Source organism: Waddlia chondrophila WSU 86-1044 (genome assembly GCF_000092785.1).
GTDB lineage: Bacteria > Chlamydiota > Chlamydiia > Chlamydiales > Waddliaceae > Waddlia > Waddlia chondrophila.
On sequence record NC_014225.1, the window covers coordinates 288,010 to 345,680 of the forward strand.

Here is a 57,671-nt window from a genome sequence, read left to right on the forward strand (position 1 = left end):
GTTCTGAAGTTGGCGAGTATTCCTGGGGAACAATGAAAGGCGGGCTGTTCACTGTTGCATTTTTGCAAAATCTTGAAAAAACTGCCGAAAGCGATAGTTATCCTGAATGGGAGCTTATTTTAGACAAAACGGCCCAGGCAATTTCAGATGTTCAGCATCCTCAGTGGGATTTGAATCTGCGGATAGGTTCTAAAGAAGATTCTTAAGTTTTTGCGCTCCATCCGCTATGCAAAGATTTTTGCCAGATCATTTTGGATGTATAGAGTAAAGACATGATCCATGTCACAGAGCTTTGAATGAGCGAATCGGGCCACATTTTACAGATTCCCATGCTGATGTAGCCTGCGGTAATCAATCCTAGATTCGCTTGTATGTATTGCTGTTTTTGTTTCAACCCTCTCTTCAGGCTTTGAAAAAGGGCGTTCAAATCGTTCTCGTCAAGCTTGTTCATTAAGTGGTCGGCTGTCTCACAGCCGTATTTGTTTGCAAGGTTTTTGCGCATGCTTTCCATCACGTAGTGATCCAGCTGCTTGAAGACATGGCGCGCCAAAAGTTTATTCGAGGATTCTTGAGCGAGGTCCTTTTCATGATAGAGTCTTTTTAAAAAATGGTGCATCACCTCCTGCTTTTCACTGACTTTTTTGATTCTGGCACAAAGGGAGCTGTTTTTTTTGTAGTCGTAAACCTCTGTTAGGATGCCGGTTCCAAGGGAAAAAAGGGAAAAGGGACGCATGGCTGCATACATTGCAAAGGCGATTTCAGGAAACGCGAACAAGGAAAAAATCGAGGCTGTCAATAAAGCTCCGGTGAGAAGGATGTTGAGCGATTTGACGGCCACTTTAGCAGCTGTGAAGATGATCCCTTCCCAATCCTTAGCTTTGAGATTATGATAGAGGTCGTCGCTGTTTTTGATCAGGTCGCGAATTTGAATGTTCATCCAAATCATTCCTGAAAAGCTTAAGGCGGTGTAGCAGCTGCGGTGGATAAGATGAGGAATTTCTTTGAAAATTTTTGAGGCTAGCAGAATGGTATTCAGAGTGAAAATGCCAAGGCTTGCGATCAGGTCTGAGTGGTGGCGATAAACTCTGACGCACCACTTCCGGTGTTTGCTTAAGAAAGAGCGGCTTTTAAAAATTGGATCGGATTGTACGCAGACAGGCGACGCAATGGCAGACATTTTCAGCTCTCCAAAAGATTTTTAGAGAGATTCTGACCGATTGAAAGAATTTAGTCAAAGTCTTGATTATTCATCCTAAAACCCCTGATTGCGTCCTACATCTACAGCGTTTATCCAGGGATTAGGACGCAATCAGGGGTAAAAGGGAGCAGGCACAACTTCCTGCTTCATCGATTCAAGTTTCATCTCGTTGTCAAAGAGCAAGGTTGAGCTGATGCCGCATGTGCCGACCGCTTTGATCTCTACAGGGTCGGACCTGTCTTGGAAAGTGATCGGATTATAGATTTTCAACTCAAATTTACCATCCGGTCTCACAGTAAATGTTTGAGTTCTCTCATACTTCATTGATGCGAACTTATCCTTATAGGCAGGGCTAAATTCACTGATTCTTAAATCTCCATGCCCGCTCCTATAAGGGTTGGCTACTTCAAGTATTGATCCATCCGGCGTGGATCCTCCGGGAATCGTCCAATCGCCAATCCTTGTGGGGATCTCTTGCATTCCCATCAGAGCTAAAAAATTTTTTACTTGGGCTTGGTGCTGTGGTTTGATGTTTTTTGCTTCCATAAGGGAAGAAAGTTGTTCAGCTAATTTAGACGCGCTTTCTAAACTGTCCACCGAGAAATTTGTTGTAATGATGTCTTTGTCCTCTCCAGAAATCTCGCGGTAAAAATGGTTGAGAATGCTGACCATTTGCGCTCCGGTTGCTTGATCTTTCCTTTCACTTAAGCTGGAGCGGTCGACAACCTTTGCCCCCTCTTTTCCACGTAGATTTATGCGGGGTGTGAATCGGAAGAGATCTTTACCACAATTTCCCGGAGTTTTTATTTTTCCTTTATTCACCCATTCGTCAATTTTTTTTGAAGCTTTTTGAATATCTTCTGTTTTGTTCATGGGTTTCAATACCAATTTTCCCAATTCAAAGGACAGTGCTTGACTTGCTTCTTTATATTGAGAAGTTGAGAGCTGGCCAAGTACTTTTGTGAATGCTTGAGCGACGGCGTCCTGTTTTTGAGCTGCTGAGGCATCAGAGGGGAGTCTAGAAAGAGCAAAGCTGCGTATCTCGTTAATGCTTCTTTGAATGCTTTCCGGATCTTGGCTTGTTTTCATCTGCTGTGTAATCTGATCGATTTTTCCCTGACTGCGGTGAGTGCGAAATTTTTGGATGAGTTTGTTAAAAAACTTTGCTGCGTAGTTACTGGTTTTATTCATTGAAGCTTTGGGTTTCGAAGGTATAGATGCAGTGTGATGTTTGGATTCAACGGGAGATGTTTGCGTCTCCACCCTTTCTTGAAATACCCTGCCGGTTTTTTTCACCTCCAATCGGAGCTGCCTTTTTCGATTTATTCGGATGTTGGATTTTTTGATCGTTAGATGAGTATCCTCCAATTAATCTTTGAACGAATCCTCTGATTGAACTCATCGCTTTCCCCTTTTCTACCGAACCGATTCTTGAAGTTGGTTCGGTATAAATCGTTTAAGACTCCTCCACTCCAAGAACTTTAGCTTTTTCCGAAGCCACACCGTTTAATTCTGAAAGATTGTTTAGATGCTCTTTGGCTTTTTCTCTGCTTACCAGATTCATGACTCCTACAAGCGGCTGCATCCTGTCTTCGAGGATGACTCGGTATCTTGCCATTAACGCGGGCATATTGGTGATCTTTGCAAGCAATTTCTCCTTGCCAGCTCTAAGCATCCACATTCTCTTAATATGGTCGGAAAACCCTCTGTCAATATCCTCTTTGCAGGCACTGGTTGTGATCACGTTCATCGACACTCCTTGTTCTTCAAGCGCAGCGAGTTCCTTGCTCATAAAATGGCGCTGTATTGCGGCATAGGCAAACTCTTTCGCAGCCGCTTTCGCGAACCACGCTTCTTTTCCTTTAAGAACTTCTCCTTCCGGAATGATTTCTTTAAGGAGTTTTCCAGCTTCTTTGGCAATCGCACTGAGTACTTCTTCCATTTCTTCTTTTTCGGCAGGATAATAGATTCCGTGTCCATGATGCTTGCTCTGCGTCCTCTTTTCCAAAGTAAAATGGGAGTCATCAGATAATTTTTCCTTTAATTCCTCAACAAAACCTTCCACATCTTCTTTCCCGAGGGGTTTTCCTTCGCTCTCGACTTTATCCCACATTTTGCTTCCGCCATGCCCGATCCCGTCTTTGAAATATCGACTATCCTTAGATAAAGTGAGCCCTCTAAACGACAGGGGAAATTCCTTGTTAAGCTGCATGATCGCTTTGCTTCTGCCTGCTTCTCCATTCGATGTATTGGTCATTTCCTGATAATTTGTGTAGATCCAGCAAGTCGGTCTCCCGCCGACTTTCAGTTGTGTCCCTCTATCTTTCCCTTCCTTAAGCTCAAAAACTCTTTGATTTTCAATTGCTTGCAAAGCAGCGCGAAATTCTGGGGAGACTTTGTCGCCTATTGTAGGGCTGGGAGTGCGGACATCCAGAGCTGTGGCTTTTTTTCCGTTGACGGTGAGTTCTTCTCGATAAAGGGCGCCAGCATTGTTTTCCAGGTCGCCGTGAGGATCATATTTTCCGAAGATGGAGCCGAACTTCTGGCTTGTAAAAGCGCCAAAAAACTGCTTAAAATGTTTTCTCACGTAAGCCAGGCAGCTATGGGAAGAAAACAACTTCCTTTTTTTGACAGCTTCGTTTCGAATATCGTGGACAGCATCCCCCATTCTTTGCCCTTCTCCGACAGAAAATCGGTCATTGCCCTTTTCATCTTTCACGATCTCTTCGGCAAGTTTTCCTTCTGAATAAACGCTTGCAAGATGCACTTCAGTGTACATCGCCAGATTGATTTCATGAAGGTAGTGGATTGCCGGGTTGTCTTCACACTCTTTTAATGCCTGATAAGCCGGGCATTCAAAAGCTTTGCGCAAAGTGAAAATAAGTTCTTTGTTAATTGACTTAAGCTCTTTTTCCGTAGGATTTTCCTTAGACAGCAATCGAGCGATTTTATCGGTGTGTTTTGCCAATTCCCGTGCATGCTTTTCCGGTTTCCCATTGGAAGGGGCGATTTCGGCAATCACTTCTTTTGCTATTTTTTTTGCGGCTTCTTCATCTAATCCGTTATCAGAAAGAAGTGTTGCAAGCTTTTTTGCACCTCCTTTAAAGCTGCTCTCGTTTTTTAAAGCCTCATTGATGTTTCCTATTACAGATTGATCTACATTCTCTCTCGCCATTTTTTGATGGATCATCCCTCTCAATATAGCCATGGATTTCAAATTTTTACTGGTAATTTCAACCTGATTGTTTAATGATTTTGTTCCAACCTTTTTACTTTTATCTTGCATCGCCTGAAATACCAGCTTTTTTTCCCGAATTTTTGCCTGATAGACCTCTTGTTTAAGAGGCTCGGGCTGAACATCAATTTGATCAAGGCTTCTTGTACTGGATGCTTCTGTGCTGAGTCTTTCGACAATATCCGAAGGAATTACGGACGAAACAGTCTTTGCCTCAGTGTTTTCTTCCGAAATAATTGGGAATTGGCTGCTATAATCAGAATTTTTTACTTCAGGGATGCCCATATCAATACCTTTAAGCATTACTGCAATATTATTATAGCATAATATTACTATTATTTGACAATTATTTTTTTTATTAATTTAAGCGTTAAATAGGGATTTCCGGTTTTGGAACGGTTTGTGTTGTCGTAAAGGAGAGGCTTTTGATACGATAAACCCTTCGATTTGAAGTTTTTTGAGGGTTTAACGCCAATGCTAGCGATTTTTAGAAAATATCAACGTTTTCTCTATCTTGTCATCACATGCGTGATTGTGATCTCCTTCTCTTTTTTTGGGACTTATAGCGGCTTGCAAAATGCACAGCCTGCCGATAAGACTGTCTTTCAAGCTGTGGATGGATCTGATGTGGCCCGCTCCGAACTGGAAGAGATGGCCGCTTTTATCGGCACTGATAACGAGGATAAGATGCTGCTCGGCGGTCGTTGGGGTCCTAATTTCCTTAATGACGGCGTTGTGAAAAAAGATTTCCTGGAAACGGGATTGGGCGCGCTTTTGGCTAAGCCGTTCATGAATGATCTGCGCAGTGAATTGCTGACACGCCAGCAGCGGGAAAGGCATTATCAATCTTATAAACATCCGCAAGCTCAGTTCATTAGTGCGGAAAATGCTTGGAATATTCTCGCGCCGGAGATGAATAAGCGGTTGGCAGATTTGCGAAAGGTGAAAGATCCCGCAACTGAAGAGGGATTTGATGCCCGTGTCAATCTGTTTCTGGCTGAAAGAAAATTCCCCCATCCCGCCCTGCGGATGGTGCTTGGCCATCAACAGAAGCAGTACAAGTGGGTAGCTCCCGATCCAAACCTGAACTATATCGATCTTGCTCTTTTTGGCTACCATACTGCAGATGATTGGTTCGGTTCCCGTTTTATCCGGTTGGTATCGGAATTTATCATCAACAGCGCGATCATTGCTCAGGAAAAGGGCTATACTGTCTCAAGAAAAGAGGCATTGGCAGATCTTTATCGCAATGCGGAGCTGAGCTTTCAGCAAAATGGTTCCAATCCAAATCTTGGAGTGGCTAACGCACATCAATATTTCCAAGAGCAGCTTCGGCGAATGGGGCTCGACGCGAATCGCGCAGCAGCGCTCTGGCAGAAAGTGATGCTATTCAGACGGCTGTTCCATGATCTTGGCAACAGCGTGTGGATTGATCCCTACACTTTGGCAAACTTTCAACATTTTGCCAAAGAGACAGTGGAGGGCTCCCTTTACCAACTGCCGGAGAATTTGCGCCTGACCGATTTTCGCGATTTGCAGCGCTTTGAAGTTTACCTGTCAGCAGTCGCAGATCGTCCAACATCGGGAATGGGAATGTTGGAGCTGCCAAAAACATGGAAGTCTGTCGATCAGATTGTTCAGGAAACACCTGAACTTGTTCAGCGCCGTTACGTCTTAGAGATTGCGCAGGTGGACAAGAAAAATTTGCAAGCGAAAGTGGGAGTCAAAGACACTTGGGACTGGCAGGTGCAAGATCATAGCTGGGAAAAGCTCAAGCAGAAATTTCCCGAGCTTGGCGTGAAGGCCGGCAGCAATGAGCAGGAAAGGTATGCGGCTTTAGAGAGTTTGGATCAGAAAACTCGCAGCAGAGTTGATGCTTATTCTCGAGAGCAGATTGTCGATGAACACTCTGAATGGCTTGACCAGGCGCTTGTGGAAGCTGAACCGGTGGAGACTGTTGTGGGCATTCGTAAAAAAGGAAATGTCGGCATCATTGCCGGACTCTTAAATCCTGAAGAACTGATCACTTTGCTTGATCAGTATCCCGAAAGCCGAAGCAAGTTGGAGAAATACTCTGCTGACGGACAGTCTTTTTATCGCATTGCAGTTAAAGAAAAAGCCTCTGGTTATGAAACCCTGACTTTTGAAGCGGCTAAAAATGACGGCACCCTTGATCGATTAGTTGATGCGCGCCTTAAAGCTGCTTATCCCCAGGTAAGGGAAGACGATCCAAAAGCGTTTAGTGAAAGGGATGGAAGCTGGAAGCCTTTTGAGCAAGTCAAGCAGAAAGTGGCTGAATACGAGTTTGCTAATATTCTGCAAGCGATTCGTGATGACTATACGGCCGCGCAGCCTCCCGAAGAAAAAGGGAATGTTGTCTTGAACGATTTCGCTGCAACAATTCGCCTTTACCCTTATGTACGTGGCTTGAGGGAGCAATTCAAAGCTGATCCTGAGTCGATTGAAGAACATGTGACAGCAAGAGGGCGGCAGGAAATTGCGAGTTCTGTCAAAGATCAATGGAAGCTGTTAAAAAGCTCCTATACAGGTGATCGCAGCACTCCGGACCTGCCAATGGATGAACAAGAGGTATTCAGCTTGGAAAAAGGGGAGTGGACGTCTGTTAAAAAACGTGGGAATGGCAATTTTTCTTTCTTCCAGTTGAAAGAGCATCAAAACGCGGCTGATGAGGCCGGGGTTGTGGAAAAAGTGATGCATGCGCAAAGAGATTTTTCTTTTGAAGCGCAAAGGGTTTATATGCAGAAGTTGATCGACCAATTCCGAGAGAAGAATGCCTTGACTTTACAATATTTGAACCCTGTCCAGGACTCAGAGGAGTAACTTTGTGCATGAACTTTCTCCGGTAACACCGATCAATTTTTTTCAGTTAAGCGCTGATCTGCTTTATTTAAGTGAAGAAAACGGACTCTATTCGCTTGATGGTAAAAATCGAAGAAGGTATTTGCTTCCGGATACTTCGGTGTTATGCGGAGAAGAAAATTTTGCTGAAGCGAGCATGGGATGGTGTGAAAAAGGATTGGCATTTTACTTTAAAGTGGACCATCCTTTTGAACGGAGTTATTACCCTGATGTGTATCGAGGGGATAGCGTCGAAGTGTTTATCGATACGCGCGATGTCAAAACATCCGGTTACAATACCCGTTTCTGCCATCATTTTTTCTTTCTGCCAGAACCTCTCGAAGGGATACAGGCAGGAGAGATGACCCATTTCCGCACAGAAGATCGGCATGAGCTTTGCGATGCAGAATTGCTGAAAGTGAAAGCAAAAAAGACAAGCAAGGGGTATGATCTGCAAGGCTGGATACCAAGCGGATGTCTTGTCGGCTATGATCCCGGGCAGTTTCAGAGAATCGGATTGACGTACCGTATCAATCGCAACGCGTTTGTTTCGCAACATTTTTCCGTCATTTCAGATGATTATCGATTAGAGGAGCAGCCATCGCTATGGAGTCAAATGAGGTTGGTCAGATGAAGACAGGATTGTATGATCGCCATGTCGCTTTGGGGGCGAAAATGGTCGAGTTTGCCGGCTGGGAGATGCCGGTGCAATATACAGGCGTGATTCATGAGCATAATGCTGTACGGGAAAAGGTAGGGATATTCGATGTCTCGCATATGGGAAGGGTTTTGATTAAAGGGCCTGGAGCTGAAAAACTCATGGATTATCTATCGACAAACCGAATTTTAGGAAAAAAAGAGTTTACGGCAACCTATACAGTTTGGTGCGATCGTTCGGGCGGTTGTATCGATGATTTGATCGTTTACAGAGAAGGGCCTGAAAGCTTTTTTATCGTTGTCAATGCAGGCAATCGGGAAAAAGACCTCAATCACTTAAAAGAAGTCGCAAAGGATTTTGATGCATCTATCGAGGAGAGGTATCAGGACGGCATTTTGGCTGTTCAAGGGCCGAATGCAAAGCCGCTGATGAGTCGGCTGTTTTCGGAGGCTGAAGGGCTTAAGCCGATGCATTTTGTTCTTATCGAAGATCAGGTTGTGCTTTCGGGAACCGGATATACCGGGTCTGGCGGCTACGAGCTATATGGTCCGATGGATGCGATCGCGCCCTTATGGGATAGGCTTCTGGAAGAAGGGCAAGCGTTTGGCATTCAACCGGTCGGATTGGGCGCTCGCGATACGCTTCGTTTAGAGATGGGATTTCCACTGTATGGCCATGAACTGAGCGCCGATATCGCTCCCAACGAGTCTGTCGCTTCTTGGGCGGTGAAATGGGATAAGGAAGATTTTTTAGGGCGCCAGGCGTTGGAAAGTCTCGAGGCAAGCGGCAGTAAAAGGACGCAAGCCGGCGTCATCCTAAAGGAAAAAGGGATCGCGCGTGAAGGATGCGGCGTGTTCAGGGGGGAGAAAAAAATAGGAACGGTAACCTCCGGAACAATGTCTCCGAGTTTAAAACAGGCGATCGCAATCATTTTGGTTGAAGGGAAAATTGTGTCTGGGGAAACTATTGACATTGAGATCAGGGGAAAGCGCGTAAAGGCTGAAATTGTCCCCTTACCATTTTGGAGGAAAGAGTTATGAAATATACCGAATCACATGAATGGATCGATTTGGAAGGCAGTATCGGAACAGTCGGCGTGACCGATTACGCGCAGAAAGAGCTGGGAGATATTGTTTATGTCGAGTTGCCGGAAGTGGGCAAAGAGGTCAATGCTGGAGATGAAATTGCCGTGCTGGAATCGACGAAGGCAGCAGCTGATATTTACGCTCCGGTTAGTGGAACGATTATCGAAGTTAACGAAGTGCTGAACGACCAGCCAGAGGAGATTAACATTTCTCCTATGGATGATGGATGGTTGTTTAAGATTGAGTTGAAGGACAAGGATGAGTTAGATCAGCTAATGAGCCAATCAGAGTATTTGGAGACTGTTCAGTAGCAATGGATTTTGTTTCCAATACAGATGAGCAGGCAAGGCATATGCTGCGCACGATCGGTGTTGAATCGATTGGATCATTGTTCAGCGCCATTCCCGAGGCAATTCAACTTAGGTCCCCGACGCGAGATGATGGACTTTCTGAATACGAAGGGATGCGCCATTTAGAATCTCTTGCCGCTAAAAACAAATTTCCTGAATATGACCACTATCTTGGAGCTGGAGCTTACGAACACCATACCCCTGCATATCTATCCGCGATTTGTCAAAAATCTGAATTTTTAACTGCCTATACCCCTTATCAACCTGAGGCGTCTCAAGGGATGTTGCAGACGATTTTCGAATTTCAATCTGCTGTCTGCGCATTGACTGGCCTCGATGCTGCCAATGCATCGGTCTATGATGGAGCGAGCGCTTGTGCCGAGGCTGTCTTGATGACGGCCCGCGCCCAAAAGAAGCGGAACAAAGTGCTGATAGCGGCGAGCTTGCATCCCCATTATCGCGCTGTTGTTGACCAGTATTTGGGCAGTCAGAATATCGACTTGGTTGAGATTCCCTTTCTTTCGGACGGTACGCTGGACAAAGAATTTTTATCGGGTGCGTTGGACGATCAAACGATCTCTGTTCTTTTGCAAACTCCCAATTTCTTCGGCGTCATTGACTCCTTGAAGGAAGTGTCCCGCATCATCAAAGAAAGCGGCGCTTTGATGATTCTTTGCGCTAATCCGCTTAGTTTTGGGCTCTACCAATCGGCGGATGAACTAGGCGCTGATATTGCAGTAGGGGATATGCAGCCATTTGGACTTCCTTTGCAATTCGGCGGACCTTATGTCGGCTACATGGCTTGCAAACAAAACCTTATCAGGCAAATGCCGGGACGTATTGTCGGTGAAACTGTCGATACGGAAGGGAGAAGGGGATTTGTCCTCACGCTCCAAGCACGGGAACAGCACATTCGAAGGGAGAAAGCAACATCGAATATCTGTTCGAATCAAGCTTTGGCAGCTTTAGCGACCTTGCTTGGCGTGTTATGGTATGGACGGCAAGGGGTTAAAGAATTAGCTTTGGCAAATTATCAGAGAAGCGCTTATTTAAAGGAAAAATTAACTGCATTACCGGGCATTTTTAGCTTTTCCAACGCTCCGCATTTGAATGAATTTGTGATCAAAATAGAGAAGCCTTTAGAAAAGTTGATGGAGCGGTGTTTGGAAGAAAGAATTGTTCCCGGCCTTGTTTTGGAGCGCTATTACCCTCAACTGAAAAATCATCTTCTTATTTGCGCAACGGAAATCAAAAGCAAAGCGCAGCTGGATCGTTTTATCGAGGTGGTCGCACGTGATTAAGACAATTTTTGAGAAATCGCAAAAAAATCAAAAAGCGTTCAGCCTTCCCAAATCAGAGGACGCTTTTGATGTTTACCAACCCCCTAAAGAGTATTTAAGGGGCGATCAGCTTTCTTTGCCTGAAGTTTCTGAGATCGACTTAACGCGTCATTATTCCGGTTTGGCGCACCGCAATATGGGGATTGATACCCATTTTTACCCTTTGGGCAGCTGTACGATGAAGCTAAATCCTCGTGTTAATGAATGGGCAGCAGCGTTGCCGGGGTTTACGCGCACGCATCCCCTGGCACCCGATTCCCTTGTTCAAGGCAATTTGCAGGTAATTGAAGAAACGTTATCCTTCCTTTCCGATTTGTGCGGCATGGAATGCGGTTCTCTCAATCCGAATGCAGGGGCGCAAGGAGAGTTTGTCGGTATTAGGATGATCGCTGCTTACCATCGGGAAAAGGGGCAAACGGATCGCTATGAGCTGTTGATTCCTGATAGCGCGCATGGAACCAACCCTGCAACGGCTGCGGCTGCTGGTTTCAAGATCGTTTCGATCCCTACTGATGAGAAAGGAGATATCGATCTTGAGAAGTTAAAAAGCGCCTGCTCCGAAAAAACAGCAGGGTTGATGCTGACAAATCCCAACACCTTGGGGCTCTTTAGTCCTGTGATTATGCAGATTGCTGAGATTGTGCACGCGGCAGGAGGACTTCTCTACTACGATGGGGCGAACCTTAATCCGATGATGGGAATTGTCCGCCCGGGGGATATGGGATTTGACGTGATGCATATTAATTTGCACAAGACGTTTTCCACTCCCCATGGCGGGGGCGGACCTGGATCGGGCCCTGTTTTGTGTAAAAAGCGGCTTGAACCCTATTTGCCGGTGCCTCGTGTAAAAAAAGAGGAGGAGCGGTATTGCGTTGAGTGGAGCAATGAAACATCGATTGGGAAAATCTCCTCTTTTTATGGAAATTTTGCCATTTATCTTCGCGCTTATCTTTACATAAAGCTTCATGGAGTTTATGGATTGCGCAAGATCGCAGAAATGGCAGTGCTTAATGCTAACTATCTCAAGGCAAAACTTGGAGATTTGTTCACAGTTCCTTATCCTCAGCCTTGCATGCATGAATTTGTGATTCAAGCAGACAATTATCTGGATAAAGGGGTCAGAGCGCTTGATATTGCTAAACGGCTGCTTGACTATGGATGCCACGCGCCCACGATCTATTTCCCTTTGATTGTGAAAGAGTGCATGCTCATTGAGCCAACCGAGTCGGAGTCGCTGGCTACTTTGGACCGTTTTGTTGAGATTTTAGAGAAAATCGTCGAAGAGATCCATTCCGATCCCGATCTGGTTAAAAATGCCCCTTATAGCCTCCCTTCGACGCGTTTAGATGAAGTGAAAGCTGCTAAAGAGCCGATTCTGAATGCGCTCTAGCAACAGGAGTTGCCTCTTGTTCGATCACTGCGGTTTTTGCCTCTCCATCAAATTCACTGCCTGTTGGGGCGGCAAGCTTAATTCCGGTAAATCCTGAAAAAGACATTGAAATCAAGCCTGTGGCAATGAATGTGATTCCCATTCCCTTAATGGCTGGCACAACGTTAGATACGGCGAGTTTTTCCCGAATGGCTGCGATTAGAGCGATTGCCAGCCACCAGCCTGCGCCTGCGCCGAAAACATAAACGAGGTTGGGAAAGAAAGGGTAGTCTCTAGTGACCGCAAACAGGCATGCTCCTAAAATTGCGCAGTTGACCGTAATCAAAGGCAAGTACACCCCTAATGTCATGTAGAGGGCCGGAGAGACTTTTTCGATCACAATTTCAATCACTTGCACAAATGCTGCAATGACGGAAATAAAGAGAAGGAATTCAAGAAAGTTTAAGTTGATCCCTGAGGCGTCTATTCCAAAAGCGCTGAGCCAGGATAAAGCGCCTGCTCCTGTGACAAAGCGGTGAACAAACCAATTGAGCACACCGGCGACTGTCAGAACGAAAACAACTGCGATTCCAAGCCCGTTGGCAGTCTTCATGCGCGAAGAGCAGGCCAAATAGGTACACATGCCCAAGAAGTTAGCGAAGATGAAATTTTCAATAAAGATTGACTGGATCAAAAGCCCCAAAAGGTTGATCGGTTCGTAATTTCCCATCCACATATGATTATTCCCTTACCTTTACGAGTGTTTTTCGCCGCTGGCTATGTTGTACAACCAAATGAATCCCCCTATAATAAAAAAAGCGGCCGGCGGGCTGACCATCAAAGAAAAATTCTCATAGCCGAAAGGCGCATCGGGTGTTGCGTACCAGCTTTGAGGAATGACTTGATAGCCGAGCAATTGGCCGAAACCGAAAACCTCCCGGATCACTCCAACGGCACAGATCACCAACATGTAGCCGGCGCCTGCACCAAGTCCATCCATAAACGCAGGAATCGGCTCGATATTTTTTGCCATGCTTTCCGCTCTTCCCATGACGATACAGTTCGTGATAATCAATCCCACAAAGACGCTCATCACTTTAGAGAGAGGAAACATATAAGCCTTCATAAACTGGTCGATGATAGTCACAAAAACGGAGATGATTGCCAACTGGGTGATCATCCGCACGCTGTCTGGTGTAACGTTTCGCAGAAGGGAAACAAAAAATGAAGAGCAGGCAGTGACTAAGCTGACTGACACTCCCATGGTGATCGCCACCGATAATCGATTCGTGATTCCCAGAGCAGAACAAATTCCCAGAATCGCTACGAGGATCTGGTTGCTGTGCCATAGCTGCTCTTTGAAATAGCTGACTGCTGTGGGTTTAGACATCTATTGCGTCTCCGTTTTATTGTGAATTTTAATGAAGAATGGCCTGTAAGCGGAGAGAACGTCGCGGTAGGCATCTGTCACGCCATTCCCGGTCAAAGTCGCTCCTGGCATGCCATCTACGGCAACGTTTTCTTTAGGAGATCCTGCAAGGACGGTTTTGACCTCTCCTTTGACAACTGTGATTCCAACGGGTGCGCTTTCCAGATTGATTTTCCCTTGGGAATCTGGCTGGAAAATTTTCTTACCGTAAAAATTCTTCTGCCACCCTTCTTCAGCGATGTTTGCTCCCAAGCCAGGTGTTTCTTTCTGCTCATACCAGGAAATGCCGATCACTGTGGCCCCATCTGTCTCGACTGCCAGGTATCCGTAGATCGCATCCCAGAGACCGAAGCCATTGACGGGGATGACATACCCGATCGGTGCGGCGTCCTCATTTTTTTCGTTAACAGGGTTGGGCAGTATTTTGTAGATCAATTTTTCAGGTTGCTTGTAGTATCCCGATTTTTTGTAGTCCTCCAGATACTTTTCCTGATCGACCCCTGCTTCTTTAAACGTTTCTATGTTTCCTTTGTTATCGACGAGGGCCGGAATGAACCGATGCTGGTACACATCTAGAATTTCCTGTCTTGTCGGATAGACTTTTTCTTCAGAAGCGGCCAGTTTGCCATTGCCCGCATATTTTGCAGGGACATACTCTCCCTTGTCATTTTTAATCTGAAAATAGCCTTCGTGCGTGAAAACTCTAGCGGCGATCATCATTTGCTGACTGCGGTCAAGTTCCTGAGCCGTTTCCTGCGGCACTTTTAAAGCGCTTGCCATGACTGCCAAGATGATGGCGCACACAAGACTGAGAATGACGACGAAACCGATGATCTGTAGATCAGATGGCCCGGATTTAGGCTGCGGCTGCTGTTCTGACACGGCGTACTCTCCTTTTTCTATAGTAAATGGCAGCGTAGTAATCGAAAAGGGGGGCAAACACGTTGCCCATCAAAATCGCCAGCATCACTCCTTCTGGGAAGGCGGGGTTGATGACCCGGATCATGACGGTCACCACTCCGCAAAACAGCCCATATATCCATTTAGCGGCGTGCATGTCCGGCGAAGAAACTGGATCTGTCGCCATGAAGACGGCGCCAAAGGCCAGTCCTCCTAAAATCAAGTGCTTGTAAGCCGGAAATCCAAATTGAGCAGGAGTCCAAGCTCCGAAGTCGGCGCCAAAGTAAGTGGAGGCAAGCTGAAAGGCGGAAGCGGTCAGAAATGCGCCGAGAAACATTCCGGCCATTGTCCTCCATGAGGCAATTCCGACCCAAATCAGGAATAACGCTCCAAGAAGGCAGCAAAGGACAGATGTCGAGCCCATACTTCCTAAACGGTCTCCAAAAAAAAGATTCCAGTCTCCATTGTGCCCAAACCCGTAATTCAAGCTCGCAAAGTGATAGGCGTCTTCGTAATAACCGGGGGAGAGCCCCAACCCTCCTTCGGCAAGGGGAGTGGTGACGAAATTTTGCATTTGCTCACCGGTTAATTCTCCTAGCGATGCTGTTTGATCTGCTGCGGAGGTCCATTTTGCAAATTGGGCTTTGATGGTTTCGAAAGTTCCGACCTGGTCGCCTAAGTTATTGGTGGCGATCGCATCGACGTGCACGCGCTTGATTTCGGGAGTGACGTTAAAGCGCGCCAGTTTTGTCGCCTGGGAATATCCGTCAAGCGGTCCGAGTCCGCTCTCTTGATTCATTTTCAAAAGACTTTCACGCACAGTGGCAGGGTTGTTGCCTACCCAGACATTCCCCGACATTTTTCCTGGATAGGAGAAGAATAGGAACGCCCGGCAGGCAAGGGCTGGATTGACGATGTTCATTCCGGAACCCCCGAAAACCTCTTTGGCGAAAACAACTCCGACCGCAACGCCGACAGCTACCATCCACCAGGGAATTGTCGGAGGGAGGATCAAGGCGTATAGGATTCCTGTAACTAGAAAACCTTCTGAAATTTCGTGTCCTCTGACAATCGCGAAAAGAGCTTCCACCATGCCCCCAACGGCATAGGAGATAAGGATCACCGGAAAAAGGATAGAGAAGCCTTTCGCGAGAATTTTCATCCACAAATTGTCTTTGCCGACAAAAGCAAAATAGTCGCTGAAAGAGGTTGTAGCTGCCAGGTAGTTGTCCATCAGCTTAAAATCTCCGCTGGAATAGACAATGGCCTGGAGACCCGTATTCCAAAATGCCCATAAGATGCAGGGGATCAGGGCGATGACAACCATAATCATCCAGCGTTTAATGTCGATGGCGTCTCGAATGTGAGGCCCTTCTTTGGTGTTGATCGGAGCTTCGTAAAAGAAGGTGTCTCCCGCTGTTATCAGAGGCCGTAAAAAATGCAAAGGCTTTCCCTTTTCAACGAAAGAAAGCTGATAATCCATAAATTTTCTAAGCATTGTTCCTAAGTCCAATCGTGCATTATCTTAAAACGCTAGGCTATCAAATGTGTAGGAAAACTCAAAGAAAAAAATTCAGTTCCAGGAATATTGAAAAGTAGAGGAAGTCTGTTCAATCTCTTGCCAGAATTGCTGTTTTTGAAGTAGTTTCGTATGTGATTGAAATGAAAAAAAGACTCTTATTAATCATCCCTCTTGTTCTTCTGGCTTTTGCCGGGATTTTTCGGCACGCGATTTTAGGGAATGTGCTTACCTATACAGCTAACCGGTATACACTTAACAAATTCGGTGTTCCTTTAGAGTTTGAAAAAATCTCTAAGAAAGGACGTTTGTGGGAGATCCGGTCGTTGGCGATCAAACGCAGCAATCTCTCCTTGACTGCTGATAAGCTGGAGGTTGCCTTCGAATGGCATCCTCTAGGCGGCTATTTTTTTGTCAAAATACTGGTGCGCGATTCCGAAATTGCCATTAATGAACAGGCGGCGGATTTTAGCTCCCTTCTTGCAGATCTTTTGCCAAACAGGCTGCCGATTTGGATGTTGAATGTGCAAACTGTCTGTGAGATTTCAAATGGCCGTGTTTCATGGATTGCAAAGGGAGGGGAGGCCGAGTCGGCGGTTTTTGAGCTGCAAGCTTCCAGCGGCGGGAGCCGGCAGGATCTTGAGCTTTCTGTCTGGTTGGATGAAGAAGTGCGTGGGAGGAATGCGTTTTGTCTCAGCCTTACCAAAGATGATTTTAAAGGTTTGTCTACCGGTTTGACATTTTACCAGGTGGAGTGTGGAAAGGTCGCTAGAGGATTCGAAGCTTTGGGGCGCCCTTTAAAAGGGTGGGAGATCCAAAGGGGAATGATCGACGGCAATGTGGAGTTGGCCTGGCCTTCCTCCCATGCACCATATGCCATTGGTAAAGCCAGCGTGACAGATTTGCGATTCGATCATCCGGAGTCAAAAACGACAGGAGAAGTGCGCGAAGCGGTGCTGGATTTGCACATGCGCCATATTAAGGGGGAGATGCCTTCGCTCGAAGGAAAGGTTGAGTTCACTGGCGGAACTTCGCTTGCTTTTCAGCGCAAAGGGGAGCCGTTTTGGAAAATCGACAACCTCTCGGGAGGTTTGTATTTTGAACCGGAGCGCGCTGTCATGATCAATATGGGAGGCAAGTGCTCTCATGAACTCTGCGATTTTTGTTTGTCGTTGGATGGAAAGGCTCAACTAGTGGATAAGCAGAAAGCCTCTTTAGATTTGGCTGTTCGGCTTTTTTCCGAAGGAGGGAAGGAGGCTGCTGTGAGATTCATTGCGGAGCAGCTGGGGCCGAAAGAACATCAGGCTGAGTTGTTTGTTGAAAATGTCGGTCCCGCCGAGTTTGCTTTCGTACAGGAGGCGCTGGCGCGCTACTCGGATGATTGGAACGGATTTCACATTCAAAAAGGCTTATTGGATGCGGAAGGGTTGGTCTCTATGGTAGGCTGGCAGCTGACGGATCTCGATATTCGGCAATTGAAAGTCGAGGGAATGGAAGTCGACGTTCCTTCGCTGGATCTGTCCGCCAACATAGAAAAGGTGACTGGCGGCCTTGCCATCCATCTATTGGAAGAAGAGCCTTTGAGGACGATCGATGCCGACTTTTTTATTGATGGCGGCTGCCTGGTTTCTCAAACGCTTTCGGGAAGTCTCTGCTGCCTCAATGATGTCAGGACTGAATTAAAGGTGCGCCAAGGTGTGATTCAGCAATCGGAAATGCGCGGCGAATTTGCCGGGCTTAAAGGGACTGTGGGCATTGACTGGACGGCAAAGGATAAGATTGTTCAAGCGTATTTTTCCGGGCCGTCTGAAAGGCTCGCTCCTTTTTTGCCCGCGCATTTTCGTTCGCCGTTTTTGCAGTCTTTTTCCTCGAACGATCTTGAAATCAAGGCAGGAGTCGTTCTTAAAAATGAAAAATTGGCTGTAAAGGGAGAGGCAAGGATGGCTGAGCAAACGGTTGCTTTCGGCTTCCATCTGGAAAAAAGCTCGGAAAAGTTGTGGAAGAGCTGGCCGGCCAATCATTTGGCAGCTTCCTATTGGGACAACGTAGGCGCGGAAGTGATGAAGACAGTCGTTCCGCCTATCGCATCCCCTGCCGTTCTTTTTGAAGCAAATTGGATCAGGGCAGAAACTGGGATTGCGGGCTTGGTCTTAAGGAACGGTTGGTTTAAAGCAAAGGAGGTCGACCTTGAACGCTTCGTTGCTCCATTTCTTTTTTCCAGCAGCCAGATGCAGTTGTCCGGAAGAGGAAGTTTTATTGGAGGATTCAATCAAAATGTGCTGACTGTGGAGTATGAAGCGCAAAATGTTGTGATGGGAAATCGCTTCATGGAGATAAACGCAGAGCATATCGATCGGGGCGTGCACTATTTTGACTTCAAAAAAGGCGTTCATTTCGGATCGATTCCGCTTAGCCAGGCGGTTTATACAGAAAAGAACACCGGCCTTGTTTTTACTCCTGTCGATATGCAAGTCGCAGTGGAAGGGGAGAAAATGCACTTGGCACAAATTGATGCCGAGTGTTGCGGAATGCGCATGGCAGGCGAGATTGATATTGATTTTGGCAAGCCTGATGACGGTGTGTTCGATTTAGAGATCAGAGTACGCAATGTCAAGGGGGGGCTGAAAAATGTTCAAGATCTTTTGGCGCGTTTTCATCCGGATCTTTGGCTGCTTCAGCTTCCTGTTGATGGCCAGTTCGAATTAAAGGATGAAGGGGCTTTTTTTAAGTTATCTTTTACTCCCGAAGACTATGCTGTGGAAGCTGTTTTAAAAGGGAAAATTCAGGAGGCTTTTGTTGCGTCCGGACCGTATGGAAGGGGTGGATTATCGGGGTTGCAGTTGCAATTTGGATACGATCACCTCAATCGACTGCTTGAAATTTCCCATTTGCAGGCCGACATTTACGTCGATGATCAATTCACTGGGTATCGATTGTATGGTGATCATCTCAGTGTTGATGATTTAGAAGAGGGGCGTTCTTCTTTCGATTTTTGGGTGGGAGATCAAAATAGAGACTTGATCCGTTTTGTCGGAAGGACGCAGCAGGAGATGGATCCGTATGAACGCCCCTATATCGCCGTCCATATTGACCACCATCTCACGCATCTGGGAAATATCCATCCTTCCAGCTTTCTCTTGAGGCTGAAGAGCCCTACAGTTGTTGATCAGTTTCAAATTGGAATGCAAGTCGACCTAGAGGCGTTATTTAACGATCTCTTTGCCGTTAGCTGTTCGGGTGGCGGTTCCGCTTTGGAGCAGTTGGGCAAAGAGATTCAATGGATGCACAATCCTGCAGGAACTTTGGATGTTCAGCTTCATTATGATCTGAGGTCTAATTCTTTGATTTACCGCATTGATGGAAGCGGCATCGAGATGAATCAATTGACTGCGAAAAAAATGAAGTTGGCTGGAAGCAAAAGCCAATCGAAATGGATTGTCGACCAGTTGCAATGGGATGAAAAGGTCATCGCCGGAGAGTTTATGCCTGAAGGAGAAAGGTGGAAAATTGAGGGATTTCAGTTTCGCGATCAAGACATTTTGGCATTAAATTTCGATGGTTATTTCATTCCTGCGCGAAAAAAATTGGATGCGCGCGTCAACGAAGTGCAGATCGACCTGGCTCAGGTGTCAGGCACAGCCGAAATTGAACAGTTTAGGCGGGAAAATGATCCGCATGGGAAGCTCACGGGGTATGGAAATCTCTCTGTGGAATGGGGGAGCAGCCGCGTACCGTGGAAGTTTGATGCGATCTTAGATGTTGCGCTTGAACAATGGGATCTCAAAGGGATCCGTTTTGATGATGCGCATAACATCTCTTGCCACTACATTTCTGGTCAAGGGATGACGATGCGGAAGCTGCGGACAAAGATGCTTGACAAGGCATCAACTGAAGTTTTGGCTCAAGTGGATATAGAAAAGATCCAATACGATTTTTCTACCGGTGAGGTGTTGTTTGACGAATTGGCGTTTGCAGTTCCTGCTGACCGGCTGCCCCGTTTCTCGGCGCAGTTAGAAAGGAGTTTCCCTAATTTCGTAACACCGGTCATGGCTGAAATCATTTGCAGTTGCAAGCAGGAAGGGGTGTTGAAGGGAGTGATGCAGTATGAACTGACTCCCCCTTATACAGCGATGAAGCTCACGCTTGAAGATGGCATCTATAATTTCCTCAATGCTGCGCACAAGATTTCCGGATTTGTGATGGATTACGATCCTTTCGAGTTTTCGGTGGTTTCAGGGTATCGGCTTGCCGGCAGAGATGTTTGGCTCTATGCACGCTCCTCTTCTCCTTCTTTAGCTTATGGAGAGCTTGTGTTGACCGATCAAGATCCTGAAAAAGTGAGCCAGCAGAGGCCGAAAGAAGCGTTATACTTCGATTGGGAAAACAATAGCGAGACAGGGATCTGCTTTACACACATCGAAGGCTCTTATCAAGGGTTGCAGATGGAATTAGAGAAAGATCCAACGCAGGCGCCGTCAAAAGAAGCGCTATTTCTTGTGGGAACAGTTGGTATCCACGGGCAGAAAGCCAAGGAATTTTTTCCGGAGCAGATGGCTGACAAATTCGTCGCATGGCAAGTAGGGGAAGGGTATAGCCTGCAAGGGAAGTGGCGTTTTCTGAAAAATTATTCAGAAAATTATGGTGATAAGCTGCATTTTGTCGGGATGCTTAAAGGAAGCGATTTTCATCTTAAAGGGTATCAGCTGGACTCCCTTCAGGCGCATTTGGAATACACTCCTACAGCTATTCGGATTAATGATCTTGTGATTAATGATCGTTGCGGTGTCTTGACATCTGATCGCATCGATATTTTGAAAACCGATCTGGGCACATGGGCTTTTGCCATGCCGCTTATGATCGTTAACCAGTTTCGTCCGAGCTTGCTTCAAGAGGAAGGATTTCCCCGTCCAACAGCTCGAAAGCCAATGGTGGTTCAAGAATTGATTTTGGAAAAAACACAGGGCAATTTGTCAGATTCCCGTACCATGATCGGAAGAGGCAGCCTCTATTTTACCAACCGCTCTAAAAAATTTCTTCAGGATACCATTTTCCAAATTCCATCTGATATCCTTTCCAGGATTGGTTTGGACTCTGCTGTTTTGACGCCTGTCTCAGGTACTATCGAATATGAAATTCACGATGGAAGGATTTATTTGACCCGGTTCAAGGAGATGTACAGCGATGCTAAATTGTCGAAATTTTATCTTGCTTCTTCCCCTTCGTCTACTGTGGATTTTGATGGAGGGCTGAACGTCCAGGTTAGAATGAAGCAGTACAACCTCATTTTTAAGCTTGCTGAGTTATTTACATTCAACATTCAGGGAGATCTGAAAAATCCTGTCTATTCCATTCAGAAACAGTAGAATTTCACACAAATATCTATTCTTAAGTGCATCATTATAAGATGTTAAAAATTATTTTTTTGTTTTTTTAAATAAAATTATTGATATCTAGAAGCTCTTTCAGTTATTCATTGGACTAATCGACCAGTATTTTGAGACACGTGATCTTTTACGATGATTGAATAGAGACTGCACAAAAGTTAAATTAACCATTTTGAGGGAGGTTATGATGACAAAAAAAATATTAATGTTCGCTGCTTTAGGTATTGCTATGCTTTCGGTCAAAGGTTTGTCTGCCGATGACCGTTATGTCAGACATTTAGATGCTAATGGAAACGGAATTTACGAAGAGGGCGAAGTGGACCCATGCAGAGAATATCGCAGCGGACCTATGCGCTGTACCTATCCAGTGACAAAATTCAAAAAGAAGACTTATTGTACGAAACGTTGTGTAAAAGAGCCTTATACAGTGAGAAAAAAATGCGTCCGTTACAAGCCTGAGTACTATACGAAAACGTATTGCCGCCAAGTTCCTGAAACGTACTACACATGTGAAACTCGCTATCGAGACCGTTGGGTAACAGATGAGCGTTGCTGCTATGAACCTTACACTTATTACAAAACAGAATGCATCAATAATCCTCCTGCCGATGAAGGATGCCCTTCAGACGGATGTCCAACAGGCGGATGCCCAATCAACAATCGCAGTGCCGCGCATTATAATCATGCAACACAGTCTCAGTCGGACGAAACTCCGATCAGCAATGCACAAACACGTAAGTCCCGTCATTACTAATGTTGAATTTGAAGGCCGTTGCATCACATCATGCGACGGCCTTTTATAAAGGGTGGTTTAAATGTCTGAAAATCAATGGTTTTTAATTTTCTTTGAAGGGGTTATTCTTGTCATTCTTGGAATTTTTGCGATTTTCCAACCTTTTTTGATGACTCTGAGTGTTGAGTTTTTTCTTGGTGTTTTATTGATTGCTGCTGGACTTGCGCAAATTATTCGGGGAGTCGCAAATAGAAGCGGCTTCGCTCTGATCGGAGGGATTTTAGCGCTTGTTGCAGGAGGGGGACTTCTTTCCTATCCCGTTTCTGGCGTGTTAACTTTGACCTTTTTGATGATCTTCTTTTTAACGTTGGACGGTATCGTGAAGATTGTCAATTCTTTGCAGTTTCGATCGTTAGCGAAGGGATGGGAATGGCTGTTGTTTAGCGGAGTCCTTTCTTTGATTTTAGCGGGATTGATTTATAGCGGATGGCCGACAACTGCTGGTTGGGTAATCGGACTCTACGTTGGGATTTATCTGTTATTTCTTGGAATGTCGTTGGTGGTCTTATCCTTTTCCTTGAAAAAGCACAGCTAATCTGTCACAGTTCTTCCGATGAAGAACAAAAATTTGACGATTTGGCCTAAACAGCTTTTTTATGCTTGTTGGAATGCGCTCTATCCTCCCCATTGTCTTCATTGCGAAAAAAATCTTGACGAACAGAATCTTCTCTGTCCCGCTTGCCTGCTTCTCCTTGAGCTCATCGAACCTTCCAGTCGATGCCGTTATTGTTTTACATCGGAAGAGGTTTCTCCAAAATGGAGCATTTGCAGGAATTGCCGCCGCCAGACGCAGCTTGTGAAAGGATTTTGTGCTGCGTTTGATGAGATCGGCCCGGCTTTCGATTTGCTCAGACTGTTTCGGTCCGGAAAAATCGATTTGTCAGAAAGCTTGAGCGGATACATGTACCTTCAGTTTATCCGCCTTAACTGGCCGGCGCCGGATCTGATTGTACCGATTGCGGGAAGTTTTTCCCGTTGGCTGAAGCGGGGATACCATCCTTCAAATCTTTTAGCTAAAGAGATGGGAAACTATTTGCAGCGTCCTTTTTCCAATGTTCTTAAAAGGGACTCATATCAGACTGAAAAGCCGAAATTTTCTTTAAAAAAGGGTGTAGATATTAGAGATAAGATTGTGTTGTTGGTTGATGATTGGTATGATTCTGGGGAGACGATCACGCAAGCTTCAGTTGCTTTGCATACAGGAGCTCCTGAAAAGATCTATGCGATCACAATGACACGGAAAATGGAATAAAAATGGTAGACATCTTAGCTTTAGGCGCTCATCCGGACGATGTAGAGTTTGCTTGCGGGGCCATTTTGGCCAAAATGGCAGATCAGGGAAAATCGATCTGCATTGCGGACTTCACGTTAGGTCAGAAAGGGAGCCACGGGACGCCGGAAACGAGGCGGAAAGAAGGAGAGGCGGCGGCAGCTGTGATCGGCGCGCGGCGCGTATTTCTTGATTTTGAAGATTGCGAGGTGGCAGACAGCTATGAAGGACGTTTAAAGCTTGTCCGATTGTTCAGGGAGGCCAAGCCTAAGCTAGTGATTGCCCCCATGTGGAGAGGGGAGCAAAACCATCCCGACCATCTGGCTGCGGGATTGATGGCGCGTTACGCTTGCCGTTACGCTCGCTTTCGCAATATTTTGCCAGAGCTGCCTGTTCATTGGGTGGATGGCATTCTTCACTATCCGCCGCCGGCTTGCGATACTGCCGATTTTATCGTGGATGTTTCTCCCTATTTTGGGACTTGGATGCAGATGATTCGCTGCCATCAATCTCAATTGGAAACGTTTCCCTATGATGAATGGAACCGAAGAATTGCCTCAAAACTTGGTGTTTTGATCAATGTTGAGTATGCTCAAGGGTTAGTGAAGGGAAATCCGATTGTCGTAGATGACGTGATGGAGATCTCAAAAGGGGCGCGCGAGATTTGAAGATCGGTATTGTGTGCTATCCTTCTATGGGAGGAAGCGGAGTTGTGGCGACAGAACTTGGCCATGTGCTGGCCTCAAAAGGGCATCAAGTCCATTTTATCACTTACGAAGTGCCGTTTCGTTTAAGGATAGACGAAAAAAATATTTTTTTTCATCAGGTAGAAATCAACCGCTATGACCTTTTCAAATACCCCGATTACGCTCTTCCTTTAGCAGTAAAGATTGCATCGGTGTCGAAAAAATATTCGCTTGATATTATCCACGCTCACTATGCAATTCCTCACGCCACAAGCGCGTATCTCGCAAAGCAGATCATGGGAAGAGAAAGTCCCAAGGTAATCACGACGCTGCACGGTACCGATATCACACTGGTTGGCAGAGATCCCGCTTATTTTGAAATTGTGAAATACAGCATTGAGCATAGTGATGCCGTGACATCTGTTTCCGAAAGTTTGCGCCGGGATACTGTGGAGTGGTTCGGGATCGAACGCCCTATTGAAGTGATCCACAATTTTTTCATTCCTAAGCGTAAGTGTTTGGAAGACCAATCGGTTCGGGAGCATTATGTCTCAAAAGGGGAAAAATTGATCATCCACGCCTCGAATTTTCGCAGAGTCAAACGTCCCGAGGATGTTGTGCGTGTGTTTCATCGGATCAAAGAGAAAATCCCGGCAAAATTACTGCTGATGGGAACTGGAGAGGGGATCGAGGTTGTCCGGCATCAAGTGAAGGAATTAGGGATCGAAGACGACGTGTTTTTCAAGGGAAAAGAGAGGAATATCGATCCTTATGTTGCCAGCTCGGATCTATTTCTTTTGCCGAGTTCTCAGGAGAGCTTTGGGCTTGCAGCTTTGGAGGCGATGTCTTATGGCGTTCCTGTGATCGCTACTCAAGTGGGAGGCCTTCCGGAACTTATTGAACATGGGGTCTCCGGTTTTTTAACGCCCGTAGGAGATATTGAAACGATGAGCAATTTCGCAATTAATTTGCTATCCGACCCCAAACTTTATCAAAGGATAAGCCGGCTCTGCCGGCTTCGTGCCAGGGAAAAATTTTGCATCTCGGAAATTTATCCCAAATACCTCTCTTTATATACTAAGATGATTGGTTAAGCATTGATGTTGCGTTCAACCATGTTGATTTGGCGGCGTAGGGTGTCGTTTTCAGCAACTTTTTTCTCAATCGATTTGCACGCATGCAAAATGGTGGAGTGAGCCTTGCCGAAAGAATCGCTTAAGGTCTGAAGGGTACCGTTGATCATTTTACATGCCAGGTACATGGCGACTTGTCTTGGCAAAGCAATCTCCTTAGTACGAGAAGTTCCTCTTAGATCGCTTACTCTAACTTGGAAAACGGCTGCGACGCTTTTTAAGATTTGTTCAACAGAGATCTTTGATTTTGGAGCATGATGAAGCATTTCCCGCAGAGTGGTTTCAACAAGCTCTTCTGTGATATTCAAATTGAGAAGTTTACAATGGGCGCTTAGGCGGTTGATGGCCCCTTCCAGTTGACGAACGTTATTGTAGATGTGTTCGGCAATGAAGAATGCGACGTTGTTGGGAAGGTCGAGCCCCTTTTGCTGTGCCTTGTGTTGGAGGATCGCCACCCGTGTCTCAAGTTCCGGAACTCCTAAATGAGCGACAAGGCCCCATTCCATTCGAGCAACCATCCTCTCGGAAAGGTTTAATTGGCTAGGAGGCTTATCGCTAGTGATCACGATCTGTTTGTTCTGGTTGATTAAGGTTTCAAAGGTGTTGCAAAATTCCTCTTCGAAATTTAATCGGTTCTGCAGAAATTGAATATCGTCCACGAGCAGCACATCGACTTGAGAGCGATAGAAGCGTTTCAACTGGTCGACCGATTTGTTGCGCAGACTGTCAACAAGATCGTTGATGAAAGCTTCAGTTGTGATGCACTGAACGCGCAGCTTCTTGTTCCGTTCGTGGATGTAATGGCCAATGCTGTGGAGAATATGAGTCTTTCCCAATCCGACTCCCCCATGGATGAACAAGGGATTGTAGGATTGCCCGGGCCGTGCAGCAACACCCATTGCCGCAGATTTGACAAATTGGTTGGCCGGCCCTTCGATAAAGAGTTCAAACCGGTAGTTGTGGTTTAACTTGACGTCATGGTTTTTAAACTGCTCAGCTTTGGAAGAAGAAGCGGGAATAGCCTCGAAGGCAGCCTTTTTTGCAGAGCGCCGGGAAACGACGAAATGGATTTCGGGTTCTCCCTTAGAGTTCACGGGCAAGAAGGCGCAAAGTTCCTTCTTGTAGTTGGTTAAAAGATATTCTTTGACAAAGATGTTAGGAATTTCAAGAGAGATCCCTTCAGAGGTGGATTCCAGGACTTTAATCGGTTCAAACCAGTTTCCGAAAGCAGTGGCAGAGCACTGTTTTTGGATATATTCCAAAAATTTTGTCCATTGGTCTGATGTGTCGCAAGGGGTGCAAATTGCCATGTATTTCGAGCCTTAATGTAAGTTATGAACAACGTTTCCACAGCCTGTTCTGAGGCTATTCCAACGGGAAAATTTATCATGATGAATCGATAGCCTGCAAGCACTTTGTCCCCAAAAAAAAAATCCGTTCGATAACTCGCTGAGTTTCAGAAATCGAGGAGGTTTTTAAAAAAATATTATTTATTCTGAAATAAAAGGAAAATTATAAAGTATTTGATATTTAATGGTTTATCTAAAAATTAGGGGGTGATTTTAATGTATAAAAAATTGCTTATCAAAATGTTATATACCGGAACGGCTTCAAGAACTTGAAGTCGTTCCGGTATATAGGGTATAGTGCTTCCATGAGCAGTATTAATCGAAAACTTGTGATCTCAATTACCTCCGGGTTGTTTGTTGCGGTTGCTCTTATTTGGTTGATCCTGCGTGTTTTTTCCGGAGGCTATACTCCTACCGTTCCCATTTACTACATTGCGCGTGACAGTACATGGTATCCTGCCGATCTTCGCGGCAAAGAGAAGAACATGGTTGGTTTCGCCAACGACCTAATCCAGGAAATTGCAGATATGCAAGGGTTTAGGGTTCAGGTCTTTGAAGTGGGACGCAATGGGCTCTACGATGGTCTTGATACTGGCCGCTATGAAGGGGTGTTCTCAACGCTTGAGCCAAATCCGGTCAACCGGAAGAAGTATCTGTTTTCCGATCCGTTCTATCGATTGGGGCCTGTGCTGATTGTTCGGGAAAATTCAAAGATCGCTTCGTTAGAGGACTTGAATGGAAAAATTTTGGGCATTGAAAGTGGAGCTTTGCAGACATTTGATCTTTCCGAACCTCCTAAAGTTGTCATGATCCCTTATGATTCGTCTTCTACTGCCCTGGAAAGGCTTAATGCGAATGTGATCGATGCAGTCATTATGGATGTCTTACGTGCTTATGTCTTTACGGGAGGTTTTTATTCAGGGCGCTTGAAAATCGCTACTTCACCTTTAACCGATAGAGGGTTAAGATTGTTAACACGTAATCAGCCCAATTTCCATCTCTTGATTAGTCAATTTAATGAAGGGTTGCATCGCCTTCAGGAAAGCGGCCGTTATGGCGAGCTTCTTGATAAGTGGGAATTGATTCATACGGAACTTGTCCAGGAACTACCGGATCATACATCATGAAGTTGACGTTTTTTCAATGTTTCACAATTGCTGTTTTTTGCCTCTTTATAGGAGTGATTGTTTTCGTGGCTATTGTGAGTTTTTCCAGAGAATCGAAAGCCTCGCTTTTATCGATGGCAAAGATCAATAAAGTGCGTTTTGAAGAAACAGCAGTTCGATGAGCCTTCTGTTTACCATGCTCCCAGTGTATCTTCTAGGTAATTTGCATTGCCTGGGGATGTGTGGGCCGATTGTTGCATTCCTTGGAAAACACCGCTTCCGTTACGCGTACTTTCTGGGGCGTCTGCTATCTTTTTCCTTTGCTGGTCTTGCAGCTGGTGAATTGGGCGCAGTTTTTCACATCTGGCTGAAGGAGTACAATCTTTCGGCATTGGTCAGCATTGGATTTGGCTTTGCGATGGCCTGTATAGGGTTGACTATCTTGATAGGAAGAGAAATTCCTGGGAACCGATGGCTTGGAAGCCGCCTTGCTCAGATTAACCATTCCCTTTCTCTGCTTTTGTTAAAGGATTCCTTTTTTTCAACTGCTTTGTTTGGCTTTGCAACCATTTTGCTGCCTTGCGGGCAAACATTAGTGGTTTATTCCGCGTGTGCTTTGTCTCAGAGCGGGTCGGCAGGTCTGTTGAATGGGTTTGCTTTCGGATTATTGACGACTCCTTCTCTTTGGCTTGCGATGCACGCATCGCGTGTGTTTGGCAAATGGAAAGGGATAGGGAATCGGGTGTTGGGGGGGTGCGCAATGATTGTTGGATTATTGGCTGTTTTGAGAGGAGTTGCAGAGTTTGCCTGGATTCCGCATTTCATTCTTAACGAAAAGTATCATATAGCTCTTTATTGATTTCCTTTGCCGGGATATCCGGATATTGTTTGAGAAATGAGGCTTTTCGATTAGGGGGCATTTCATGGGTGACTACTTCCAGGCATTGATCAAAAGGCTTTAGGGAATGATCGGGGAAATAATGCCCATAGAATGAAGTGGAATATCTTTCAGCGAGAGTTAGCCGTCCTCCTGGATTAATCACGCGATGGACGCGTGCTTTAATCAGTCCAGCGGTTTTGTGCTCAGTCTGCATACCAATGGAGACGATGATGTAGCCATGAGGGACAATGATTGGCTTCCAATTTCCTTGAGGTGTCAGCACTTCTAAGCCGGGAATTGATCCCGGAGGCATGATCGTGAGTGCGTTGCTGTCTTTATGAGGGGCTGCCCAAAGCGCCTCTGCGTGATCCGTTGGCTTGAGAGTCGGGTAGTGCGTTAGGCGGAGCAGGCTGTCTCGCGGACTTAATGATTGGTCGACTTCTGCATGGGAACGGCCTAAATATTCATAGAGGACTTTCATTAAACTTTTGGTGTACTCAAACATATATGACTGATAGTCGCTGATTGTACGGGCAAAAGAGGGTGATGTCCTCGCGGGCCATCGATCATGACCGAGAGGAACGTAATAGGATTCTTTAATGTCTGCTTGCTTTGCATTGGGCGCAAATTCCAATCCTTGATGAAAATAGCCTTGCATGCCCAAGTAGCCTTGCCAGTCGAGAATTTTTTGATCGAATGTTTGATGGTAGTATTCTTTCATCTCCCGGTAAACTTGTTCGATCAGATGGTTAAGCTGCTGAGCGTGGATGCCGACGAAACCTTCTTGCCTTAATCCGTCGCCATATTGTTTGACAAGCTGTTTTCTTGCCTCTCCCTTCAACTCTGAAAGATGGTCCAGGTTGATCAGAGGGATTGTGGCGTTTTCCGGAATTTTTCTAGTTTGCGGGGCGACAATCCGAGAAAATTTCGGCATGATTTTGACCATTTCAAAAATTGGGTCGTGAATTGCGCGCTGTATGCTATTGCGGATAAACCCCAGCCCTTTTTTATAGGAATTGGGGCCAGGTGGAGGACCACCTCCCGGTGTATGGTAATTATTCATGTTGAAGCTCCTGAAGCTTCTTCAAAACTCTTTCCGCATGCCCTGTTGCTCGGACATTTTTAAAGGACGCAGCGATTTTTCCTTCGGGATCGATAAGGAATGTGCTTCTAATCAATCCTTCATACACTTTGCCGTAATTGTTTTTTTTTCCCCAAGCGCCATAAGATTGGATGCTCGTTTTTTCCGGATCGCTAAGAAGGTCAATCAGCAGATTTTTCTGAGCGATAAATGTTTGATGAGATGAGACGCTATCGGGGCTAACCCCTAATATTTTTACATTCAAATCTTCGAAATTTTTTTTGAGTCGGCTAAAGTCGCACGCTTCAGTTGTGCATCCGGGAGTGTTGTCTTTTGGATAAAAATAAAGAAGGATCCATTTTCCTCTGAAGGCTTTCAGAGAAACCGAATCGTTATTTTGGTTTTTCAGCGTAAAATCCGGTGCTTCCATAAACCTATCCCATCAATTGCTGTTGGTTCAGATGTTTTCTACTCTTCTTCGAAGGCAAACTGAAGAAAGATGGCGAATATGGATTTGCGGATAGGTTCATTATTTCAGTGTGCTCCCTACGACATTTTCATATTGGAAGATCGTTAGAAAAGTTAATGAAGTCATTCCCCCATAATAAGTCCTTAAAAAGAAATGCCTCGAATACTGATAGCCGAGAAGTTCTGCTGGAGAGGATAAGATTCCCAGGGCAATTCCTGCTATGATATCAATGATGCCTGCAACCGCTAGGCCTGCTAAGGCAAAGCCGCAAACGATCCGCCTTCCGATTGCATTTGTTTCGTCTTTCCAACTGATGATCTTGCAGCCATAAATGGCGTGAAGAGGTGTTTTGATTTTCTCGTAAGCTGCTTCTAAATTTATAGAGTTGGGGCTGCTTTCCAAAGTTGCTGTCATGAGATATCCTTTAATAAATTAAAGAACATATTAACATATTTTTGTTTTATTTGAAAGTAATAAAATTTTTTAAAATCTGCCATTGAGCGTGGATTGGGACAATAGGTTAGCCTTATACCGAATCAAATTCAAGATTCGGTATAAGGCCATTTTTCCCTGAGAATCTTAACTTTTCAGGCCCGACTATAAGAGAGCGTCTAGAAGAAAGCGTTTATGCGTTCCCCTATAGCATCGCGAATTGAATCAGCTACTATGTTATCATATTGTGCAACAGTGAGGAACATGCCTCCGCAAAATCCGCTTCCGAGTGCTCTTATGAAAAAAGAGTCAGCAAATGTTATTCCAGCGAGTTTCAAAGGGGAGGTGAGAATCGCAAGGGCAAGAGATCCCACAGTGTCAACGAAGCATGCAAGCCCAGAGCAGGCTAATGCAGCCCCAGTAGCCACTTTTCGGATCACTCCGACATTTTCGTCTCTCCATTTACAAGCTGCAATTCCAGGGAGTGCAGCATGTGGTCGTTCGATGTGTGTACAGATACTTTGTTCGATGTGTTTACAGATACTTTGTATAGACATAAATTTTTCCTATTCCTTTTATTAATTGATTTAAAGAAAGAATATAAAAAAATAATTGTTAAGAAAAGATTAAATGAGAAAGTCTTATCAATTTTTTAGCATTTTATGCTCGACTTTTCTCTTTTCAAAGAAATGTTAAATGATTATTTTCCACGGATATGAAACGAGAGCCATTAGCCCTTTATCTTTTGCGAATACTGACAAGTTTTGGCCTCTTTGCTTTTATGGCGATGCTCTATTGGTCCTCATCCCTTGTAGAAGAGGATTTAAAGAGTGTCCGAATGGAGCTTAGGCAGCTGAGAAACGATGTTCGCCAGCTTAGTTTCCGGACTGTTTTTAAAAGGTCTGCTCCTGCCATTCGCAGCTCTTTGGGAACAATAGACGATTCCCATACCCATATGAATTCCGATCTTCCAAATCTTTTGTCAGACGATCTTTTTTATGAGAAGACGTTGCCCAGCTTGCTTCCCGAAGAATTCGAACCCGTTGGTACTCGAAAAACTGCATCGATAGGAAAACCGGATAACTTGCATCCCTTCACCAATTTTAGCGAAGCGCTTGGATGGGTCTCCCAATGCGGTGTTCAGCTTGTTCGGTTGAAATTCGGAAAATACGAAACGATGGCTCCCGATATGGCGGTTAAAATCGAAGAAAGAAAGCGTGGAAGTGTTGGCGTGCCCGAATTTTGGATTTTTTTGCGCGATGGAGTCTATTGGCATCCTCTTACTGAATCGATGTTTGGAGGCAAGGTTAAACTGGCCCCTCTCTTTTTAGAAAAGCATCAAGTGACAGCTCACGATTTTAAATTTTGGTTTGATGCGATGATGAATCCATATCTTCAAGAGCCGGGAGCTGTCGCTATGCGAAACTACCTGGGAGAGATCGAAGAGATTGAGGTGATTGATCCCCTTACTTTTGTCGTTCGTTGGACACCCAAAAAGGTGAATGGCCGCATGAGAATTAAATATGTGGCTAAACAAATGACCGGAGGCTTAAGAGCGCTTGCTTCTCACATTTACAAGCGCTTTCCCGATGGATCGAAAATCATTGAAGACGACTCAGATCCTGAAACCTATCGCACAAACTCTGTTTGGGCACAAAATTTCAAAGAACATTGGGCAAAAAATATCATTCCCAGCTGCGGAGCATGGATTTTCGAAGGAATCAGCGACAGACAGATCAGTTTCCGCCGCAATCCCGATCATTACCAACCTCTTGATGTTCTTGTTCAGCGTTCCGAAGTTGTTTTCAGAAACTCTCCGGACTCCATTTGGCAAGACTTTCAAATGGGGAATGTGGACTCCCACGACTTGCGGCCCGATCAACTGATCGAATTGGAGAATTTCCTAAAATCTGATCTTTATCAAGAACAGGAACGTAAAGGTAATGGAATTGGCAAGCTCGAATATCCTGCCCGCAACTATGTTTACCTTGGATGGAATCAAGCAACTCCCTTTTTTAAAAGCCGTAAGATCAGGCAAGCGATGACTCTTGCACTTGATAGGGAGCGGATCATTAACCAGTATCTAAATGGAATGGGGATTGAAATTACAGGTCCATTTGCGCATGACTCCGCAGCTTATGACCAATCAATTAAACCCTGGCCATACGATCCGCAATTTGCAAGAGAATTACTCGAAGAGGAGGGGTGGTACGATAGCGACGGGGATGGAGTGATCGATAAAGAGATCGAGGGAAAACGGGTGCCTTTTGCCTTTAGCCTGACCTATTTCGTGAAAAACCCAACAACGAAATCGATCGTGGAATATGTCGCAACAGCTTTGAATGAGTTGGGGATCTTGGTCAAGCTCAACGGTGTCGACCTTGCGGATTTATCTGCAGCAATTGATGGGAAAAGCCTTGAAGCGATCTGCATGGGATGGGGGTTGGGGACTCCTCCTGAGAATCCGCGTCAATTATGGTATTCCTCCGGAGCTAAAGAGCCGGGTTCTTCTAATTTCATCGGATTTTCCAATAAAGAAGCCGATCAAATCATTGATGCTTTGGATTTTGAGGAAGATCCTGAAACGCGAATTAAACTTTACCACCGCTTTCATGCGATCATCCATGAGGAGCAGCCCTACACATTTCTTTATGCTCCTAAAACGCTATATCTTTATCGCAATTACTTGAAAAATGTGTTTATTCCCGCAGATCGTCAGGATCTTGTTCCAGGAGCAGATATTGCACAGCCCGACGGATCTGTGATTTGGATAGAGAAGAGGGGCTAATGTGTTTAATTACATTGTCAGACGTCTGATCTTGCTTCCTGTCACTCTTTTTTTCATCATTCTGGTCAATTTTGTGATGATTAACCTGGCTCCGGGAGATCCTGTGACAGTGACAGAGATCTCTCCTGAAGGGATTGCGACAAGGAAAGAGGACCAGTCTCTCGCATTCGGCAGCGACAATCGTTATCTGCAGTTTCGGGAACACTACGGATTGACATTGCCGATCCTCATTAATTTATGGCCTTGGCTTTCTTTAGAGGATGTCATCCATTCTCTTGAACAGTTAGTTGAAGGAAAAGAGCGGCTTGGGGTGAAAAAATATGATCAGCTTAGAATCTTGGTCGGCGATCAGTCTCCTTATGTGATGCCTCTTCTTCTTCAAATCATCGAAAATCACAAATTAAGCATACCTTTAAGGAAAATGGCGATTCGGTTTTTTGTCAGGGGAGGGACTAAGCAGGCGCATTTGGGATATCGCTTGACAGATGCTCAAAAAGCTTACAATCGAAAGATTGCTGTTGATAATAACTTCCTATCCACTTTTTTGGGAACAGATCAACCGATCGATGAGAGTGCAAAAAAGCTGCGGCAATGGTACGACCAAAACAAAGAGTACTACCGTTTAGATCCTGCAGGGTGGAAAAAACTTTATTTATTAACCGAAACGCGTTTCACCCGTTACATGGGGCGCGTGCTCACCCTCGATTTCGGGATGATGCGCAATGATTCCTCAAGATCTGTGATCGGAGAAGTTGCCAAGCGGTTCAAGTACTCTCTTACCTTGGCGTTTCTCCCCATGGTCATGACCTTTTTTCTCAGCCAAATTTTTGGTTTTTTCATGGCAACACATCAAAACAGATGGCAGGATTTTTCTCTTAATGTTGTGTTTCTTGTGATGTACGCAATTCCAGTCTTTGTTGCGGCTCCTTTTCTGATTGAGAAAGTTGCGCTCAACTACGATTTCCCCGTCAGTGGATTTACCAGCAGTGAATCGGTATATGAAAAGATGACGAGTAACGAAAGGCTTTGGGATGTCTTGCGGCACATCGCTTTGCCTCTGGTTGCAGTCATGTATGGAGGGCTGGCTGCGTCTTCCCGTCTTTCAAGAACTGCTGTTCTGGAGGTGATGCGGCAAGATTATGTCCGGACCGCTCGAGCAAAAGGGGTGGGAAGGTTGGCTATTCTTGGAAAACATGTGGGGCGCAATGCTGCGATCACAATCATTACATCCATTGCCGGATCGCTAGGTATTGTGCTTGGCGGCTCTCTTATTGTGGAAACGTTATTTGAGATTAATGGATTTGGAAAATTTTTCTACGATGCGGTGATCAACCGCGATTATAACGTGATCATGTTTTCCGCTCTTGCCGGATCTTTTCTGACTTTATACCGTTCATGAATGAAAATTTTACTTGTTGCTAAATCGACTTCCCAGCATGCTGTTAGCATGCAATTTCTCACAAAACAAGAAAGAGAACAACTTCAGGCACAACATCGATTCGAAAGAGATCGACGTATTTGCGATCGTATTAAGGCAATACTGCTTTACGATAAAGGGTGGACCTTTCCGGAGATTGCCGAAGCTCTGCTACTCTCTGAGGGTGCTATTCGTAATCATATCAAAGAATATCAGAGCCATAAAAAATTACGGCCTGAAGGTGGCGGCAGCATGGAAAAGCTTTCTGATTCAGAATCCAGTGAACTCGAGAAGCACTTGCTTGAATACACCTATCTCCACGTTACCAGCATTGTTGCATATGTGAACGTGAGATTTGGCCATCATTATTCGATACCAGGAATGACATCTTGGCTTAAAAGACATGGATTTTCTTACAAAAAACCCAAGCTTGTGCCAGGAAAAGCCGACAAAGATGAACAGCAGAAATGGATCGACGCATATGCAAAATTCAAGGCAAATCTTCCTGGTGATGAAACGATTTGCTTCACGGACGGTGTTCACCCTACTCACAACGTTCAACTTGGATATGGATGGATTAAAAAAGGTGTAGACAAACTGATACCTGCAAATACAGGTAGATCCAGACTTAATTTGACCGGTTCCATTGATATCCTATCTTACAAAGTATTTCTTCAAGAGGACAAAACGTTAAATGCTGATGCGACTATCCGCTTTTTTCAGTCTCTTGAACAACATTATTCAGGGAAAACCCGGATACACGTTTTCTGTGATAATGCCCCATATTATCGGAACCGGGAGGTTACAAAATATCTAAAAAATTCTAAAATTCAACTCCACTTTCTCCCTCCCTATAGCCCAAACTTGAACCCAATCGAACGACTGTGGAAGTGGATGAAAGAAACAGTGGTCTATAATACGTACTACTCGGATTTCTATGAGTTCCGTCAAGCAATTTTTGGGTTTTTCCGTACTTTATCGGGTCTAGATCCTGGGAGCTCTTTAGGGAGTTGTTTTAGATCTCGAGTTGGAGATAGATTCCGAGCAATGGGGGCTCCCGCCACCCCCTAAGATGCAGTTTTAGGAGATGTCAAATTTATTTTCGAATAATAAACGGTATAATGGGGTACTTGGCCGCTGATATCTGTTACACATTGCTGGATCCGAGGGTGACGCTGCAATGACCTCTTGGGATAAAGTTTGGAAGCAGTTTTGCAGGCATCGATTGGGAATTGCCGCCCTCGTTGTGGTAGGAATTTTTTGCCTTGCAGGCATTTATGCTCCGTTTCTTGCTTCAAGCAAGCCGTTGATCGTCAGGTTTGACGGTCAGTGGTACTTTCCTCTTTTCCGTTATCTCTTTTATACGGGTTTTTACACGAAGCCGATCGATCTCTTTTTTAACTTTTTAATGTTGACGCTTCCGCTGTTTTTAATGGCTTTTTCTTTGGGAAAAAAACGGTGGCTCCCCTTTTTGTGCATGGTTCAGTGTGCAGCCTTTGCCTGCTTGATCATTTGGCCGGTCAAAGATCCGGCATTCGACTCTTTCAAAGCGAAAGAGCGGCAAAGCAAATTGTCTGAAATGCGTAAAAAAGGGGAATATCCTACGTGGTCGTTCGACCTCTCGTATTTAAACGATTACGGAAAGCTGGATCAGGTTTTGCGCTATCAGCTTCAAAAGCGGCATCATGAAAAGATTTTGCATGATTTAGAAGGTAAAATCGAAAAAATTTCTACGTTATGGGCAATGGAACAGCAGCTCTTACATGAAAGAATGGAGAGGAATCAGCAGCTTTTGGATCAATATGCTCCTGAAACTCCTCAATATAAACAGGCGATCAGCTCCCTTGCCTATAATCGGGATAAGCAGTTGTGGCTGAAGCAGGAAAGTGATCGCTTGTCCTGGGAGGTGATGCCTTTAATCCGTCCATTTCACTGGGAGGAGGATGCCGGCGGAAATCAGGAGATGAATCAATTCCTTCCGTGGTGGGAGCTGACCCGTATCAACCGCAAGGATCTGGTTTCTGCGCTTATTTTTGGAGTTCGTATTTCTCTTGTCGTGGGACTTCTTGCTGTCAGCTTAGCGATGGCGATCGGCGTTCCCATTGGAGCGTTGGCCGGGTATTATGGGGGAAAATGGGATATCCTGGTATGCAGGCTTCTTGAAATCTGGGAATCGATGCCGACTTTTTTTATGCTGTTGCTTGTTGTTGCCATGACGCAGAGTAAATCGATTTTTATTGTCATTGCCGTTGTTGGCCTGTTTGGCTGGACCGGCTTTTCCCGCTATATTCGCGGCGAGTTCTTTAAGCAGAGGAACTTGCCTTATGTGGAAGCATGTCGTGCGATGGGGTTTAAAGATGGACGGATCATTTTTACTCATATTCTTCCCAATGCGATCCCGCCTGTTTTGACTCTTTTGCCTTTTGCTGTGATGGCTGCGATCACAAGCGAGGCAGGTCTTTCTTTTCTGGGATTGGGAGAGGAAGGGTCAACCTCTTGGGGAGTCTTGATGGATGAAGGGCGTTCCGCTTTTCCCGGGGAGAGCTATCTGCTCTGGCCTCCGGCGATCTTGCTAACCCTTCTTTTGGTGGCGATTGCTTTGGTTGGCGATGCAATGCGCGATGCAATCGATCCAAAAATGCAAAAATAATTTTACAAAAAAGATTGCTTTTTTGTTGAAAACAATTTCTAATCTTGCTCTTTTCAACAGATTATTTTTAGGAGAAAAATGAAGAAGAATTTATTTGTCTTTTTACTTTTGGCTGCAGGATGGGTGTCGGTCTATGGAGATCATTATTGTGTTCCCAGAGGACCGTTGAAACCTTGCACGTGGAACGCTTCTCTTAGAAGTGGTGTGGAATGGATGTGGTATCCCGATCGCCGCCAAAATGATTATGTCAGCAGTATTCCTTTGATAGAAACCACAAACGTCTCTAGTAATACAAGCACAGAATTTACTCTGGGTGAGGAGGTATTGACTGTGTTGATTAGTCCAATCGCCCTTGTTTCAGGCGATGCGAATTTAGTGGTAGAAGATAGTAATGGTAATGTTTTATTGGATGGGACCGTTGTCAACGGAAATTTTGAAGGTGAGATAGTTCTTGAGGGAGAGCCCTTTGTCCTGGAGTTGTCGTTGGATCTCACTGTGCCTAATGCCCTATCTGTGGGAGAGCTGGTTAGTTCTGTTCGGACGCCGCGCTTTTCCGATCAGTTTTCAATTCCCTGGACGGTTGTGGGGGAATTTGGCTACGCGCTGACTTGCAATACAGAAATTTTTGCAGATCTTCACTATGGAGGGGCAAGCGGAAGAAGTTTAGGATATTCGATCGGATTTAGTGCTGCTGAGGGCTCGGAAGAGCTCTGGAAGATAACCGAATCTTATACAGATCTGCAATATTTTGGAGGGACAATAGGGATGCGGTACTATTTCAATTCAATTTGTTGCAACTTCCGTTGGAAGCGACCATCACTGCTCAAGCATTTGATAGCCAGGGAGGAAGAGATGTACAGACGCAAAAGGGGACTTATTACGATTCCTATAACGTCTTTCACGGCGGTTTTCAATTGGGACTTAGCATGAAGTGCAGCGATTGCATCAACTTCTTTGTCATGACGGAAGCGCTGGCGGCTTGCGGTTTAAAACCCCGTAACTCTGGATTTGCCTTCACCAATACCAATTCTTTCGCCTCTGTCAACGGGAACGTTACAGCTACCCTAACAGGTAATGATACTGCTATTGGAAGTGTTATGCCTGTAAATGTAGAAGGGGAATCGACGAGTTCGATGAACGTTCCGGCAAGGGAGTCCTTCAATATCCTGTCGTTTCCTGTTACGATCGGTCTTCAGTATCTCTTTTAATGAAACCCTGTTCCAGGATCGATCCGCTTGCTAAGCAAACGGATCGATCATCTAATGGGCGCCCTCGTAATAGTATGCTGAAAAGGCGATTGTCAGCGTCCCGATTGTTTGCGCATGTCCGCCGATTATCGCAATCGCTTGGTACTCTCTCATCGCCCAATCATCGCGGATAAAATCAAAAAAATTCGGCCATCGGTGCATTTTATCGAAGATCACCAAAACCTCTTCTCCGGGAGCAATTGAAGGTAGAGCTACACGCTCTGTTTCAAAAATGGTGCTGTCTTTTCGATCGTTCAATGGCTCGGGAAATGCAAATTGAATGTGTAAAGCTCCCTCTTTGCTCGACGCAGTCCCTGCATTTTTTACTGCTGCCTGCAGCTGAATCGTCGTTCCCGGCTGGACATGTCCCTTTGAACTATGAGGGTTGCCCTTTGGAATCGCATGAATTGTTGTTTTCAACCCGGATATATCACAAGCTCTTGGACAATTTGAACAATGAGATACCTGAGTTAGAAGCGCTTCTGCTGAGAGAGTAGGGAGGTAAGAGAGTACAAAAAGAAGATAGAAAATTTGATGCATTAGTGGAAGATCCATTGGATGACATAGAAAATACAAACGGACAACCCCGCTCCGGCAGGTACAGTCACAACCCAAGAGATCACAATATCTCTTGTCATTCCTAAATTCAGCGCTTCAATTCCTCTAGCAAGGCCGACGCCTAAAACGGATCCGACCAGAGTATGCGTCGTAGAGATCGGCATCCCCATGCGTGAAGCGACAAGAATTGTTGTTGCGGCACAGAACTCGGCAACAAATCCGCGTGTTGGAGTGAGCTCGGTGATCTTTTTTCCGACCGTTTCGATGACGCGCCATCCCCAAGTTGCCAATCCGATGATGATTCCTCCGCCGCCAAGCGCTAAAATCCAGGAAGGGATCGCAAGCTGCATCGCAATCACGCCCGTTGTCAGTGTCCCCACTGCAGCGGCTAGCGGACCGATCGCATTGGCCACGTCGTTGGCTCCATGTCCAAACGCCATGAGCGCTGCGGTAATGATCTGCAAATAACTGAATATTTTTTCCACGGCCGCATACTCGGAGTGGGAAACAGTTTGTTCAATTTTCCTGGAGATGCCGGAGGAAATATTTTCCATCTTGTCGAGAAGGCAGGCGATATCGCTGTGCAGCTCTCCGGATGAAGAGGATTTAACTTGCATCAGGTGCTTTGTTGCTTTGTGAAGGGAATGAACAATTTCCGGGCCGTATTGCGGACGTTGCTCGGTGTCGCGTTGAGGGACAGTCATCCGTTGCACGAAGAAATAACTGATCGCAGCACTGACAGCTCCTAAAAAAATGCTGAATAAGAGTGCTTGTTTTACAGAAATGGAAATGGCAGCTTTATCTATTAAGCTAAGGCCGACAATCTGAGTCATGATTACCGCAACTAAAAACACAAGGAGTGGAGTGATTCTCTGTGCGGCTTTCACCGGATTAAAAGAATAAAAAATTTTTTTTCTCAAGAAGCAAAAAAAGTAGTAGGCGAAGACACCGCCGGCCAGCGGGGAGATTACCCAGCTGGCAACGATCTTAAAGACTGTCACCCACTTAATCGCATCGATCCCTCCGACAACAGCTCCGAATCCAACAACGGCGCCGACAATGGAATGGGTTGTAGAGACCGGCAGCCCAAGATAGGAGGCTAGCTGAAGCCAGGCGCCTGCTGAAAGGAGAGCGGAAAGCATTCCGTAAATAAGAACTTGCGGCTGATAGAGAAAGAGATCGGGATCGACAATCTCTTTCTGAATGGTTTCAGTGACATGGGAGCCAAAGAAGAACGCTCCGGAAAATTCCAGAACTGCCGCGATCATTACAGCCTGCCTTAAAGTGAGGGCTCCGGAGCCGACTGAAGTTCCCATAGCGTTTGCGACATCGTTTGCTCCGATATTCCAGGCCATGTAAAAACCTGCAATGATAATGACGCCAAAGAGAAGGTTGTTATCGATGATCATTATTTCAACTCTAAGGTCATCCTTACTTGGTATGCGAGGTTTTCAGATAAATCGGCGATAGCACCTAGTTCTTCCAAAATTTTTTGCCAGACATGGAAGGTTGTGTAGCTCATCTGTCCCTCAGCCTTGAGAAGAGCTTTCAACATCTTTCGCTGAACAACATCGGCTTCGTGCTCTTTGATCGCTACCTGATGCACCATCTGGCGCACTTTTTCCGCTTCCACTCCCCCGAATGTCGTTTCGAGAAGTTCGTGCAGCTCTTTGATGATTTTTTTGGCGCCTTCAAATGTTTCGATATTTTTATCAAGGAACTCATCGAATTCAGCGCGGAAGAGCTCGATCATTTCCAATTCTTTTAAGGTTGTCAAAACGGCCACATCTTCCGCCCTGTCGGCGATCGAGTCTTGGATGGCAAGGATGTGAAGGAGGCTTTCACGCGCAATGGGAAGAAAAATCCGTTTTGGCAGATGATTCCGCAAATCATTTTTTGTCAGATCGGCTTGATGCTCCTGCTTGCTGATCTTTTGAGCGATTTTCTCAACCTGTTCGTAATCTTTGTTTTTCAGAGCTTTGAAAAGATCTCTTAATAGATAAACACAGCGGGAAACCTCTTCCATGTGTGTGTCTAATGGCGAGAAAGGAGAGCGTCCAAATAGATTGAGAAGAGCATTCATAATTTCCATAACGCAGTAAAACGAGCCCCAATTATAGATATTTTTCCTGGATATTGCAACTCTTTTACTTTTTTTGTTATCTTGACTTTCATGATGATTGAGCCAGTATTAAGTGTCAGGAACTTGGTGACTCCAATTCAGATTGGGAACAATGTTTTCTCTGTTGTCGACGGAATTTCGTTTGAGATGAAATCGGGGAAAACGTTGGCAATTGTTGGAGAATCAGGCTCAGGGAAGTCTTTAACGGCTTTGTCGATCATGAGGATCCTTCCCTCTCCTCCTTGCCTCCCTTCCAAAGGGGAAGTGGTCTATAAGGGAAAAAATTTGCTTGAGCTGCCGGAGAAGCAGATGCGCAAGATCAGGGGGGCAGACATTGCAATGATTTTTCAAGATCCTTCGGCTTGCCTCAATCCTGTCTATACGATAGGTGATCAACTGGTCGAAGTGGCAGAGCTGCATCTCGATCTATGGGGAGAAGAGGCGGAAGAGAAAGCTGCGCAGGCATTGAATGAAGTCGGTATCTCCGATGCTCGGAAACGGCTGGAAGATTATCCCCATCAGTTATCTGGAGGGATGAAGCAGAGAGTCATGATCGCGATGGCCTTGATGTGCGAACCAGATCTTTTGATTGCCGATGAGCCGACAACAGCTTTAGATGTGACGATTCAAGCTCAGGTGCTTGCTTTGATGCGAAAGCTTCAGCAAGAGAAAGGGATGGCGATTTTGTTGATTACTCACGACATGGGGATTGTCGCTGAGATGGCCGATGAGGTGATTGTGATGTACACTTCCCAGGCGATGGAAAAAGGGAGTGTCTATGAAATTTTTGATCAGATGGCACACCCTTACACAATGGGGTTGTTTGGCTCCCGCCCCTCTTCTTATGCTGGCGGGGGCAGGCTGCTTCCGATCGAAGGCTCAGTACCTCCCTTGGCCAATTATCCGAAAGGATGCCGCTTCCATCCCAGATGTCCTTATGTGATGGAAAAATGTTGCAGCGGGCTGGTTCCCGAATTTCCCGTAGGGCGTTCGAAGTCTCATTTAAGCAAATGTTGGTTAGGAGATGAACGAACCTCTTCTGAAAGTTAAACAGTTGAAAAAATATTTTCCTGTTTATGACGGGTTTTTTCGTCGCATTGTCGACCAGGTAAAAGCTGTGGATGGAGTCGATTTCTCTGTTCACACAGGAAAAATTCTTGGATTGGTGGGGGAGTCCGGCAGCGGAAAAAGCACGGCAGCGCGCGCTGCTATTCGATTGATCGAGCCGACCTGCGGCGAGATCTTTTTCGAAGGGAAAGATCTTCTCGCATTTGGTAAGGAAAAACTGCTTTGTGCCCGAAGGGAGATTCAGATAGTTTTCCAAGATCCTTTGTCTTCCTTGAATCCGCGGAAGACGATTCGGCAGAGTATCGGAGAGGCGCTTATCTATCACGGCTTGGTCTCTTCTGAAAGCGAAATGAGCGACCGGGTCGCCCATGTCTTGGAGAGAGTGGGGCTCTCTTCTGAAGCAATGGGGCTTTATCCCCATCAGTTTTCTGGAGGGCAGCAGCAAAGAATTTGTATCGGGCGGGCGATTGCGATGAATCCCAGGCTGATTATTTGCGACGAAGCGGTTTCCGCTCTTGATGTTTCTATACAGGCGCAAATTCTCAATTTGCTGATGGAATTAAAGGAGAGCCTTAATCTCAGTTATCTTTTTATCTCGCATGATTTGTCCGTTGTGCGCTATCTTTGCCATGATGTCGCTGTCATGCACAAGGGGAAGATTGTGGAACAGGGGAATGTGGAAGAAATTTTCCTGGATCCTCAGCAAGAATACACAAAAAAACTTCTGGCAGCCATACCGATCTCCCATCCTCGTAAAAGAGCCAATTTGCTATAATAGACTGCAATGAAAACTGACTTGCATCATCAAAGAACCCGTGCGGCATTTATGTGGTCCCGCATTTTGCGAACGCCATTTTGGGCGATCTATACAATGCTGCCATTTATTCTATTCAGGGATCTCAACGCGAGCCCGTTTCAAATTGCGGTGACGGTTGCACTAAAACCGATGGTCTCTATTTTTTCCATGTACTGGAGCGCTGCAGTCAGGCAGAGAAGAGACCTTTTGGTCTCCAATATTATTTGGGCTGGAGTATTGGGACTCTTGCCGTTTTTCTTTTTTCCGTTTGTTGACAGTCCCTGGTTTTTTATCGCTTCGTTCGGTTTTTTTATGCTGTTGCACCGAGGAGTGATTCCTGCTTGGATGGAGATTCTCAAGCTCAACATTCCTAATACATCCCGAGAAAAAGTGTTTGCCTGGGGATCGGCTTTAGGATATTTGGGCGATGGAATTCTCCCTTTTCTTTTTGGTGCTTTACTCGATGGTTATTTCCAGGCATGGCGTTGGATCTTTCCTTTGACTGCATTGATCGGATTGATTCCGATCCTTTTTCAAGCGAGGATTTTAGTGAGGTTTGAGGTGGCTGAGCAGCCGAAGAGGATCCCTTTTAAGCAATCACTGGTGCAGCCTTGGGTCAGTGCATGGATGTTGATAAAAGAAAGGAGTGATTTCCGCTCTTTTCAGGTGGGATTTATGTTAGGGGGGGCAGGGCTGATGATTATGCATGCAGTTCTTCCTGCTTTTTTCATGGGGGTTCTGCAACTTTCTTATAAAGAGCTCGCGATTGCCTTGACTTTATGCAAAGGGATTGGCTTTGCCGCGACTTCTCAATTTTGGGCCAAGTGGATGTCTAAGGTTGATATCTACCGCTTTAGCAGTGTTGTGACGTTGATGGCGTTTCTATTTCCCTTCTGCTTGCTGGCTGCTCAAATGCATTTATACTGGATTTACACCGCCTACATTGTTTATGGAGTGATGCAAGCGGGCAGCGAGCTAAGTTGGAACCTGTCCGGTCCGATCTTCTCAGGAGATGAGGACAGCTCCCTTTACAGCAGTGTGAATGTTGTCACTGTAGGTCTTCGGGGATGCATAGCCCCTGGACTTGGCTCCTATCTTGTGACCTTGATGAGTTCGGCTTCTGTGCTCCTTATCGGAGGAGGGTTCTGTCTGCTGGCTTTTATTTTCATGGCTTCCTACAGCAAAACGCAAAGGCAAGCTAAAGTCTATTCAGGTATAGTGTAGTAATTTTCCAGTTTTTCAACTAGCGGATGATATTGGCCTTGCCGGTTCAGAAGTTCTGTTTCCTCTGTTAAAGAACATTTTATCTTTTCGAATGGATGGCAAGGAAGGTCGGATTCAATTTCAGAGATATGGTTTTGTAATTGAGTAAGGCTCAGCGATTGCAAGGTTTTCTCAAAGTTGTTGAGCTTGGGAGGCGAAAACTCGATCTGCTCAGAAAAATACTGCAAGAAGATGTTGCGGCAGGGGATGCTGATCACTCCGCGCATGCAGGAAAAGAACTGTTCAGCTTCCGGAGGAAATGACTCAACGTCTTCTTGAGTCGTTTCGTTCAAAATTTTTTTCGCTGCATTTAGTGCTTTTTTTGAGTCGCTACTGAATAGGTCAGGCTCTGTTTGTTTAATCCAGCTTTGGTGTAATTGACGATATGGAGGCCATAGGTAGCGTGTGTTAAATTCCCTCCAGCATTTGGAAAGCAATTCATAAGGAGAGAACTGTTTTTTGATAAACTCGAAGAAGTTTAAAACCACTGTAGTAGCATCTGTTTGAATTAAGTAGGAGGGAGCGGCAGAAACCAGGGTGCAGAAGAGTTTTTCGTGGAGCTTGATAAAAGTGTCTAGATTTTCCTCTGCAGCATGCCTTTTTAAGTTGATGAGCGCAAGGGCATGTTTTTTTAACGGCTTTTGGTTGTGCAAGGCTTCTTTGATGATCTTTTTTTTCTTTAAAAGTTCTTCGAGAAGCGGAATCTCAGCAATCCTATGCAGGTTGGAGGGGATTAAGAGGTCGGGTAATGCCCAGCCATTGTGTTGAGAGGGAAAAGGGTGGCCTGTATGATTGTTGGAGGCCGCTAATTCGAAACTGTTGGAGATTGGCGTTGTCGGCATCATTCCTCTGGAGCTTCGTTTGAACGATCCGGACAAGATGATTGTTTCACCGGGAAATGGGGTCAGCATTTGATTTAATGTGACGATAGAAACTGTTTCCTGTTCCATGGATTTGCTGATATAGATTGGAGCTTCTCGGATGTTCCGAAGAGCTGACTCAATGGAGGAAAAGACGATCCCTTTTTTCTTGATCAAAGAGATCGCTTTCATTCTGAACGCATCCTCTTCTTGCTTCAAGAGAGCGTTTTGAATCGCATGCGCAGCACGTTGAGCGGGCTCGCATTGCTCGGAGTCGTGCGAGATTTGTATTGCTGTTTTCTTCTTCAGGGGAGAGTCCGATCTCCTGGAAAAAAAGGAAAAGATTTTTTTGTACCAGGGATCTCTTTTTGTTGGTTCGAATAATTGATTGTAGCGGTTGATTGACTCAAGAGCCCTTGAAGAGAGTGTTTTGTGTTCGAAGCTTTTGGATCGGCTAATAATTGGATGGTACCTTTTCACATCATCGATGGCGCGTTCAACTCTTTCTGAAAAAGCGTCTTGTTTTTTTTGAGGGATTGCATGTGCAATGAGATGATGGGCAAATGCGACAATGCGGCGGATCCTAAACCCTTTCCGGGGTTTGATGAGGTTTGATAAGTGCTTAGGTGTTTGTTCTTCAGTGAACCGATCTAAAACATCCAATGCAGCCTGCAGCTTTGCTTTAGGGTCTCGTTTGGTCATGTGTGAAGTCACTCAAAAATGAGCTGTTTGTCCCGTTCTGTCAAGGAACGCCAGTGCCCAATTGGAAGGGAGCCAAGAGTTAGACTGCCAATCCGCGTTCGTTTAAGTGCGCGCACTTCAAGCCCTGCTGCAGCAATCAAGAGGCGGACTTCCCTTTTTTTTCCTTCTCCGACAACGACTTTAAGGGTCGCTTTGCGCACTTTTTTTACGGAAAGAGGTTGAACAAAAACGCCTTCTACCGAAGTTCCCGCTGCGATGGCTTTTAAGTGATCGTTAGAGATTTCACAATCAGTTTTTGCGATATACTCTTTCTGGATATTGGAAGAGGGATGGATCACTTGGTTTGTGAATTCTCCGTCGTTAGTGACAATCAACAAGCCTGTAGTCTCTTTGTCGAGGCGCCCCACTGTGAACAGCCTTTCTTTAACCCCTTCAAAGAGATCTGTGACCAGTTTGCTTCCCTTTTTTCCATTTGGAGAGCAGAGGGTATTTAATGGCTTATTAAGCATAAAATAAACCTTTTTTTCCTGCCGGTTCACTTTTTTTCCGCTTACTGTGATCTTTTCACTGCCATCCACCAATAGTTGAGGTTGGCGGACAACCTCTCCATTTACGGAGACTTTTCCGGCGAAAATCAGGTCTTCGCATTTCCGGCGCGAAGCGATTCCGCAGGAAGCCAGGTGTTTTGCAATCCGTTTTTTATTCATTTTAGTAATAATTGCATTAGTGTAGTTGGATCAGTATACCTGTCTTAAGTGATTATTATCAATTAAACAATTAATTTTATTTTTAATGTTTTTTTTGATGGAAGCAATTCTTAAATTGTCCTATTATTTTGATAATACGGAGTCTATGGATGAGTCGACTAATATTGATGCGCCACGGTGAGTCGGAATGGAACAAGCTCAATCAATTTACCGGTTGGGTTGATGTTTCCCTCTCTAAAAAAGGGATCGAGGAAGCTATTGAAGCGGGAAAAGAGATTAAGGATATTCCCATCGATGTGATCTTTATGTCCACTTTGATCCGTTCCCAGCTGACCGCGATGCTTGCGATGAGCCAGCATAGCGAAGGGAAAGTTCCTGTTGTCATGCATAAAACAGATGAAAAGTTGAAAGAGTGGGGAAAAATCTACTCTGACGAGGCAAAAGAGAAGACGATTCCGTGTTTCGTCAGCTGGGAGATCAATGAACGGATGTATGGGGAGCTGCAAGGCTACAATAAAAAAAAGACAGCAGAGAAGTTTGGGGCAGATCAAGTAAAAGTCTGGAGAAGGAGCTACAGCACTCCTCCTCCTAGTGGTGAAAGCTTACAGATGACTGCGGAAAGAACCATTCCTTATTTTGAGAACACCATTGTCCCTTTTTTAAGGGAAGGACAGAATGTTCTTGTTTCTGCGCATGGAAACTCTCTCAGATCGATCATGATGGATCTGGACGCCCTTTCTGAAGAAGAGGTTGTGTCATTGGAAATTCCCACAGGGAAGCCAATCATTTATTCCTACGAAAACGGTAATTTTATTAGAAAATAGATGATTTATCTCGACAACAGCATGGCCGCGCGTCCCTCTAAAAAGGGAATCAGCGCAATGATGCCTTATTTTACCGATTATTGGGCTAGCCCTAGTTCGCCGCATGCGATGGGGCAGCAAACGACAGGGATGATCAGAGATGCTTATCAATCCCTTTATGATTTTTTGGGGGCGGGAAAAAGCGATGCAGTCGTTTTCACTTCCTGCGGTGCAGAATCGGCCAACCATGTTTTTCATTCGATCTATACCGATATTGCTCTTCCTAGAGGGAAAAACCATTTCATCACGGGAAAAACAAGCGAAGCGCCGGCATTAATGGCGATGCATCAGCTAGAAGAACTGGGATGTGTCGGTAAATGCGTTGATGTTGATCGACAGGGTCAGGTGACAAAAGAGTTGTTGGGCGATGTGTTGTCTCCGCGAGCAGCTCTTGTCAGTTTGTCTTGGGGTGATGGATTGACAGGTGTGATTCAGCCGGTGGAAGAGATAGCTGCACTTTGTGAAGAACGTGGGATTCTCTTGCATTTGGATGCGACCCATGTTCTGGGCAAACGGTACTTTACCTTGGAAGAGGTAAAAGCGGATCTAATCAGCTTCAACGGTTCTCAGATTCACGCTCCTCAAGGTACGGGAGCGTTGTATATTCGACATGGCTTGAAGATCAGCCCTTTCATTGCCGGAGGGATGGAGCAGGCCGGCCTTCGCGGAGGAGATTTGAATGTTCCAGGGCTCGCAGCGCTTAGCGTTGCTGCAAAAGAGGCGCTTGATGCTCGCGACTTAGTGTGTACGGAGACTGCCCGCTTGCGTGACCGTTTAGAGGAAAATGTGGCCTCTCAATTGGAAGATGTGACAATTTTTTACCAAGATCAAGAGCGTTTGCCGCATCTTTCTTGCATGGGGTTTCCTGGTGTGGCAAATGAAGCGCTTCTCTTCTTATTGAATAAAAAAGGCGTGATGGCTTGCATCGGAGGGGGCTCTTTCCAGCAAATCGGCCTTGTGCTGATGGCAGCGGGAGTAGAAGAAACGCTGGCGCATTCTTCGATGAGCTTCAGCTTGTCGAGGGAAACGACAGAATCCGAGATCGACCGTGCTTCGGAAATGATTGTGGAAGCAGTGAAGCAATTGCGTAAATCTTCGATGGGGATAAATTTATGACCTTTGAATTGCTCACAATGTCTTTCCCTTGGAACCGCTACAGCAGAAAGCTCTCGGCGAAAATTGAGAATCCTCACAACGTAGGCGTATTTGATCCTGAAGAGTCGGAAGCAAGAGGAATGCGGCTCGTCATCGGTATCGAAGGGGAGATTAGAGACGGCAATTGCGTGCAGATCTACTGGCTGGTAGATAAAGAGGATGGAACGATTGTTGACGCTAAGTTTCAGGTGTATGGTCAGTCTGCACTCATCGGGGCGGCAGAAGTTGCCTGCGATTTGATCGCGGGGAAAAATTACGATCAGGCGAAAAGAATCGGTGTGGACTTGATCGATAAACAGGTGCGGGACCGATCGGACGAACCAGCTTTTCCGCAAGAGACAGCTCCCCATTTGAATTTAGTTCTTGATGCTATTGATCATGCTGCCGATCAGTGCAGCGATATCCCTCTTCCCGTCGCTTATGCAGCTCCGCCGGCGCCGAAGCAATTTGGGGAAGTGCTTGAAGGCGGGTATCCGGGATGGGAGAAAATGTCTACAGCTAAAAAACTGGCTGTAATCGAGCAAGTTCTCAATGATGAAATCCGCCCTTACATCGCATTAGATGGCGGAGGGGTGGAGGTAAAAGAATTGAAAGAGAATGAGCTTGTGATTGCTTATCAAGGCAATTGCACTTCTTGTTTTTCCGCAGTTGGAGCGACTTTGTCCTATATTCAACAAACCGTTCAAGCTAGAGTACACCCCGATTTACGGGTTACCCCTGATATAAATATCTAATAGTTAATAAATTATAAAATATTGGATGGGCAAATTAAAAATAGTATATCATGATAGAGTAGTCACTATTAATTGTAAGGGGTTTGTTATGTCTAAGTATTTACTCTGTTTATTAATGATTTTTTCCGCTTTTTCCGTTTCTTACGCAAATATTTTGGAAGTGAACCTTGATGAGTATGTACAGGCTTCCAATGTGGAGCACTGGGATGATTCGAATTTTGATCACGCGATTGAGGAAGGGATTGTTGTTGTCGATTTTTATGCCGAGTGGTGCCCTCCATGCCGAAAATTCGGCCCTGTTTTCGAGCAAGTTGCCGGCGAACTGGAAGGGTCTGCTTTATTTGGAAAGGTCAACGTTGACAATGGCAGAAGAGTCGCAAGTCAGTACAGTGTTTCCAGCATTCCAACAATCATCCTTTTCAAAGATGGCAAAGAGATTCAGCGTAAAACCGGTGGAATGGATGCAGAGGCGTTCCGCTCTTGGGTTGAATCAGCGCTTTAATTTTGTTCTGGCAGAACCCTAGGGTTCTGCCATTTTCAATCGAGAATCTCTCCTGCAATGAAGCGCCTGACTTCTCCTGTCTCAAGTTTCAGGTTTAATGTGCCGTCATCATTGATGGAGTGAAATTTGCCTTTCCATTGGCAGTCCTTTTCGTGAAAGCTCAGTTCCTGATTTTCATGGTGATTCAAATGCGCTTTAAAAGCGGGCAGATAGGGGCTAAAGCCTGCGTCTAAAAATACAGAGAGAAACCGGGAAAACGTCTCTTTTAATTGATCCAGAAATTCTTCTAAGTCGATTTCTCGTTCGATCTCTGCTGAAAGCGATGTGACTGGTCTGGGAAGGTCTGGAGATGAATTGAGGTTGACGCCAATACCCACGGCATGGAAGATGTGCTGATCGTCGATGGAGGTCTCTGTCAGAATTCCTGCAATTTTTTTCTGTTGAACCAGCAGATCGTTTGGCCATTTGATTTTCGGCTGCACGCCCATTTTTTCCATGACCGAAATCGTAGCGAGCGCAATGAGTTGAGGAAGATTCGGCTGCACTCCTTGCTCCAACGGAATAAATACCCCGAATGTTGCATAGAGGTTGTTGGCATTGGGAGAGGTCCATTGATTTTTATGCCTGCCCCTTCCTTCACTTTGCTTTTTAGCATAGACCAGAGTGATTTTATCTCTTGGAAAGAGGTGAGTGTTGCTCAATGCCCAAGTGTTTGTCGAGTCAATATTAGGAAAATGGAAAGTTTTATAAAGCATAGTTATAGCAAAAAAAAATAAGTAATTGGTATAAAAGAATATAAATAAAATAAGGCTGCTTTGCAACAAAGAATATGTGGAATTGGCAAACACTGACTCGTATCGACTTTCGCATCCTTCCTGTCATCTTTGGGCTCATGATGGTGAGTTTACTTGTCATCTCTTCCAATTCCCAGCCTTCCCCAATAGAAGGTGGGGAAGAAGTGTTTCTTACACCGCTGGTCAAAAGTCAGATCAAGTGGTTTGCGATTGGCTGGGGGGTGTTTTCATTTTTTTCTGCTTTTGATTACAACAAGCTGCGTGAATGGACCTGGTTTTTGTATGCCTTGGTTTTGATCGCTCTTTTGGGGTTGTTTTTTACCAAATCGATTGTCGGAGTGAATCGTTGGTACCGAATTCCTTTGCTAGGGGTTAGTATTCAACCTTCCGAATATGCCAAACTTGTTGTGATTATCGCTTTGAGCTGGTTTTTGGAAAGAAGCAAGCAGCAGTCGCATCGCTTTGGAACGGTGGTTAAATCAGCCATGATTGTCGGCATCCCTTTTTTACTGATATTCAAACAACCGGATTTGGGCACGGCTTTGGTGCTGTTTCCCATTACGTTGGTGATGTTTTATTTTGGTGATATCCATCCGGTTGTCGTCAATACGATGAAATGGGTAGGCGGATCGGTTCTTCTTTTGGTTGCTTTGATTTTTTTAGGAGTGATCCCGCATGAAGACTTGCGGCCGATTGCTACGAAATTCTTAAAAGAGTATCAGTTTGACCGTTTGGATCCCAACACGCATCATCAAAGAGTTGCAGCTACTGCCATCGCGGTGGGAGGGGTAAGTGGAACAGGATGGGGGAAGAGCGAATTCACTGGGAGGGGGTGGCTGCCAGCTCCTTATACAGACTCAGTGTTTCCAGCTTTTGTTGAAGAATTCGGATTGATTGGGCTCGTTTTCTTATTGGTTCTTTTTTATCTTTTGATTTATTTTAGTTTCCAAGTGACCTCCGTAGCGAAAGATCATTTTGGCCGCCTGCTATCAGCAGGCGTGGCGGTGTATTTAGCCATGCATATCTTGATGAATATCGGAATGATGACCGGATTTCTACCCATCACCGGCGTTCCTTTGATTTTAGTGACGTACGGAGGATCCTCTATTTTGTCCACGATGACAGCACTGGGGATATTACAGAGCATTTATAGTCGGAGATTTATGTTTTGAGGGAGCAAAAACACAGATTTATCTTTGAGGCAGGACATTGGATCGGAGAAGGGACGGTTGGTTTTTCCGCATCTCCGGAACAGGTGCTGTTTTCAACATCCTGGACAATTGACCCTATCGAAAAAGAGGAGATCCGCTGTCAGCAGAGGGTGCAAATGGAAGGGGCTGAGGAGGATGTCTGCAATAAGATCCATATCTATGGTGTTACCCAAAACGCTTTTAGCATTTCTTTGGAAAATGAAATCTTGGGACAAGTGATCGGAGCGGGAATCATTGATGAACACACGATTGCTTGGGAGTTTCGTGGAGATATCGGTTTCCAGGGATATGAAATCTACGAAAAGAAACGGGATGGAAGCGAGTATCGTTTTCATGCCGAATATTCCTCTCCTGATCAGTTCCGCACGATCATCGACGGCATCATCACAAAAAGCTAGTACCGAAATGCACTCAAAACTTGCATTTTGAATGTTTTTCGGTATATACCGAATTAACTTCAAGAATCGGAATGTTGGCAAAGTCTTCAGGAGGTATGAGTATGAGCACTGCTCCTGTTAATCTCGCACAGTCTATTAACCAATCGTGGGTAAGCATTGAAGACACTTTTGTACTTGATTGCCCGGTTTTACCAGAGAAAGCCCCCCCAAATAGTTTGTTGCTCTCTGAGCTTTCTTACGTTGGAGAGCCTGAAGTGAAATCTTCGAATGAAGTTAAAAAGATGTGCATCGTGACAAAAAAAAATCAGGGAACTATTGTTTACTTTAAAAAATGTAGCGATGCTTATCCGCCTATCCTGGCGCAAATTGAGTCTGCCGGAAGCGCCTCCATGCGGTTAACTAGAGGAGCGAATGCGGCAAGGGTGCGTCCTGTCGTTGATGCAGAAGGGAACGTTGTCGGAGCAGCTTCTTATGAAATTCTCACCTTTGTTTCTCTTTCTAAAGAGAGTTTAAGCGTAGGTGTGATGGTGAGAATGGGAATCATCGATGAACTAGTCGCTCGTTATGTTAGAATGGAAGACGATCTGCATGGAGATCAGATTGGAATTGCCAAAGATTTGGGAATTGTTGGGCTTGACTACGATGAACTGTGGTATTCAGACATTACTGTAGAGATCAAAGGGGCTCGAGCCATCAACAATGGGATTCTTGCGCCTCTTCCCAAAGATCTTTTTCCGGTTACAGATAAAGATATCGACGCTTTTCCCAATATTAGGGATGCGCAGCCCTGCCATTGGCCGACAAAAATTCCCAATAATCTCGCTATCTGGAAACGGTTTCCAAATCGGGCAGAATTTGTCAAATTAGCCGAAGATTCCATGGCAATACGGCAAAAATATTACGCCTTTTTGCGAGAAATTTTGATCGATCCCGAAGATCATTTGCAAGTGATGATACCGAGCTTCTCTCGTGATGAAGAGGGAGTGGCCATGATACGGAAAATGCAATCCTGTATTGAAAAGAGGTGGAATCAGCAGTTGTTGGAAGGACTCATAAAAAATCAGGGGTTCAGACGGTTCGTCATTAGAAATAAAACATCTATTTTGGAAATTCTGGATCATTTTAAGGCATATAATTGCGAATTTGCTGAAAATGATGCGACGATTGACTTGGTGAAGGTGGAAAAGAGGTTCCAATATATTGTAAAAAAATGCATGGGAAAGGATCTGACAATGGTGCTTTATGATCTAGGCTGCACGCTGAGAGTCGATCGAAAGCAATGGGAAACTTATCATCCCTCCTATTTGAAGTTGATTGATGTGTGCGAGCAACTGGAAAGTAGCGATCACTCTTTTCCCGAAGCTTTTTTCCTATTTGAATGCGAATTGTGTAACATCGCGTTAATGTTTCGGGAAAGAATGGATGAGTGGAATCTTCTAATAAAAAATATCACGCAAGTGGTTGAAAATTATCGTGGTCTTGTAACGGAAAAGATCGGAACTCCTATCCATTCGATCCTAATTGACAGCTCCCATCAACAGGTCTCCTTCATGGATAAGCTATTAGATAAGGAGAAATGTCTGGCCAAAGCTCTTATGGAACTATTGGAAAATCATGCAAAGCATGAAGAGATCGTCGATGAGGTGCAAAAGGTGTTTAATGAATATGCGCCAATAGGACGCTCTTCCTCTTTAGGATCTGTTAATTTTTTTACCTATACCCGCACAAGATCAGATGATATTGAGCAACTGCTGAAAGATCTTAAAGACCGCCCTGGAGAAAGGGCGCAGTTGATCTCAGGTTTTTTCAATGAAGGAAAATGGAACATCAGCGGGTATGTGCGCAGTGGCTCGGCAAACGTGATGCTTGTTCGACGTTTGGTTGAAAAAGCCCTTGATGATTTTAAAAATGAAATCACTCTCGAACAATTGCGCAAGCACGAATTAGTAGAGATCTGTTTTGCAATTGAACAAAAGATGTTGGATATTGAGGCAAGCGCCCAAAAAATTGCGACTTTATTTCAGAAGATGATGAAGAAAAAAGCCACAGACTCCTGAGAATCTGTGGCTACTGAGAATTACGCTTTGATTTTAATATCTACACCAGCAGGTAGTGTAAGCGTTTTCAAAGCGTCAATCGTCTTTCCAGTTGGATTCTGGATATCGATTAAACGTTTATGCGTGCGGATTTCAAATTGCTCGCGACTCTTCCTATCGACGTGAGGAGAGCGCAGCACTGTGAACTTTTCACAACGCGTCGGAAGAGGAATTGGTCCAACAACCGTAGCGCCAGTCCGTTGCGCCGTTTCAACGATATCCAGCGTTGAACGGTCAAGCAAACGTTGATCGTATCCTTTCAACCGGATTCGGATCTTTTGCTTTTCTTGTTTTTCTTGTTTCGCCATCATTATACCTTTATTTCTTCATAATCTCTTCTGCGATCTTCGTTGGAACCGGAGCAAAATGACTTGGTTCCATAGAGTAGTTCGCACGCCCTGAAGTCAGAGACCGTAGCTGTGTGGAGTATCCGAACATTTCACTCAACGGCACTTCTGCATTGACAATTGCTCCTCCCTTGACAGTTTCTTGACCCATGATCTGACCGCGTCTGCGGTTAAGATCTCCGATCACATCTCCCATGCTTGTTTCAGGAGTTGTGACTTGTACCTTCATAATCGGTTCAAGCAGAATCGGTTTGCATTTTCTAGCAGCTTCTTTGACCGCCATGGAACCGCAGATTTTAAAGGCCATTTCGTTAGAGTCAACCTCGTGGTAGGAACCAAACACAATGCGCACTTTGACATCGACTAAGTTGTAGCCGGCAAGCACACCTGTTAAAAGTCCCTCTTCGACCCCTTTGATGACCGCAGGGATGTATTCGCGAGGAATGACACCGCCGACGATCTTGCTTTCGACTTCATTCCCTTTTCCTTTTTCATTCGGCTCGATCTCTAAGACAACATGAGCGTATTGACCACGGCCTCCAGTCTGCTTGACGAATTTTGTATCTGTTCCACCAGGGATTGTGATGGTTTCCCTGTAGGAAACTTGCGGTTTGCCGACGTTTGCCTCGACATTGAACTCACGCTTCATCCTATCATGGAGGACATCCAAGTGGAGTTCTCCCATTCCGGCGATGATCGTTTGCCCTGTCTCTTCATCTGTAGAGACCCGAAACGTCGGATCTTCTTCTGAAAGAGCAGAAAGCGCTTGTGATAGTTTTTCGCGGTCTGCTTTGGATTTAGGTTCGATGGCCATAGAAATGACAGGTTCGGGGAATTCCATCTTCTCTAAAATGTACGGCTTGTCAGGAGAGCAAAGAGAATCTCCTGTCGTCGTATTTTTTAGTCCGATGCAAGCTGCAATGTCTCCTGTGAAGAACTCATCGCGCTCCTCTCTTGTATTCGCGTGCATTTCGATGAGTCGGGAAATGCGCTCTTTCTTGTCTTTTGTCGAATTTAAGAGGTTCATTCCTTTTGTCAAGGTACCGCTGTAGATACGCACAAAAGTCAGACGTCCGACGTAAGGGTCTGTCATCACTTTGAATGCGAGAGCTCCTAGTGGGGCATCGTCGCTTGGTTCAAGAAGGATTTCATCTTCAGAATCAGGGAGGTGAGCTTTCACTGCACCTCGGTCGATTGGGGATGGCATCCATTTGATGATTGCATTTAGAAGCTGCTGCACGCCTTTGTTTTTGAGCGCACTTCCGCAAAGAACAGGGTTAAACAGGTTCTCGCAAACCCCTTTGCGGATCACTTGATGAATCTCATCAGGCGTTAGGGAATCCGGATCGTCCAAAACTTTGGCCATAAACGTTTCATTTTCTTCATCAATGACCGCAAGCTCATCAAGCAGTTGTGCGCGCAGTTCGTTTGCTTTTTCGAGATATTCTGCAGGGATATCGATCTCGTCCCATTCAATCCCTTGAGTTTCATCTTTGAAGACGATCGCCTTCATCGTGATCAAATCAATTAAGCCTTTGTAATCAGCTTCTGCTCCGATCGGAATCTGGACGGGAACCGCATTTGCATGCAGTTTTTCTTTCATCGATTCAATCGCGTCAAAAAAATCTGCTCCCATGCGGTCCATTTTATTGATGAATGCAATGCGTGGAACTTGATATTTCTCAGCTTGACGCCAAACCGTTTCAGACTGCGGTTCTACCCCGGAAACAGCATCGAAGACTGCCACGGCTCCATCAAGTACGCGCAGAGACCTTTCCACTTCAACTGTGAAGTCAACGTGTCCAGGAGTATCAATGACGTGGATTGGGTGGCCGTTCCAGTGGACTGTTGTTGCAGCAGAGGTGATTGTGATTCCACGCTCTTGCTCCTGCTCCATCCAGTCCATAGTCGCTGTTCCGTCGTGAGTTTCCCCAATGCGGTGCGTACGTCCGGTGAAAAAAAGAATCCGTTCTGTGACTGTTGTTTTACCGGCATCAATGTGCGCCATGATGCCGATATTTCTAACTTTATCTAATTTATCCTGTTCGGATCTGGGCATTCTCTAAACTCCTCCGTTTACCATTTGTAGTGTGCAAAGGCTTTATTTGCTTCGGCCATGCGATGGGTGTCATCTTTTTTCTTAATCGTCGTTCCCTGATTGTTGTAGCAATCAGACAACTCCATCGCAAGAGCAGTTTTCATCGGTTTTCCGGATTTGGAGCGAGAATGCTTAATGATCCAACGCATAGCCAATGCTGTACGGCGATCCGGAGCGATCTCAATAGGCACTTGATAAGTAGCGCCTCCGATTCGACGCGATTTAACTTCGAGAGAAGGTTTGGCATTTTCCAACGCTTGCTCGAAAGCTTCTAAAGGATCCTCTGCGTTGACTTTCTTTGCAAATTCCTCCATTGCATCGTAGACAATTTTGCTAGCGAGAGATTTCTTGCCGTCGAACATCAATTTGTTGATAAATTTGGTCAGCACGACGCTTTTGTAGACTGGATCAGGCACTACGACCCGTTTTTCTGCACGTCTTCTTCTTGACATGTATCTTCCTTATTTTTTTAAATTTTTTCATTTATAAGGAAAGATCTTGTAAATTCACCTGGAATTCGATGGATTTGTCGAATCCTGTGCGTGATCCACGCTTTCGTTTGCAAGCGCACATCACGAACCAGGATACCCATCAATAGAGTATCCTAGTGTTACTTAGGGCGTTTGGCCCCGTACTTAGATCTTCCTTGTTTGCGGTCTTGTACGGCTGCGCAATCAAGCGTTCCGCGCACGATATGGTAGCGCACACCCGGTAAGTCTTTGACTCGGCCGCCTCGTACAAGAACGATGCTGTGTTCCTGAAGGTTGTGC

General features: G+C 45.3%; 54 protein-coding genes (2 of these 54 only partly in view). 31 read left to right on the forward strand and 23 right to left on the reverse strand.

Annotated features, from left to right (window positions below):
- Positions 1–206: the end of a caspase family protein gene (locus WCW_RS01220; RefSeq protein WP_013181359.1), read on the forward strand. Its footprint begins 580 nt before the window's first position; only the last 206 of its 786 coding nucleotides appear in the window; the start codon falls outside the window, past its left edge; the stop codon is at positions 204–206.
- On the opposite strand, the gene WCW_RS01225 is transcribed toward WCW_RS01220, so the two are convergent.
- From WCW_RS01225 to WCW_RS01235, 4 genes are all read right to left on the reverse strand, one after another.
- The gene (locus WCW_RS01225) at positions 203–1,177 is read right to left on the reverse strand and encodes a hypothetical protein (RefSeq protein WP_013181360.1); all 975 of its coding nucleotides are present in this window, start codon (positions 1,175–1,177) and stop codon (positions 203–205) included. The genes WCW_RS01220 and WCW_RS01225 overlap by 4 nt on opposite strands.
- A 132-nt stretch (positions 1,178–1,309) precedes the next feature.
- Entirely contained in the window at positions 1,310–2,389 is a 1,080-nt protein-coding gene (locus WCW_RS01230; RefSeq protein WP_013181361.1) for a hypothetical protein, read from the reverse strand.
- A 46-nt stretch (positions 2,390–2,435) separates the two neighbouring features.
- Positions 2,436–2,600 carry a hypothetical protein gene (locus tag WCW_RS10220; RefSeq protein ID WP_013181362.1) on the reverse strand — a complete coding sequence of 55 codons (165 nt, stop codon included), beginning with the start codon at positions 2,598–2,600 and terminating at the stop codon, positions 2,436–2,438.
- A 54-nt stretch (positions 2,601–2,654) separates the two neighbouring features.
- Positions 2,655–4,736: a hypothetical protein gene (locus tag WCW_RS01235; RefSeq protein ID WP_143876335.1), complete on the reverse strand. Its 2,082-nt coding sequence runs from the start codon at positions 4,734–4,736 to the stop codon at positions 2,655–2,657.
- Positions 4,737–4,907: 171 nt separating this feature from the next.
- Between WCW_RS01235 and WCW_RS01240 the strand changes: the two genes are divergently transcribed.
- The 6 genes from WCW_RS01240 to gcvPB are packed head-to-tail and all read left to right on the forward strand — an operon-like array spanning position 4,908 to position 12,115.
- On the forward strand, positions 4,908–7,274 hold the full coding sequence (locus tag WCW_RS01240) for a hypothetical protein (protein ID WP_013181364.1): 2,367 nt from the start codon (positions 4,908–4,910) through the stop codon (positions 7,272–7,274).
- 4 nt (positions 7,275–7,278) lie between these two features.
- Positions 7,279–7,926, forward strand: coding sequence for a sugar-binding protein (locus tag WCW_RS01245; RefSeq protein ID WP_013181365.1), 648 nt, complete (start codon positions 7,279–7,281; stop codon positions 7,924–7,926).
- Entirely contained in the window at positions 7,899–8,990 is a 1,092-nt protein-coding gene (gene gcvT / locus WCW_RS01250; RefSeq protein ID WP_013181366.1) for a glycine cleavage system aminomethyltransferase GcvT, read from the forward strand. The genes WCW_RS01245 and gcvT overlap by 28 nt, the downstream gene beginning before the upstream one ends.
- The gene (gene gcvH, locus WCW_RS01255; protein ID WP_013181367.1) at positions 8,987–9,346 is read left to right on the forward strand and encodes a glycine cleavage system protein GcvH; all 360 of its coding nucleotides are present in this window, start codon (positions 8,987–8,989) and stop codon (positions 9,344–9,346) included. Before gcvT ends, gcvH begins: the two co-directional genes overlap by 4 nt.
- Positions 9,347–9,348: 2 nt before the next feature.
- A complete protein-coding gene (gene gcvPA / locus WCW_RS01260) occupies positions 9,349–10,686 on the forward strand; it encodes an aminomethyl-transferring glycine dehydrogenase subunit GcvPA (RefSeq protein WP_013181368.1) in 1,338 nt (445 codons plus the stop codon).
- Positions 10,679–12,115, forward strand: a complete 1,437-nt coding sequence (gene gcvPB, locus WCW_RS01265) for an aminomethyl-transferring glycine dehydrogenase subunit GcvPB (RefSeq protein ID WP_013181369.1) — start codon at positions 10,679–10,681, stop codon at positions 12,113–12,115. Before gcvPA ends, gcvPB begins: the two co-directional genes overlap by 8 nt.
- On the opposite strand, the gene nqrE is transcribed toward gcvPB, so the two are convergent.
- From nqrE to WCW_RS01285, 4 genes are read right to left on the reverse strand one after another with little or no spacing between them, the layout of a single operon-like run.
- The gene (gene nqrE, locus WCW_RS01270) at positions 12,087–12,830 is read right to left on the reverse strand and encodes an NADH:ubiquinone reductase (Na(+)-transporting) subunit E (RefSeq protein ID WP_013181370.1); all 744 of its coding nucleotides are present in this window, start codon (positions 12,828–12,830) and stop codon (positions 12,087–12,089) included. The genes gcvPB and nqrE overlap by 29 nt on opposite strands.
- An 18-nt stretch (positions 12,831–12,848) precedes the next feature.
- Positions 12,849–13,484, reverse strand: a complete 636-nt coding sequence (gene nqrD, locus WCW_RS01275; protein ID WP_013181371.1) for an NADH:ubiquinone reductase (Na(+)-transporting) subunit D — start codon at positions 13,482–13,484, stop codon at positions 12,849–12,851.
- A complete protein-coding gene (locus tag WCW_RS01280; protein WP_013181372.1) occupies positions 13,485–14,405 on the reverse strand; it encodes a Na(+)-translocating NADH-quinone reductase subunit C in 921 nt (306 codons plus the stop codon).
- The gene (locus tag WCW_RS01285; RefSeq protein ID WP_013181373.1) at positions 14,380–15,921 is read right to left on the reverse strand and encodes a Na(+)-transporting NADH-quinone reductase subunit B; all 1,542 of its coding nucleotides are present in this window, start codon (positions 15,919–15,921) and stop codon (positions 14,380–14,382) included. The genes WCW_RS01280 and WCW_RS01285 overlap by 26 nt, the downstream gene beginning before the upstream one ends.
- 164 nt (positions 15,922–16,085) lie before the next feature.
- Between WCW_RS01285 and WCW_RS01290 the strand changes: the two genes are divergently transcribed.
- From WCW_RS01290 to bshA, 6 genes are all read left to right on the forward strand, one after another.
- Positions 16,086–21,305 carry an AsmA family protein gene (locus tag WCW_RS01290; RefSeq protein ID WP_013181374.1) on the forward strand — a complete coding sequence of 1,740 codons (5,220 nt, stop codon included), beginning with the start codon at positions 16,086–16,088 and terminating at the stop codon, positions 21,303–21,305.
- Positions 21,306–21,513: 208 nt separating this feature from the next.
- Complete coding sequence (locus WCW_RS01295) at positions 21,514–22,080, forward strand: hypothetical protein (protein ID WP_013181375.1); 567 nt, start codon at positions 21,514–21,516, stop codon at positions 22,078–22,080.
- 61 nt (positions 22,081–22,141) lie between these two features.
- The gene (locus tag WCW_RS01300; protein WP_013181376.1) at positions 22,142–22,654 is read left to right on the forward strand and encodes an HdeD family acid-resistance protein; all 513 of its coding nucleotides are present in this window, start codon (positions 22,142–22,144) and stop codon (positions 22,652–22,654) included.
- A gap of 18 nt (positions 22,655–22,672) precedes the next feature.
- On the forward strand, positions 22,673–23,371 hold the full coding sequence (locus WCW_RS01305) for a ComF family protein (protein ID WP_013181377.1): 699 nt from the start codon (positions 22,673–22,675) through the stop codon (positions 23,369–23,371).
- A gap of 2 nt (positions 23,372–23,373) precedes the next feature.
- A complete protein-coding gene (locus WCW_RS09640; RefSeq protein ID WP_013181378.1) occupies positions 23,374–24,057 on the forward strand; it encodes a PIG-L family deacetylase in 684 nt (227 codons plus the stop codon).
- Positions 24,054–25,169 carry an N-acetyl-alpha-D-glucosaminyl L-malate synthase BshA gene (gene bshA, locus WCW_RS01315; protein ID WP_041941457.1) on the forward strand — a complete coding sequence of 372 codons (1,116 nt, stop codon included), beginning with the start codon at positions 24,054–24,056 and terminating at the stop codon, positions 25,167–25,169. Before WCW_RS09640 ends, bshA begins: the two co-directional genes overlap by 4 nt.
- Here the strand turns inward: bshA and dnaA are convergent.
- A complete protein-coding gene (dnaA, locus tag WCW_RS01320) occupies positions 25,166–26,518 on the reverse strand; it encodes a chromosomal replication initiator protein DnaA (protein ID WP_013181380.1) in 1,353 nt (450 codons plus the stop codon). The two genes, bshA and dnaA, sit on opposite strands and share 4 nt — an antisense overlap.
- 344 nt (positions 26,519–26,862) lie before the next feature.
- Between dnaA and WCW_RS01325 the strand changes: the two genes are divergently transcribed.
- The 3 genes from WCW_RS01325 to WCW_RS01330 are packed head-to-tail and all read left to right on the forward strand — an operon-like array spanning position 26,863 to position 28,522.
- Positions 26,863–27,684: a substrate-binding periplasmic protein gene (locus WCW_RS01325; protein WP_013181381.1), complete on the forward strand. Its 822-nt coding sequence runs from the start codon at positions 26,863–26,865 to the stop codon at positions 27,682–27,684.
- Entirely contained in the window at positions 27,681–27,845 is a 165-nt protein-coding gene (locus tag WCW_RS10225) for a hypothetical protein (protein ID WP_013181382.1), read from the forward strand. Before WCW_RS01325 ends, WCW_RS10225 begins: the two co-directional genes overlap by 4 nt.
- Positions 27,842–28,522, forward strand: coding sequence for a sulfite exporter TauE/SafE family protein (locus tag WCW_RS01330; RefSeq protein WP_013181383.1), 681 nt, complete (start codon positions 27,842–27,844; stop codon positions 28,520–28,522). Before WCW_RS10225 ends, WCW_RS01330 begins: the two co-directional genes overlap by 4 nt.
- On the opposite strand, the gene WCW_RS01335 is transcribed toward WCW_RS01330, so the two are convergent.
- The 4 genes from WCW_RS01335 to WCW_RS01350 form a co-directional block, all read right to left on the reverse strand.
- Positions 28,491–29,606, reverse strand: coding sequence for a 2OG-Fe(II) oxygenase family protein (locus WCW_RS01335; protein ID WP_013181384.1), 1,116 nt, complete (start codon positions 29,604–29,606; stop codon positions 28,491–28,493). The genes WCW_RS01330 and WCW_RS01335 overlap by 32 nt on opposite strands.
- Positions 29,599–30,054, reverse strand: a complete 456-nt coding sequence (gene bcp / locus WCW_RS01340) for a thioredoxin-dependent thiol peroxidase (RefSeq protein WP_013181385.1) — start codon at positions 30,052–30,054, stop codon at positions 29,599–29,601. The genes WCW_RS01335 and bcp overlap by 8 nt, the downstream gene beginning before the upstream one ends.
- Before the next feature lie 99 nt (positions 30,055–30,153).
- A complete protein-coding gene (locus tag WCW_RS01345) occupies positions 30,154–30,507 on the reverse strand; it encodes a hypothetical protein (protein WP_013181386.1) in 354 nt (117 codons plus the stop codon).
- Between the two features lie 197 nt (positions 30,508–30,704).
- Positions 30,705–31,082 (reverse strand): hypothetical protein, encoded by a 378-nt coding sequence (locus WCW_RS01350; protein ID WP_041941458.1) that lies wholly within the window; start codon positions 31,080–31,082, stop codon positions 30,705–30,707.
- Between the two features lie 158 nt (positions 31,083–31,240).
- Here WCW_RS01350 and WCW_RS01355 point away from each other — a divergent pair, with 158 nt between their 5' ends.
- From WCW_RS01355 to WCW_RS01375, 5 genes are all read left to right on the forward strand, one after another.
- Positions 31,241–33,313, forward strand: a complete 2,073-nt coding sequence (locus WCW_RS01355; protein ID WP_013181387.1) for an ABC transporter substrate-binding protein — start codon at positions 31,241–31,243, stop codon at positions 33,311–33,313.
- Position 33,314: 1 nt separating this feature from the next.
- On the forward strand, positions 33,315–34,712 hold the full coding sequence (locus WCW_RS01360; protein ID WP_013181388.1) for an ABC transporter permease: 1,398 nt from the start codon (positions 33,315–33,317) through the stop codon (positions 34,710–34,712).
- Positions 34,713–35,801, forward strand: a complete 1,089-nt coding sequence (locus tag WCW_RS01365; protein ID WP_013181389.1) for an IS630 family transposase — start codon at positions 34,713–34,715, stop codon at positions 35,799–35,801.
- A 109-nt stretch (positions 35,802–35,910) separates the two neighbouring features.
- Positions 35,911–37,380 carry an ABC transporter permease gene (locus WCW_RS01370; RefSeq protein ID WP_013181390.1) on the forward strand — a complete coding sequence of 490 codons (1,470 nt, stop codon included), beginning with the start codon at positions 35,911–35,913 and terminating at the stop codon, positions 37,378–37,380.
- Positions 37,381–37,458: 78 nt separating this feature from the next.
- Positions 37,459–38,310, forward strand: coding sequence for a hypothetical protein (locus WCW_RS01375; RefSeq protein ID WP_013181391.1), 852 nt, complete (start codon positions 37,459–37,461; stop codon positions 38,308–38,310).
- Between the two features lie 329 nt (positions 38,311–38,639).
- Here the strand turns inward: WCW_RS01375 and WCW_RS01385 are convergent, their stop codons facing one another.
- From WCW_RS01385 to WCW_RS01395, 3 genes are read right to left on the reverse strand one after another with little or no spacing between them, the layout of a single operon-like run.
- On the reverse strand, positions 38,640–39,167 hold the full coding sequence (locus WCW_RS01385) for a hypothetical protein (protein WP_049767098.1): 528 nt from the start codon (positions 39,165–39,167) through the stop codon (positions 38,640–38,642).
- Complete coding sequence (locus tag WCW_RS01390; protein WP_013181393.1) at positions 39,167–40,594, reverse strand: inorganic phosphate transporter; 1,428 nt, start codon at positions 40,592–40,594, stop codon at positions 39,167–39,169. Before WCW_RS01390 ends, WCW_RS01385 begins: the two co-directional genes overlap by 1 nt.
- Positions 40,594–41,268: a TIGR00153 family protein gene (locus tag WCW_RS01395; RefSeq protein WP_041941688.1), complete on the reverse strand. Its 675-nt coding sequence runs from the start codon at positions 41,266–41,268 to the stop codon at positions 40,594–40,596. Before WCW_RS01395 ends, WCW_RS01390 begins: the two co-directional genes overlap by 1 nt.
- Positions 41,269–41,358: 90 nt before the next feature.
- Between WCW_RS01395 and WCW_RS01400 the strand changes: the two genes are divergently transcribed.
- The 3 genes from WCW_RS01400 to WCW_RS01410 are packed head-to-tail and all read left to right on the forward strand — an operon-like array spanning position 41,359 to position 44,395.
- The gene (locus WCW_RS01400) at positions 41,359–42,357 is read left to right on the forward strand and encodes an ABC transporter ATP-binding protein (RefSeq protein ID WP_013181395.1); all 999 of its coding nucleotides are present in this window, start codon (positions 41,359–41,361) and stop codon (positions 42,355–42,357) included.
- On the forward strand, positions 42,332–43,150 hold the full coding sequence (locus WCW_RS01405; RefSeq protein ID WP_013181396.1) for an ABC transporter ATP-binding protein: 819 nt from the start codon (positions 42,332–42,334) through the stop codon (positions 43,148–43,150). Before WCW_RS01400 ends, WCW_RS01405 begins: the two co-directional genes overlap by 26 nt.
- 9 nt (positions 43,151–43,159) lie before the next feature.
- Positions 43,160–44,395, forward strand: a complete 1,236-nt coding sequence (locus WCW_RS01410) for an MFS transporter (protein ID WP_013181397.1) — start codon at positions 43,160–43,162, stop codon at positions 44,393–44,395.
- Here the strand turns inward: WCW_RS01410 and WCW_RS01415 are convergent.
- Positions 44,377–45,996 (reverse strand): hypothetical protein, encoded by a 1,620-nt coding sequence (locus WCW_RS01415; protein WP_013181398.1) that lies wholly within the window; start codon positions 45,994–45,996, stop codon positions 44,377–44,379. The two genes, WCW_RS01410 and WCW_RS01415, sit on opposite strands and share 19 nt — an antisense overlap.
- An 8-nt stretch (positions 45,997–46,004) precedes the next feature.
- Complete coding sequence (locus tag WCW_RS01420; protein WP_013181399.1) at positions 46,005–46,703, reverse strand: pseudouridine synthase; 699 nt, start codon at positions 46,701–46,703, stop codon at positions 46,005–46,007.
- 149 nt (positions 46,704–46,852) lie between these two features.
- On the opposite strand from WCW_RS01420, the gene WCW_RS01425 reads away from it, so the two are divergent.
- The 4 genes from WCW_RS01425 (at position 46,853) to trxA (ending at position 49,957) form a co-directional block, all read left to right on the forward strand.
- A complete protein-coding gene (locus tag WCW_RS01425; RefSeq protein ID WP_013181400.1) occupies positions 46,853–47,527 on the forward strand; it encodes a 2,3-bisphosphoglycerate-dependent phosphoglycerate mutase in 675 nt (224 codons plus the stop codon).
- Positions 47,528–48,682 carry a cysteine desulfurase family protein gene (locus WCW_RS01430; RefSeq protein ID WP_013181401.1) on the forward strand — a complete coding sequence of 385 codons (1,155 nt, stop codon included), beginning with the start codon at positions 47,528–47,530 and terminating at the stop codon, positions 48,680–48,682.
- A complete protein-coding gene (locus tag WCW_RS01435; protein WP_013181402.1) occupies positions 48,679–49,455 on the forward strand; it encodes a NifU family protein in 777 nt (258 codons plus the stop codon). The genes WCW_RS01430 and WCW_RS01435 overlap by 4 nt, the downstream gene beginning before the upstream one ends.
- 88 nt (positions 49,456–49,543) lie before the next feature.
- Complete coding sequence (gene trxA, locus WCW_RS01440; protein WP_013181403.1) at positions 49,544–49,957, forward strand: thioredoxin; 414 nt, start codon at positions 49,544–49,546, stop codon at positions 49,955–49,957.
- A gap of 35 nt (positions 49,958–49,992) precedes the next feature.
- On the opposite strand, the gene WCW_RS01445 is transcribed toward trxA, so the two are convergent.
- Positions 49,993–50,712, reverse strand: a complete 720-nt coding sequence (locus WCW_RS01445; protein ID WP_013181404.1) for a biotin--[acetyl-CoA-carboxylase] ligase — start codon at positions 50,710–50,712, stop codon at positions 49,993–49,995.
- Between the two features lie 74 nt (positions 50,713–50,786).
- Between WCW_RS01445 and WCW_RS01450 the strand changes: the two genes are divergently transcribed.
- The 3 genes from WCW_RS01450 to WCW_RS01460 all read left to right on the forward strand — a co-directional run bounded on the left by WCW_RS01450 (position 50,787) and on the right by WCW_RS01460 (position 54,417).
- Positions 50,787–51,923, forward strand: a complete 1,137-nt coding sequence (locus tag WCW_RS01450; protein ID WP_013181405.1) for an FtsW/RodA/SpoVE family cell cycle protein — start codon at positions 50,787–50,789, stop codon at positions 51,921–51,923.
- Positions 51,920–52,360, forward strand: a complete 441-nt coding sequence (locus tag WCW_RS01455) for a hypothetical protein (RefSeq protein WP_013181406.1) — start codon at positions 51,920–51,922, stop codon at positions 52,358–52,360. Before WCW_RS01450 ends, WCW_RS01455 begins: the two co-directional genes overlap by 4 nt.
- A gap of 101 nt (positions 52,361–52,461) precedes the next feature.
- Positions 52,462–54,417: a hypothetical protein gene (locus WCW_RS01460; protein WP_013181407.1), complete on the forward strand. Its 1,956-nt coding sequence runs from the start codon at positions 52,462–52,464 to the stop codon at positions 54,415–54,417.
- 20 nt (positions 54,418–54,437) lie between these two features.
- Here the strand turns inward: WCW_RS01460 and rpsJ are convergent, their stop codons facing one another.
- From rpsJ to rpsL, 4 genes are all read right to left on the reverse strand, one after another.
- Positions 54,438–54,764 carry a 30S ribosomal protein S10 gene (rpsJ, locus tag WCW_RS01465; protein WP_013181408.1) on the reverse strand — a complete coding sequence of 109 codons (327 nt, stop codon included), beginning with the start codon at positions 54,762–54,764 and terminating at the stop codon, positions 54,438–54,440.
- 10 nt (positions 54,765–54,774) lie between these two features.
- Entirely contained in the window at positions 54,775–56,862 is a 2,088-nt protein-coding gene (gene fusA / locus WCW_RS01470; protein WP_013181409.1) for an elongation factor G, read from the reverse strand.
- A 17-nt stretch (positions 56,863–56,879) separates the two neighbouring features.
- Positions 56,880–57,353, reverse strand: coding sequence for a 30S ribosomal protein S7 (gene rpsG, locus WCW_RS01475; RefSeq protein ID WP_013181410.1), 474 nt, complete (start codon positions 57,351–57,353; stop codon positions 56,880–56,882).
- 158 nt (positions 57,354–57,511) lie between these two features.
- Positions 57,512–57,671: the 3' portion of a 30S ribosomal protein S12 gene (rpsL, locus tag WCW_RS01480; protein ID WP_013181411.1), read on the reverse strand. 212 nt of this gene lie beyond the right edge of the window; the window shows 160 of its 372 coding nt (coding positions 213–372); its start codon lies beyond the right edge, outside the window — the gene reads right to left on this strand; it ends in the stop codon at positions 57,512–57,514.

Bases quoted from the DNA above. Each gene is read 5' to 3' on its own strand.
- WCW_RS01225 (WP_013181360.1), bottom strand. From the start codon at position 1,177: ATGTCTGCCATTGCGTCGCCTGTCTGCGTACAATCCGATCCAATTTTT.
- WCW_RS01230 (WP_013181361.1), bottom strand. From the start codon at position 2,389: ATGAATAAAACCAGTAACTACGCAGCAAAGTTTTTTAACAAACTCATC.
- WCW_RS10220 (WP_013181362.1), bottom strand. From the start codon at position 2,600: ATGAGTTCAATCAGAGGATTCGTTCAAAGATTAATTGGAGGATACTCA.
- WCW_RS01235 (WP_143876335.1), bottom strand. From the start codon at position 4,736: ATGCTTAAAGGTATTGATATGGGCATCCCTGAAGTAAAAAATTCTGAT.
- WCW_RS01240 (WP_013181364.1), top strand. From the start codon at position 4,908: ATGCTAGCGATTTTTAGAAAATATCAACGTTTTCTCTATCTTGTCATC.
- gcvT (WP_013181366.1), top strand. From the start codon at position 7,899: ATGGAGTCAAATGAGGTTGGTCAGATGAAGACAGGATTGTATGATCGC.
- gcvH (WP_013181367.1), top strand. From the start codon at position 8,987: ATGAAATATACCGAATCACATGAATGGATCGATTTGGAAGGCAGTATC.
- gcvPA (WP_013181368.1), top strand. From the start codon at position 9,349: ATGGATTTTGTTTCCAATACAGATGAGCAGGCAAGGCATATGCTGCGC.
- nqrE (WP_013181370.1), bottom strand. From the start codon at position 12,830: ATGTGGATGGGAAATTACGAACCGATCAACCTTTTGGGGCTTTTGATC.
- nqrD (WP_013181371.1), bottom strand. From the start codon at position 13,484: ATGTCTAAACCCACAGCAGTCAGCTATTTCAAAGAGCAGCTATGGCAC.
- WCW_RS01285 (WP_013181373.1), bottom strand. From the start codon at position 15,921: ATGCTTAGAAAATTTATGGATTATCAGCTTTCTTTCGTTGAAAAGGGA.
- WCW_RS01290 (WP_013181374.1), top strand. From the start codon at position 16,086: ATGAAAAAAAGACTCTTATTAATCATCCCTCTTGTTCTTCTGGCTTTT.
- WCW_RS01295 (WP_013181375.1), top strand. From the start codon at position 21,514: ATGACAAAAAAAATATTAATGTTCGCTGCTTTAGGTATTGCTATGCTT.
- WCW_RS01300 (WP_013181376.1), top strand. From the start codon at position 22,142: ATGTCTGAAAATCAATGGTTTTTAATTTTCTTTGAAGGGGTTATTCTT.
- WCW_RS01305 (WP_013181377.1), top strand. From the start codon at position 22,673: ATGAAGAACAAAAATTTGACGATTTGGCCTAAACAGCTTTTTTATGCT.
- WCW_RS09640 (WP_013181378.1), top strand. From the start codon at position 23,374: ATGGTAGACATCTTAGCTTTAGGCGCTCATCCGGACGATGTAGAGTTT.
- dnaA (WP_013181380.1), bottom strand. From the start codon at position 26,518: ATGGCAATTTGCACCCCTTGCGACACATCAGACCAATGGACAAAATTT.
- WCW_RS01325 (WP_013181381.1), top strand. From the start codon at position 26,863: ATGAGCAGTATTAATCGAAAACTTGTGATCTCAATTACCTCCGGGTTG.
- WCW_RS10225 (WP_013181382.1), top strand. From the start codon at position 27,681: ATGAAGTTGACGTTTTTTCAATGTTTCACAATTGCTGTTTTTTGCCTC.
- WCW_RS01330 (WP_013181383.1), top strand. From the start codon at position 27,842: ATGAGCCTTCTGTTTACCATGCTCCCAGTGTATCTTCTAGGTAATTTG.
- WCW_RS01335 (WP_013181384.1), bottom strand. From the start codon at position 29,606: ATGAATAATTACCATACACCGGGAGGTGGTCCTCCACCTGGCCCCAAT.
- bcp (WP_013181385.1), bottom strand. From the start codon at position 30,054: ATGGAAGCACCGGATTTTACGCTGAAAAACCAAAATAACGATTCGGTT.
- WCW_RS01345 (WP_013181386.1), bottom strand. From the start codon at position 30,507: ATGACAGCAACTTTGGAAAGCAGCCCCAACTCTATAAATTTAGAAGCA.
- WCW_RS01350 (WP_041941458.1), bottom strand. From the start codon at position 31,082: ATGTCTATACAAAGTATCTGTAAACACATCGAACAAAGTATCTGTACA.
- WCW_RS01355 (WP_013181387.1), top strand. From the start codon at position 31,241: ATGAAACGAGAGCCATTAGCCCTTTATCTTTTGCGAATACTGACAAGT.
- WCW_RS01365 (WP_013181389.1), top strand. From the start codon at position 34,713: ATGAAAATTTTACTTGTTGCTAAATCGACTTCCCAGCATGCTGTTAGC.
- WCW_RS01370 (WP_013181390.1), top strand. From the start codon at position 35,911: ATGACCTCTTGGGATAAAGTTTGGAAGCAGTTTTGCAGGCATCGATTG.
- WCW_RS01375 (WP_013181391.1), top strand. From the start codon at position 37,459: ATGAAGAAGAATTTATTTGTCTTTTTACTTTTGGCTGCAGGATGGGTG.
- WCW_RS01385 (WP_049767098.1), bottom strand. From the start codon at position 39,167: ATGCATCAAATTTTCTATCTTCTTTTTGTACTCTCTTACCTCCCTACT.
- WCW_RS01390 (WP_013181393.1), bottom strand. From the start codon at position 40,594: ATGATCATCGATAACAACCTTCTCTTTGGCGTCATTATCATTGCAGGT.
- WCW_RS01395 (WP_041941688.1), bottom strand. From the start codon at position 41,268: ATGAATGCTCTTCTCAATCTATTTGGACGCTCTCCTTTCTCGCCATTA.
- WCW_RS01400 (WP_013181395.1), top strand. From the start codon at position 41,359: ATGATGATTGAGCCAGTATTAAGTGTCAGGAACTTGGTGACTCCAATT.
- WCW_RS01405 (WP_013181396.1), top strand. From the start codon at position 42,332: ATGAACGAACCTCTTCTGAAAGTTAAACAGTTGAAAAAATATTTTCCT.
- WCW_RS01410 (WP_013181397.1), top strand. From the start codon at position 43,160: ATGAAAACTGACTTGCATCATCAAAGAACCCGTGCGGCATTTATGTGG.
- WCW_RS01415 (WP_013181398.1), bottom strand. From the start codon at position 45,996: ATGACCAAACGAGACCCTAAAGCAAAGCTGCAGGCTGCATTGGATGTT.
- WCW_RS01420 (WP_013181399.1), bottom strand. From the start codon at position 46,703: ATGAATAAAAAACGGATTGCAAAACACCTGGCTTCCTGCGGAATCGCT.
- WCW_RS01425 (WP_013181400.1), top strand. From the start codon at position 46,853: ATGAGTCGACTAATATTGATGCGCCACGGTGAGTCGGAATGGAACAAG.
- WCW_RS01430 (WP_013181401.1), top strand. From the start codon at position 47,528: ATGATTTATCTCGACAACAGCATGGCCGCGCGTCCCTCTAAAAAGGGA.
- WCW_RS01435 (WP_013181402.1), top strand. From the start codon at position 48,679: ATGACCTTTGAATTGCTCACAATGTCTTTCCCTTGGAACCGCTACAGC.
- trxA (WP_013181403.1), top strand. From the start codon at position 49,544: ATGTCTAAGTATTTACTCTGTTTATTAATGATTTTTTCCGCTTTTTCC.
- WCW_RS01445 (WP_013181404.1), bottom strand. From the start codon at position 50,712: ATGCTTTATAAAACTTTCCATTTTCCTAATATTGACTCGACAAACACT.
- WCW_RS01450 (WP_013181405.1), top strand. From the start codon at position 50,787: ATGTGGAATTGGCAAACACTGACTCGTATCGACTTTCGCATCCTTCCT.
- WCW_RS01460 (WP_013181407.1), top strand. From the start codon at position 52,462: ATGAGCACTGCTCCTGTTAATCTCGCACAGTCTATTAACCAATCGTGG.
- rpsJ (WP_013181408.1), bottom strand. From the start codon at position 54,764: ATGGCGAAACAAGAAAAACAAGAAAAGCAAAAGATCCGAATCCGGTTG.
- fusA (WP_013181409.1), bottom strand. From the start codon at position 56,862: ATGCCCAGATCCGAACAGGATAAATTAGATAAAGTTAGAAATATCGGC.
- rpsG (WP_013181410.1), bottom strand. From the start codon at position 57,353: ATGTCAAGAAGAAGACGTGCAGAAAAACGGGTCGTAGTGCCTGATCCA.